Annotated in this window: 67 protein-coding genes (1 of these 67 only partly in view); 20 read left to right on the forward strand and 47 right to left on the reverse strand. The window is 45.1% G+C overall.

The window, feature by feature from the left end:
* Both AB6D80_RS02095 and AB6D80_RS02100 read left to right on the forward strand, forming a co-directional pair.
* On the forward strand, positions 1-259 hold a 259-nt coding region (locus AB6D80_RS02095), incomplete at its 5' end, for a hypothetical protein (protein WP_372187691.1).
* A 416-nt stretch (positions 260-675) separates the two neighbouring features.
* On the forward strand, positions 676-1956 hold the full coding sequence (locus AB6D80_RS02100) for a GGDEF domain-containing protein (protein WP_372187647.1): 1281 nt from the start codon (positions 676-678) through the stop codon (positions 1954-1956).
* Between the two features lie 764 nt (positions 1957-2720).
* On the opposite strand, the gene AB6D80_RS02105 is transcribed toward AB6D80_RS02100, so the two are convergent.
* The 9 genes from AB6D80_RS02105 to AB6D80_RS02145 form a co-directional block, all read right to left on the reverse strand.
* Positions 2721-2873 carry a YoaH family protein gene (locus AB6D80_RS02105; RefSeq protein ID WP_004731009.1) on the reverse strand — a complete coding sequence of 51 codons (153 nt, stop codon included), beginning with the start codon at positions 2871-2873 and terminating at the stop codon, positions 2721-2723.
* A gap of 41 nt (positions 2874-2914) precedes the next feature.
* Positions 2915-4072: a conjugal transfer protein TraF gene (locus AB6D80_RS02110; RefSeq protein ID WP_017101860.1), complete on the reverse strand. Its 1158-nt coding sequence runs from the start codon at positions 4070-4072 to the stop codon at positions 2915-2917.
* Between the two features lie 59 nt (positions 4073-4131).
* On the reverse strand, positions 4132-5010 hold the full coding sequence (locus tag AB6D80_RS02115) for a DUF2861 family protein (RefSeq protein WP_017098137.1): 879 nt from the start codon (positions 5008-5010) through the stop codon (positions 4132-4134).
* Complete coding sequence (gene vxrB / locus AB6D80_RS02120) at positions 5010-5669, reverse strand: response regulator transcription factor VxrB (RefSeq protein WP_009845363.1); 660 nt, start codon at positions 5667-5669, stop codon at positions 5010-5012. The genes AB6D80_RS02115 and vxrB overlap by 1 nt, the downstream gene beginning before the upstream one ends.
* Entirely contained in the window at positions 5644-7116 is a 1473-nt protein-coding gene (gene vxrA / locus AB6D80_RS02125) for a sensor histidine kinase VxrA (RefSeq protein ID WP_009845362.1), read from the reverse strand. Before vxrA ends, vxrB begins: the two co-directional genes overlap by 26 nt.
* A gap of 347 nt (positions 7117-7463) precedes the next feature.
* Positions 7464-8861 carry a Re/Si-specific NAD(P)(+) transhydrogenase subunit beta gene (pntB, locus tag AB6D80_RS02130; protein ID WP_009845361.1) on the reverse strand — a complete coding sequence of 466 codons (1398 nt, stop codon included), beginning with the start codon at positions 8859-8861 and terminating at the stop codon, positions 7464-7466.
* A 10-nt stretch (positions 8862-8871) separates the two neighbouring features.
* Positions 8872-10419: a Re/Si-specific NAD(P)(+) transhydrogenase subunit alpha gene (gene pntA, locus AB6D80_RS02135; RefSeq protein ID WP_372066675.1), complete on the reverse strand. Its 1548-nt coding sequence runs from the start codon at positions 10417-10419 to the stop codon at positions 8872-8874.
* Between the two features lie 299 nt (positions 10420-10718).
* The gene (locus AB6D80_RS02140) at positions 10719-11000 is read right to left on the reverse strand and encodes an HlyU family transcriptional regulator (RefSeq protein WP_009845359.1); all 282 of its coding nucleotides are present in this window, start codon (positions 10998-11000) and stop codon (positions 10719-10721) included.
* A gap of 38 nt (positions 11001-11038) precedes the next feature.
* Positions 11039-11407, reverse strand: a complete 369-nt coding sequence (locus AB6D80_RS02145) for a late competence development ComFB family protein (RefSeq protein WP_009845358.1) — start codon at positions 11405-11407, stop codon at positions 11039-11041.
* A 392-nt stretch (positions 11408-11799) separates the two neighbouring features.
* Between AB6D80_RS02145 and AB6D80_RS02150 the strand changes: the two genes are divergently transcribed.
* The gene (locus tag AB6D80_RS02150; RefSeq protein ID WP_012600626.1) at positions 11800-13041 is read left to right on the forward strand and encodes a GGDEF domain-containing protein; all 1242 of its coding nucleotides are present in this window, start codon (positions 11800-11802) and stop codon (positions 13039-13041) included.
* A gap of 79 nt (positions 13042-13120) precedes the next feature.
* Here the strand turns inward: AB6D80_RS02150 and AB6D80_RS02155 are convergent, their stop codons facing one another.
* Positions 13121-14107: a Solitary outer membrane autotransporter beta-barrel domain gene (locus AB6D80_RS02155; RefSeq protein WP_371702111.1), complete on the reverse strand. Its 987-nt coding sequence runs from the start codon at positions 14105-14107 to the stop codon at positions 13121-13123.
* 101 nt (positions 14108-14208) lie between these two features.
* Positions 14209-15180 (reverse strand): diguanylate cyclase, encoded by a 972-nt coding sequence (locus AB6D80_RS02160; RefSeq protein WP_198299351.1) that lies wholly within the window; start codon positions 15178-15180, stop codon positions 14209-14211.
* 131 nt (positions 15181-15311) lie between these two features.
* Here AB6D80_RS02160 and AB6D80_RS02165 point away from each other — a divergent pair, with 131 nt between their 5' ends.
* Complete coding sequence (locus AB6D80_RS02165) at positions 15312-15749, forward strand: DUF3069 domain-containing protein (RefSeq protein ID WP_004731036.1); 438 nt, start codon at positions 15312-15314, stop codon at positions 15747-15749.
* Between the two features lie 663 nt (positions 15750-16412).
* Here AB6D80_RS02165 and AB6D80_RS02170 read toward each other — a convergent pair.
* From AB6D80_RS02170 to AB6D80_RS02180, 3 genes are read right to left on the reverse strand one after another with little or no spacing between them, the layout of a single operon-like run.
* Positions 16413-16832 (reverse strand): hypothetical protein, encoded by a 420-nt coding sequence (locus AB6D80_RS02170; RefSeq protein ID WP_372113872.1) that lies wholly within the window; start codon positions 16830-16832, stop codon positions 16413-16415.
* Positions 16829-17923, reverse strand: coding sequence for a phage tail protein (locus AB6D80_RS02175; protein ID WP_136984541.1), 1095 nt, complete (start codon positions 17921-17923; stop codon positions 16829-16831). Before AB6D80_RS02175 ends, AB6D80_RS02170 begins: the two co-directional genes overlap by 4 nt.
* On the reverse strand, positions 17920-18600 hold the full coding sequence (locus AB6D80_RS02180; RefSeq protein ID WP_372187648.1) for a phage tail protein I: 681 nt from the start codon (positions 18598-18600) through the stop codon (positions 17920-17922). Before AB6D80_RS02180 ends, AB6D80_RS02175 begins: the two co-directional genes overlap by 4 nt.
* 75 nt (positions 18601-18675) lie before the next feature.
* Here AB6D80_RS02180 and AB6D80_RS02185 point away from each other — a divergent pair, with 75 nt between their 5' ends.
* From AB6D80_RS02185 to AB6D80_RS02195, 3 genes are all read left to right on the forward strand, one after another.
* On the forward strand, positions 18676-19104 hold the full coding sequence (locus AB6D80_RS02185; RefSeq protein ID WP_048666309.1) for a hypothetical protein: 429 nt from the start codon (positions 18676-18678) through the stop codon (positions 19102-19104).
* A 138-nt stretch (positions 19105-19242) separates the two neighbouring features.
* Positions 19243-21951, forward strand: coding sequence for a phage tail tape measure protein (locus tag AB6D80_RS02190; RefSeq protein ID WP_372187650.1), 2709 nt, complete (start codon positions 19243-19245; stop codon positions 21949-21951).
* 50 nt (positions 21952-22001) lie between these two features.
* Positions 22002-22235: a DinI-like family protein gene (locus AB6D80_RS02195; protein WP_172379794.1), complete on the forward strand. Its 234-nt coding sequence runs from the start codon at positions 22002-22004 to the stop codon at positions 22233-22235.
* A gap of 46 nt (positions 22236-22281) precedes the next feature.
* On the opposite strand, the gene AB6D80_RS02200 is transcribed toward AB6D80_RS02195, so the two are convergent.
* The 16 genes from AB6D80_RS02200 to AB6D80_RS02275 all read right to left on the reverse strand — a co-directional run bounded on the left by AB6D80_RS02200 (position 22282) and on the right by AB6D80_RS02275 (position 36124).
* Positions 22282-23337 (reverse strand): site-specific DNA-methyltransferase, encoded by a 1056-nt coding sequence (locus AB6D80_RS02200; RefSeq protein WP_372187652.1) that lies wholly within the window; start codon positions 23335-23337, stop codon positions 22282-22284.
* Between the two features lie 189 nt (positions 23338-23526).
* A complete protein-coding gene (locus tag AB6D80_RS02205) occupies positions 23527-23718 on the reverse strand; it encodes a hypothetical protein (protein WP_048666307.1) in 192 nt (63 codons plus the stop codon).
* Positions 23719-23807: 89 nt separating this feature from the next.
* A complete protein-coding gene (locus tag AB6D80_RS02210) occupies positions 23808-24392 on the reverse strand; it encodes a DUF2913 family protein (protein ID WP_372113865.1) in 585 nt (194 codons plus the stop codon).
* 91 nt (positions 24393-24483) lie between these two features.
* On the reverse strand, positions 24484-25821 hold the full coding sequence (locus AB6D80_RS02215; protein ID WP_229647017.1) for a phage minor head protein: 1338 nt from the start codon (positions 25819-25821) through the stop codon (positions 24484-24486).
* Positions 25809-26909 (reverse strand): DUF935 family protein, encoded by a 1101-nt coding sequence (locus AB6D80_RS02220; RefSeq protein WP_080968101.1) that lies wholly within the window; start codon positions 26907-26909, stop codon positions 25809-25811. Before AB6D80_RS02220 ends, AB6D80_RS02215 begins: the two co-directional genes overlap by 13 nt.
* Positions 26848-27279, reverse strand: a complete 432-nt coding sequence (locus tag AB6D80_RS02225) for a hypothetical protein (protein ID WP_048666304.1) — start codon at positions 27277-27279, stop codon at positions 26848-26850. The genes AB6D80_RS02220 and AB6D80_RS02225 overlap by 62 nt, the downstream gene beginning before the upstream one ends.
* A gap of 9 nt (positions 27280-27288) precedes the next feature.
* Positions 27289-28290: a major capsid protein gene (locus AB6D80_RS02230; RefSeq protein ID WP_229647019.1), complete on the reverse strand. Its 1002-nt coding sequence runs from the start codon at positions 28288-28290 to the stop codon at positions 27289-27291.
* Positions 28291-28345: 55 nt separating this feature from the next.
* Complete coding sequence (locus AB6D80_RS02235; RefSeq protein WP_048666302.1) at positions 28346-28969, reverse strand: Ig-like domain-containing protein; 624 nt, start codon at positions 28967-28969, stop codon at positions 28346-28348.
* Positions 28966-29349, reverse strand: coding sequence for a hypothetical protein (locus AB6D80_RS02240; protein WP_372187654.1), 384 nt, complete (start codon positions 29347-29349; stop codon positions 28966-28968). Before AB6D80_RS02240 ends, AB6D80_RS02235 begins: the two co-directional genes overlap by 4 nt.
* Positions 29350-29360: 11 nt before the next feature.
* Positions 29361-30329, reverse strand: coding sequence for a hypothetical protein (locus tag AB6D80_RS02245; RefSeq protein WP_372187656.1), 969 nt, complete (start codon positions 30327-30329; stop codon positions 29361-29363).
* A 9-nt stretch (positions 30330-30338) separates the two neighbouring features.
* The gene (locus AB6D80_RS02250; protein ID WP_048666300.1) at positions 30339-30851 is read right to left on the reverse strand and encodes a phage major tail tube protein; all 513 of its coding nucleotides are present in this window, start codon (positions 30849-30851) and stop codon (positions 30339-30341) included.
* An 8-nt stretch (positions 30852-30859) separates the two neighbouring features.
* Positions 30860-32653 (reverse strand): Ig-like domain-containing protein, encoded by a 1794-nt coding sequence (locus AB6D80_RS02255; RefSeq protein WP_136984533.1) that lies wholly within the window; start codon positions 32651-32653, stop codon positions 30860-30862.
* Between the two features lie 71 nt (positions 32654-32724).
* Positions 32725-33066, reverse strand: coding sequence for a GPW/gp25 family protein (locus AB6D80_RS02260; protein ID WP_048615433.1), 342 nt, complete (start codon positions 33064-33066; stop codon positions 32725-32727).
* A gap of 120 nt (positions 33067-33186) precedes the next feature.
* Positions 33187-33897, reverse strand: a complete 711-nt coding sequence (locus tag AB6D80_RS02265; RefSeq protein ID WP_372107193.1) for a phage baseplate assembly protein V — start codon at positions 33895-33897, stop codon at positions 33187-33189.
* A gap of 8 nt (positions 33898-33905) precedes the next feature.
* Entirely contained in the window at positions 33906-35576 is a 1671-nt protein-coding gene (gene terL, locus AB6D80_RS02270) for a phage terminase large subunit (protein WP_048666297.1), read from the reverse strand.
* Positions 35573-36124, reverse strand: coding sequence for a phage protein Gp27 family protein (locus AB6D80_RS02275; protein WP_048666296.1), 552 nt, complete (start codon positions 36122-36124; stop codon positions 35573-35575). The genes terL and AB6D80_RS02275 overlap by 4 nt, the downstream gene beginning before the upstream one ends.
* Positions 36125-36263: 139 nt before the next feature.
* Here AB6D80_RS02275 and AB6D80_RS02280 point away from each other — a divergent pair, with 139 nt between their 5' ends.
* Genes AB6D80_RS02280 through AB6D80_RS02325 form a run of 10 tightly spaced genes read left to right on the forward strand, consistent with a single transcriptional unit; the run spans position 36264 to position 41748 of the window.
* On the forward strand, positions 36264-36902 hold the full coding sequence (locus tag AB6D80_RS02280; RefSeq protein ID WP_372187658.1) for a hypothetical protein: 639 nt from the start codon (positions 36264-36266) through the stop codon (positions 36900-36902).
* A complete protein-coding gene (locus AB6D80_RS02285; RefSeq protein WP_372107190.1) occupies positions 36899-37486 on the forward strand; it encodes a hypothetical protein in 588 nt (195 codons plus the stop codon). The genes AB6D80_RS02280 and AB6D80_RS02285 overlap by 4 nt, the downstream gene beginning before the upstream one ends.
* Positions 37487-37885, forward strand: a complete 399-nt coding sequence (locus AB6D80_RS02290; protein WP_132982795.1) for a phage tail protein — start codon at positions 37487-37489, stop codon at positions 37883-37885.
* Complete coding sequence (locus AB6D80_RS02295; protein WP_048666292.1) at positions 37882-38100, forward strand: tail protein X; 219 nt, start codon at positions 37882-37884, stop codon at positions 38098-38100. Before AB6D80_RS02290 ends, AB6D80_RS02295 begins: the two co-directional genes overlap by 4 nt.
* The gene (locus AB6D80_RS02300) at positions 38091-39122 is read left to right on the forward strand and encodes a phage late control D family protein (protein WP_048666291.1); all 1032 of its coding nucleotides are present in this window, start codon (positions 38091-38093) and stop codon (positions 39120-39122) included. The genes AB6D80_RS02295 and AB6D80_RS02300 overlap by 10 nt, the downstream gene beginning before the upstream one ends.
* 1 nt (position 39123) lies before the next feature.
* Positions 39124-40290 carry a baseplate J/gp47 family protein gene (locus AB6D80_RS02305; RefSeq protein WP_136984528.1) on the forward strand — a complete coding sequence of 389 codons (1167 nt, stop codon included), beginning with the start codon at positions 39124-39126 and terminating at the stop codon, positions 40288-40290.
* A 53-nt stretch (positions 40291-40343) separates the two neighbouring features.
* Positions 40344-40574 (forward strand): hypothetical protein, encoded by a 231-nt coding sequence (locus AB6D80_RS02310; protein ID WP_311764700.1) that lies wholly within the window; start codon positions 40344-40346, stop codon positions 40572-40574.
* A complete protein-coding gene (locus AB6D80_RS02315) occupies positions 40571-41110 on the forward strand; it encodes a lysozyme (protein ID WP_372187659.1) in 540 nt (179 codons plus the stop codon). The genes AB6D80_RS02310 and AB6D80_RS02315 overlap by 4 nt, the downstream gene beginning before the upstream one ends.
* A 1-nt stretch (position 41111) precedes the next feature.
* Positions 41112-41474 (forward strand): hypothetical protein, encoded by a 363-nt coding sequence (locus AB6D80_RS02320; protein ID WP_372187661.1) that lies wholly within the window; start codon positions 41112-41114, stop codon positions 41472-41474.
* Positions 41416-41748, forward strand: a complete 333-nt coding sequence (locus AB6D80_RS02325; protein ID WP_372113850.1) for a hypothetical protein — start codon at positions 41416-41418, stop codon at positions 41746-41748. Before AB6D80_RS02320 ends, AB6D80_RS02325 begins: the two co-directional genes overlap by 59 nt.
* On the opposite strand, the gene AB6D80_RS02330 is transcribed toward AB6D80_RS02325, so the two are convergent.
* The 4 genes from AB6D80_RS02330 to AB6D80_RS02345 are packed head-to-tail and all read right to left on the reverse strand — an operon-like array spanning position 41732 to position 42870.
* Entirely contained in the window at positions 41732-41920 is a 189-nt protein-coding gene (locus AB6D80_RS02330; protein WP_155491167.1) for a hypothetical protein, read from the reverse strand. The genes AB6D80_RS02325 and AB6D80_RS02330 overlap by 17 nt on opposite strands.
* Positions 41883-42158 carry a hypothetical protein gene (locus tag AB6D80_RS02335; RefSeq protein ID WP_372187663.1) on the reverse strand — a complete coding sequence of 92 codons (276 nt, stop codon included), beginning with the start codon at positions 42156-42158 and terminating at the stop codon, positions 41883-41885. Before AB6D80_RS02335 ends, AB6D80_RS02330 begins: the two co-directional genes overlap by 38 nt.
* A complete protein-coding gene (locus AB6D80_RS02340) occupies positions 42143-42592 on the reverse strand; it encodes a regulatory protein GemA (RefSeq protein WP_372113849.1) in 450 nt (149 codons plus the stop codon). The genes AB6D80_RS02335 and AB6D80_RS02340 overlap by 16 nt, the downstream gene beginning before the upstream one ends.
* A complete protein-coding gene (locus tag AB6D80_RS02345) occupies positions 42589-42870 on the reverse strand; it encodes a hypothetical protein (RefSeq protein ID WP_372113847.1) in 282 nt (93 codons plus the stop codon). Before AB6D80_RS02345 ends, AB6D80_RS02340 begins: the two co-directional genes overlap by 4 nt.
* A gap of 537 nt (positions 42871-43407) precedes the next feature.
* Between AB6D80_RS02345 and AB6D80_RS02350 the strand changes: the two genes are divergently transcribed.
* Together AB6D80_RS02350 and AB6D80_RS02355 are read left to right on the forward strand one after the other, a co-directional pair.
* Positions 43408-44037 carry a DUF4145 domain-containing protein gene (locus AB6D80_RS02350; protein ID WP_372187664.1) on the forward strand — a complete coding sequence of 210 codons (630 nt, stop codon included), beginning with the start codon at positions 43408-43410 and terminating at the stop codon, positions 44035-44037.
* Positions 44038-44119: 82 nt separating this feature from the next.
* On the forward strand, positions 44120-44755 hold the full coding sequence (locus tag AB6D80_RS02355) for a hypothetical protein (protein WP_372187666.1): 636 nt from the start codon (positions 44120-44122) through the stop codon (positions 44753-44755).
* 206 nt (positions 44756-44961) lie between these two features.
* Here AB6D80_RS02355 and AB6D80_RS02360 read toward each other — a convergent pair whose 3' ends face one another.
* The 9 genes from AB6D80_RS02360 to AB6D80_RS02400 all read right to left on the reverse strand — a co-directional run bounded on the left by AB6D80_RS02360 (position 44962) and on the right by AB6D80_RS02400 (position 50621).
* Positions 44962-45330: a phage protein gene (locus AB6D80_RS02360; RefSeq protein WP_065107011.1), complete on the reverse strand. Its 369-nt coding sequence runs from the start codon at positions 45328-45330 to the stop codon at positions 44962-44964.
* A 337-nt stretch (positions 45331-45667) separates the two neighbouring features.
* Positions 45668-45835 carry a hypothetical protein gene (locus AB6D80_RS02365; RefSeq protein ID WP_372113837.1) on the reverse strand — a complete coding sequence of 56 codons (168 nt, stop codon included), beginning with the start codon at positions 45833-45835 and terminating at the stop codon, positions 45668-45670.
* A gap of 71 nt (positions 45836-45906) precedes the next feature.
* Positions 45907-46548 (reverse strand): DUF3164 family protein, encoded by a 642-nt coding sequence (locus AB6D80_RS02370; protein ID WP_372113835.1) that lies wholly within the window; start codon positions 46546-46548, stop codon positions 45907-45909.
* Positions 46545-46796: a hypothetical protein gene (locus AB6D80_RS02375; RefSeq protein ID WP_372107171.1), complete on the reverse strand. Its 252-nt coding sequence runs from the start codon at positions 46794-46796 to the stop codon at positions 46545-46547. Before AB6D80_RS02375 ends, AB6D80_RS02370 begins: the two co-directional genes overlap by 4 nt.
* Positions 46796-47014, reverse strand: a complete 219-nt coding sequence (locus AB6D80_RS02380) for a hypothetical protein (RefSeq protein ID WP_048666278.1) — start codon at positions 47012-47014, stop codon at positions 46796-46798. The genes AB6D80_RS02375 and AB6D80_RS02380 overlap by 1 nt, the downstream gene beginning before the upstream one ends.
* On the reverse strand, positions 47011-47415 hold the full coding sequence (locus tag AB6D80_RS02385) for a BlaI/MecI/CopY family transcriptional regulator (protein ID WP_136984520.1): 405 nt from the start codon (positions 47413-47415) through the stop codon (positions 47011-47013). Before AB6D80_RS02385 ends, AB6D80_RS02380 begins: the two co-directional genes overlap by 4 nt.
* A 2-nt stretch (positions 47416-47417) precedes the next feature.
* A complete protein-coding gene (locus AB6D80_RS02390) occupies positions 47418-48350 on the reverse strand; it encodes an AAA family ATPase (protein WP_048666276.1) in 933 nt (310 codons plus the stop codon).
* Positions 48347-50392: a transposase domain-containing protein gene (locus AB6D80_RS02395; protein WP_136985804.1), complete on the reverse strand. Its 2046-nt coding sequence runs from the start codon at positions 50390-50392 to the stop codon at positions 48347-48349. Before AB6D80_RS02395 ends, AB6D80_RS02390 begins: the two co-directional genes overlap by 4 nt.
* A gap of 1 nt (position 50393) precedes the next feature.
* Positions 50394-50621 (reverse strand): helix-turn-helix transcriptional regulator, encoded by a 228-nt coding sequence (locus AB6D80_RS02400; protein WP_048615410.1) that lies wholly within the window; start codon positions 50619-50621, stop codon positions 50394-50396.
* A gap of 212 nt (positions 50622-50833) precedes the next feature.
* On the opposite strand from AB6D80_RS02400, the gene AB6D80_RS02405 reads away from it, so the two are divergent.
* Positions 50834-51538 carry a S24 family peptidase gene (locus AB6D80_RS02405; RefSeq protein ID WP_136985805.1) on the forward strand — a complete coding sequence of 235 codons (705 nt, stop codon included), beginning with the start codon at positions 50834-50836 and terminating at the stop codon, positions 51536-51538.
* Between the two features lie 193 nt (positions 51539-51731).
* Here AB6D80_RS02405 and modC read toward each other — a convergent pair whose 3' ends face one another.
* The 4 genes in view from modC to AB6D80_RS02425 are tightly spaced (at most 57 nt apart) and all read right to left on the reverse strand, a layout consistent with a single transcriptional unit that may run on beyond the window.
* Positions 51732-52838, reverse strand: a complete 1107-nt coding sequence (gene modC / locus AB6D80_RS02410) for a molybdenum ABC transporter ATP-binding protein ModC (RefSeq protein ID WP_372187688.1) — start codon at positions 52836-52838, stop codon at positions 51732-51734.
* Between the two features lie 5 nt (positions 52839-52843).
* Complete coding sequence (modB, locus tag AB6D80_RS02415; RefSeq protein WP_017102126.1) at positions 52844-53542, reverse strand: molybdate ABC transporter permease subunit; 699 nt, start codon at positions 53540-53542, stop codon at positions 52844-52846.
* Positions 53543-54301: a molybdate ABC transporter substrate-binding protein gene (modA, locus tag AB6D80_RS02420; protein WP_371997010.1), complete on the reverse strand. Its 759-nt coding sequence runs from the start codon at positions 54299-54301 to the stop codon at positions 53543-53545.
* Between the two features lie 57 nt (positions 54302-54358).
* Positions 54359-54849, reverse strand: partial view of a cobyric acid synthase gene (locus AB6D80_RS02425; protein ID WP_372187667.1) — the 3' end only. Its footprint extends 976 nt past the window's final position; the window shows 491 of its 1467 coding nt (coding positions 977-1467); its start codon lies off the right edge, out of view; its stop codon occupies positions 54359-54361.

Genomic DNA, 54849 nt, shown 5'->3' on the forward strand with positions numbered 1-54849 from the left:
AGAGAAGCTGCTTAATAAGCAAGCAAATGATGACAACTACCTTGAAAAACACCGCTCTTGGTCTTGTTGCACTCGCTTTATCCAGTTGATGTCTGTTTTCAAAGCCGCAATCGTGCCGAGGCTTGAGACTCAGCCTGTAATAAATGCAATGACCAACGCATCAAGAAACGCCATCACTTCGTTTTCCATCGAGATCCGTAATATTCAAGTAGGTATCGCACCATGGCGCGTAATTGGGAATAAAAGACAAAATGAATGAAACGAACGCTCTAATAAACAACAAAGTGTTTTGATAAAATTGAGCTTAAAAAGTGACACTGCAACATAACTACCCTCCACTTTAATTGACGAACAGTAACAGTGGCCTCGTGACTCGTTGTCACAGCAAGCCATAAAACTCGCACACATAACTCTGATTACGACAAACCGAACCACAGTAAATTTAACTGTATAAATATACAGTTAAATTGATACCCCCGCAAAAACCACACTTATCGAGTGAATAGCATTCAAAACCAACGCCATGCGTACAGAATTTGTTCTAAAAATCAGTTTAATCATTAACTTTTCTGTATAATCTTCAATTCAATTTTAACTATTGGGTTCGAATGTGAATACTCGATAGAATCTCTGTTTGCGGTGACATCACGCATAACCACAAAGTTACATGTATGGATGATTAACATTTTGAGCGACAACGTATTCAGGCAAATCAATATATTCCTTTCGGTTTTTTGCCTCGCTGCCACTCTACTGTCGTTTATCTCTTACCATATGATCATGGATCAAAACTACGTTATCACTCCAGATAGATTCCCTACACTCGTTAACACTGACCAAGAACATAATGGTGGCACCAAAGGGGGGCTGTATAAGTCAGAAGACACCATTGAGTTACAGTGTGACTTTAAGCGTACCTATAGCTCGCCATTCTGTGAGATTGAGTTCGTTATCTCTACGGAAGGTAAAGGTCTGGATCTCTCAGTGTATGACTCAGTGACCATCAATATGGATTACGAAGGCCAAGAACAGCCAAGGTTTCGCTTTTACATTCGAAATTACGACGAGAATTACAGCGTTCAAGGTGACGCTATGTCTAATAAGTTCAATCGTTTAGATTTCTCGTTACCCGATAGAAAACACATCGACTTAGATTATTTCAATGTCCCTTTATGGTGGATCGACTATTACAACCACCCTATTACTAATAGCGCCGTAGACGTTACCAACGCAGTGTCGGTTGAGTTAGGGCTTGGTGCTAGCACACTTGATGGGCACCATAAACTGACAGTACAAAGCATCGTTTTTCACGGCAAGACGATCGACAAGTTTGTACTAGGAAAACTCTTAATTAGTTTATGGGTGCTGTATGCGATTTACTATATATCTTGTGCGTTATATCTAGCCAGAAGAACAAGAACAGATGCCGCACAGCAACAACGTTTGTTGACTCAAGAAATTGAAGAGCTAAAGATAAAGGCTACAACCGATCCGTTAACCGGCTGTAGGAACAGAACTGAAGCTTTAGATGCTTTCTATGATTTTGAATGGTTAGCCCAGCAAGGAAAAACAATTCACATCGCTTTGTTTGATTTAGACCATTTTAAGCAAATCAATGATCAACATGGCCATGAAGTGGGTGACAAAGTACTTATTCAGTTTGTCGCAACGGCGAACGAGAGTCTTGGTGAGCAATATTTACTTTATCGCTGGGGTGGTGAGGAGTTCCTTTTAGTTTGCCTGGAGCAAACTGCGCTACAGTGTAACGAATCTATCAATAATCTATACCTAGCAATCGACCAAAGCGTTTGGCCTAAAGCGCTTAAAGTAACGACTTCGACTGGAGTAACACAGCTTAAGCAACATGAATCGATACGTTCTGCAATTAAACGTGCAGACAAGGCACTCTACCAAGCGAAAGACAACGGACGAAACCAAGTCGCAAAGTTGTACTAAAGCTCGCTTGACTAGACTGCAGTTACACATTCAACTCTCTGCCAATACCCAATCAAGACGCCATTAATACCCTGTCGATATCTACTGTCCATTTAAGCCGCCGTTAGATTTTCAACGCAGACTAAAGAAGCCAAAAGCTTTACTGTCTCATTAGGGTTCTAATCGATATGTACGCCTCTAAGCGCGCTCTCACCATCGGTAATAACACATTCTGTAGTAACGCCATTAATCGCATTCTCAGGTTGAGATGTATCGTTTCTAAGCTTCCTAACTACTTGTTCTAAACCGCACATATCTGGCTAGTAAAAGCTTTCTCTAAGCAGTCGTAAGTCACTCGCGGTATCGGTTTTGAACATTACCGTCGTTACTTATCTCGCGCTGCTCTTCGAGGAAATCCTTATTATTCTGCTCCCGTCACGCTTCTAATCACGCACTCTGACCCACTAAAAATGGAAGTCACAACGTCACTATCCTTAAAAAACGCCATAGATTTAACTACTTAGACATGGTGACATAAATACTGACACCCAAAATGATAGTTGTATTGTTTTCAGAGCTTGCTGTAATTTAATTACAAATAGGAGCCAAGAAAAGCCTGATAAGTGGATTACTCCAACGTAACTTACTGAATAAACGGCATTTAATGGTTTTGAATAGTTCGGGGTTTAGGGTAACTAAAGAGTTGGTATGTACGAGGTAATATACTAGAGGGTAATATATTTAGTTATAGTGCGCTAAGGTGTTAAAAAAGAAGGGCTAATGCCCTACTCTTCTTTATTACTCATTTCTTCACGAATTTGCTCAGCAACGATTTTGATAGCTTGTGCTGTGCTGATGCCCTGGGTCATCATTTCTTGAATTCGTTCAACAGCTTTCTGTTGTTCTTCGTGAGAAAGGGTTGGTAAGTCGTTTAGCATAGTCTGCTCCTTTATTTAGGAGCAGAACTATATAAGGACTGTTAGTAACTAGCAAGGAAATTGATTGATGCACCCATTGCATTTTCATTTGTGTAGTTAGCACTTAAATCTAACTGGAACAAATTGAGTGGCGACAAACCAATACCTGCAGTGACTGTACCTTCTGAACCAGAGTATGCCAAATTCTTGTAGTACCCTGCCCTTAGCTGAAGCTGACGTAAAACATCAACTTCTGTACCAACGCGAATCATCTGTTCATTATCTTTGAACGAAGTAAACTTTTCGGTTTCATTTAAGTCATAGTCGACACTAAGCGTGAAGTAGTCCGCTACGATACCAGCACCTACGGTATATACTGGCTCTAGTTTGTATGCGTATTGGCCACCGACTTTGTGTGTCACATCGCTGGTCGTCGTACTCGTTAAAGTTTGAGATGTATCTTTGGTATTGATATCTCTAGATATTAAGTTGGTAGCCGAAAAGCCAACTCGAAATGGACCTGTGAACCAAAGCGCGCCAGCATCCATATTAAAAGAAGTTTCACCTTCACCATTGTCTCTTACATCAGACAAATCGTAGCTCTTAACAGAAGCAACGTAGTTGTATGTGTAAATACGTTGAAGTTTAGGCGTGATACCAAATGAAATATGCTGCCCCATAAAGGTTTGATATTTAGCGAGAGTTAATCCAACTTCGGTAACACCAATAGCAACGGCTTCTACCGTCGACAACTCAAGTTTATCGGCATCTGTCGCTGACGCTTCATTGTAAACATTTGGTGTAGCAAACGATTCTGTATAGGCTTTGCCGAATAGGTTAGCCGCTATAAATTGATTTGGGATAGCGAATGCGACAACACCACCAAGTTCAACATTAGCTTGGTTACCATCGAGTTTTTTAAGAGCTGCATCTAAATCTGCAGTGTTTGTCGCAGCCAGAGCGGAATCAATATTTGATTTCATGTCTTGGGGGTCATTATAACTACCACCAAAACTTGGCGTGATCATACCCATATCATCGTTACGACGATAAATAGCAACAAGTGCTGGGTTATAGAATGGAGCTGTTAGGAAGTTTGCTGAAACAACACCAACACCACCCATCGCATCACCACGCGCTTCAATGGCGTAGTTTGCTGCTGAAAGAGGAAGACTGGCGAATGCAATTGATGCTGCGAGTAGTTTAGTTGTATTTTTCATGCCGTTTATCTTTGTTAGATCCCTTACATTATTAACGGCTCAATTCTAAATTACTTTAGCTACTCTTCGCTAGAAATATCATAAGTTTTACTGATAGTTTGTGCTTGCTCTATCGCTATGTCACCTTGCCAGCGCGAATGTACCATTGATACAGCTAAAACATAACGATCATTGGGCAGTTCTTCACCCGTTAAATTGGTCGGATAATCGGATTCATAACTTTTACCCCACACCTGCTTATATCGTTCATCGACATAATCGTACAAACCTACGTCTAGCTTTGGTAATGGGCAGTATGGGTTCAGCAGTGCTTTTTTATCGATCAACCAAGAGTCTTTAGATGCCCAACGAACTTGTTGACGCATAACCACTTCACCAAGAATGACCCAAGTGCTCCAGGAGTTACCGCTATTTCCTTTTACAGTCAGGCGATAAAGTCCGGAATCAAGTTGAGACGCTAAGCTATAACGTTTGCTGTATACACTCACTGAAGTGTTATTGATTACAGGGTTACCTTTGGTGAACTCACTATCAGACGAAACGACCTTGTCGACCCACTTCTCAAAGGTGATGTCTTGGATGTTGCTTTCCGATTCAACGTCAATCGCCACACGGAATGTTTCCCTGCCTGGGCTTTGGATAATGTGTCTTTTCACGACGACCGAGCTTATCCAGTCCGGTAAAGTGTTTTTGGTGAGCGTTTTCCCACAATCTTTGTTCAATGCTTGCTCGAACAGCTGATTGAGATGATCTTCGCGAGATTGCGAAGCGTTGATTTGCCAAACTTCCACTAGTGAATCAAACATCAATGCTAAATCATTATCTAGCAGGTGCTTGTGCACTTGTGTCAGCGCATCACTGTCCTTAAACCAATCGGCTGCGTGTGCAGTATTGATGACGCTTGATAAAATGAGTAGTGGAAGTAAGGCTTTTTTCATTACGCTTTCATCTTGTAGCCAACGCCACGTAAGGTTTCAATTTCTAAACCTGGCAACTTCTGTCTTAGTTGCAGAACGTGCGTGTCTACAGTACGAGTTGTTGGGAAGTGGTTGTAACCCCAAACGTGGTCTAGTAGCTCATCACGAGTAAACACTCGACCAAGATTACTTGCCAAGAATAATAATAGATCAAATTCCGTACGCGTTAACGTGACTTCCAGTTCGTTAAAAAACACTTCACGTGTTGCTTTGTCAATTACAAGGTTTTGAGCCATTACTTTTGATGCATCTTGATCTTCAGCATCAGGTAGGCGTAGTTGTGCACGGATTCGAGCAAACAGTTCAGCTTCTGCAAATGGTTTCGTTAGGTAATCATTCGCACCTGAGTCTAGGCCGGCTACTTTGTCTTTTACTGTTACGAGAGCCGTTAGCAAAATAACTGGGATGTCTTTCTTTTTCTTCCAACCTGGAAGTGAATCTACTGAGTCACCATCAGGAAGTTGACGGTCTAGGATCACAAGATCCGCTTGTTCCCAATAGCCTTCAACTTCAGAGATCAGCTCGGCATGTAAACATTCATATCCAGCTTGCTCAAGGCTAACTAATAAACCGTCAGCTAAATTTTTATCGTCTTCAACGAGAAGCAATGTCTGTTTCACAAGGTATCTCCAAAATAAATGTTGTTGGGGGGCCGATAAGCGTCATGTGACCGCCCATTTTTCCGACCATAGATTCTACTATCGTCAGACCTAAACCGAGTCCACTCTTACTTACGAATGGCTTTCTTAGTTGCCCCCAATCTTTACGAGACAAGTCTCCATTATCTATAACTTTGAATGTCAGCTTCTTGTCAGAAGTATTCAGTTCTAGTATCACTGGGGCAACACCGTATTTCACGGCATTTCTGATCAGGTTATCGATACACGTTCCTAACCAATATACGTTTACTTTTGCAGCAATATCTTTGTTTACGCGGAGTTCAATGCCCGGAGCAAAGTCTTCTTCAACTTTGTATTGAAGCCACTCTTCAACACTTGGCACCCACTCTGTTGCAAGCGGTTGGTTGTCTGATTGCAAATAGTCTTTACTTGCTTCTGCCAACTGCCTTAAACGGCGTGTATCTTCACACAACCTACGAAATTCATCATATACCGATTCTGGCAAGTGTTCGAACTCTCGCCTAAACCCTTCAACCGTCAATGACAAACTCGCAATCGGTGTTCTTAATTCATGCGTTAGAATTTGAAGAACCAGCATGCGGCTCTTCATCTCTTGTTTTTTACTGTTCCAACGGTAAACCGCCCACCCCAACACGAGTAGGATATTGGCAATCACCAAAATAAACATGGCGATCTGCAGAAGCTCTGAATGATCTTCTATTTCCCAACATACATTGCCGCGCTGGACGAAACAGCTGTTGCCTTCTGAGGACAAACTAAAGGATAAGCCCGCGAGCGTAGCATTTTCGTTCCAAACTGATTCTTTATACAGGTAATATCTATCGCCGCGCTTGACCCACATTTCATCAAGCTCAACAAACATACTCGCACCCGCTAGCAAAGCTGTTATGGCTTCGTTGTCCATCTTCTGTAGACGAGACAGTAGTTCATCGTGTTCTGTGTTCGGTCGCTCTTGAATGTGCATGTAGCGCTTCAACGAGTCAAATTTCTCTGGGTATAACTCAACGTAGCGTGCGGCATATGAACCGCCACCGGGATGAATCAAACCACTTCGAGTAAACCAACGATCAGAAAGTTTAGTCCCTTTACACATTGCACGAGTAAAGACCAAAGGCTCTGTGATTAGAGGACTTAAGGGCAACTTTCCGCTGCATGTTTTTGATAACCGGTATAAGCGTTGGATGTCTTTTAGTGGGTATTCAGCAGTTTGCGGCAGCATAGAAGACGGCATGATCAAGCGAGTCGGGTAATCAGCCTGAAGCAGTCGAATATCATAAGATTCAATTGCCATTTCATGATCAAAAAGTTTAGTGAAGTTATCGATACGCTCAGGTAAAGAGTCAGCAAACGCGTTCACTGAAACGGATAATGTAGCGATAAGCAGAGTAAATGTTCTTTTGATGATCACAAACCAACGCAAATTCATATAGATCAATCAAATATATACCATTCGTTATCAAAGATAAATTTATAACCGCATGAAAAACCGTGCTAATGACGAGTTATAGCGACAAATTCGATCATATTAGGGCTATGTTGCACAGCTGTACTCGCTTAATCGTTTGAGTCGTTATAACTTCATTCAAATGAGTTTACGGCCGTCTATCGGACTGTGCTTATTGCTTATGGGCCATAGATTGCTGCTTATGGGTCATAGATTGTTGCTTTAGGATACAGCGACTTTCAGATGAACAAAAAAAAAGGAGCTCTAATGAGCTCCTTATTTAGTTACGACTTAATGCTTTTGCTTAGAAAATACTTAAAAAGTGTTTCCTATAGATGCTCTAGAATACCGAGACAGCTCTGTTTCGCATCACCAAACAACATCTGTGTATTCTCTTTGAAGAACAGCGGGTTTTGTACACCTGCATAACCTGTGTTCATCGAACGTTTGAATACGATAACGTTCTGAGCATTCCAAACTTCAAGTACTGGCATGCCAGCGATTGGACTATTTGGATCTTCAAGTGCTGCAGGGTTCACTGTGTCGTTTGCACCGATAACCAAAACAGTATCGGTCTCATTGAAGTCATCGTTGAGTTCGTCCATTTCAAGAACGATATCGTAAGGTACTTTTGCTTCAGCAAGTAACACATTCATGTGACCCGGTAACCGACCAGCAACTGGGTGGATACCAAATCGAACATTGATGCCCTGCGCTCGCAGCTTCTCAGTGATTTCATGCACTGGGTATTGAGCTTGAGCTACTGCCATGCCATATCCAGGAGTGATGATGACTGACTTTGAGTTTTTAAGCATGTCAGCCACATCTTCAGCTGATGTTTCGCGGTGTTCACCTTGCTCTTCATCACCATCAGACACAACCACGTCTTGGCCGAATCCACCAGCAATAACGCTGATGAAAGAGCGATTCATCGCCTTACACATGATGTAAGAAAGAATTGCACCTGACGAACCAACCAATGCACCGGTTACGATAAGCAGATCGTTCGCAAGCATGAAACCTGCCGCTGCTGCTGCCCAACCAGAATACGAGTTCAGCATAGAGACAACCACTGGCATATCTGCGCCACCAATCGATGCCACTAGGTGGTAACCGAATGCGAATGCGATAAGAGTCATCACCATTAGCGCGAACATACTGCCGTCCGCTTTAACGAACATGATCATCAGTAGTGTAGAAACTACGATCGCCGCAAGGTTCCACTTATGCTTATGAGGAATGTTCAATGCAGACGAAGAGATAACGCCACGAAGCTTACCAAACGCAACAATAGAACCCGTGAACGTCACCGCACCGATAAACACGCCAAGGAACACTTCCACTAGGTGGATCACGTGCTCTGCATGAATATCAGCAGGGTTGATAGAAACAGTAGCAGGTGGATCAATGTAACTGTTGTAACCTACAAGTACTGCTGCCATACCTACGAAGCTGTGCAGAATTGCCACCAGCTCAGGCATTTCAGTCATTTCTACTTTTCTTGCGTAGTGGATACCAATACCACCACCGATCACCATAGCAATGATGATCCATACAATACCTGCAGAATGTGGGCCAAAGATCGTCGCGATCAACGCGATTGCCATACCCGTGATACCGTAATAGTTACCTGCACGCGCAGATTCCTGTTTCGACAACCCAGCCAAGCTCATAATAAAGAATACAGCAGCAACAATATAAGCTGCTTGTACTAATCCTTCAGACATCTGTCACTCCTTAGTCTTTACGGAACATTTCAAGCATACGTTTGGTTACGGTAAAGCCACCAAAGATATTGATACTTGCAATTAATACGGCAATAAATGATAAGAACGTGACAACGCCACTTCCTTGTCCTATTTGTAACAGTGCACCGACTACAATGATTCCTGAAATCGCGTTAGTTACGGACATCAAAGGCGTATGCAGAGAATGGCTTACATTCCAAACGACGTAATAACCCACCACACAAGCGAGTACAAAAACGGTAAAGTGAGATAAGAACGCAGCAGGAGCAACCGAAGCTACCCAAGCAAATGCACCTACAGCAACCGCCATGCCTGCCACTTTCTTAATTGGAGAAACCGGCTCTTCAACTTTAGGCTCCGGTTTAACCGCTTTGGGCTTAGCTTGTTGTGGTTGAGCTGAAACTTGAATTGGTGGTGCAGGCCAAGTGACTTCACCCTCTTTAACCACGGTAACACCGCGTAGCACGACATCTTCAAAGTCAATATTGATGTTGCCATCTTTCTCTTTGCAAAGCAGTTTCAGCAAGTTAACTAGGTTCGTTGCATACAGTTGAGATGATTGAGTCGGTAGTCGACCAACCATATCTGTGTAACCTACCACTTTCACGCCGTTAGCCGTTGTAATGACTTGATCCGCAACGGTATATTCACAGTTGCCGCCATTGGCTGCCGCAAGGTCAACAATCACACTACCAGCACTCATGCTGTCTACCATCTCTTTGGTAATCAGCTTAGGTGCCGGACGACCTGGGATCAGTGCCGTTGTAATGATGATATCGACATCTTTAGCTTGAGCTGCATACAGTTCTTCAGCTTTCTTATTGAATGCTTCAGACATCTCTTTTGCGTAGCCGTCGCCCGCGCTGGTATCTTCCTTGAAATCCACTTCCAAGAATTCAGCGCCCATAGACTCGACTTGCTCTTTTACTTCAGGACGAACATCGAACGAACGAACGATCGCACCCAAACTACCCGCAGCGCCAATTGCTGCTAGGCCAGCAACACCCGCACCAGCAACCAGTACCTTCGCTGGTGGAACTTTGCCTGCCGCCGTAATTTGACCTGTGAAGAATCGACCAAACTCATGCGCCGCCTCAACAACAGCACGGTAACCCGCGATGTTAGCCATAGAACTCAATGCATCTAACGCTTGAGCTCTTGAAATACGAGGTACAGAATCCATCGCCATCACGTTAATATTACGAGTGGACAATTGTTCCATTAATTCTGGGTTCTGAGCTGGCCAAATAAAGCTGACCAATGTTGCGCCATCTTGAAGAAGATCAATTTCATTTGTAGTTTCGTCAACGATCGGAGCGTTAACTTTAAAAATAATATCGGATTTCCAAGCTTCATCTACGGTGACAATTTTTGCTCCAGCTTGTTCATAAACTGCATCTTCAAAACTTGCTAACGCACCTGCTTGTGATTCAACACAAACTTCAAATCCTAATTTTAGAAGCTGTTCTACCGATTTCGGCGAAGCAGCGACTCGCGTTTCACCTGCGAGTGTTTCTCTTGGTACACCAATTTGCATAGCTATTCCTTGACTATTGGCACAATGACTTATTCGTTTGTATCTAACGACAACTAATACTTCAAGCGTTTTATTCAAAGAACAGGAAAAGTTATTACTTATAACGATTTGGATGGAATTGGAGCACTTCATTTGAAGAAATGACGCCTCTTTTGAGCCAAGAGGTCAAACCACTTGCAAATATTCCTTTAAATAACAACCTACTAGCTGTTCTTTGTTCCTAAAACTAAAAAGAGCTTTCAGCATATACACTGAAAGCTCTCTAAATTATGACCAACATCAATTCTAACCCTATTTGGTTAGCTAAAAATGTTATCGCCCATTTGGTCGATGAACATCTGCGATTTTTTAAGCATCAGTTCATCGGCATCTTGTTTGTTTGAAACAACATCTGAACGAATAAAACGATGGGTTTTGATTTCACCATCAAATTCTTTCTCGATTCGCCCAGCTACACGGTATTGACCAGATTCAGCAATGGCATCTTGATAGATATTGAAGCCTTTGTATTCGACTGGCTCAATTTCTACTTTTTGTTCGGTTTTTTCTTTGCCACTAAATAATCTAGAAAAGAATCCCACGTTTTTACTCCTTAAATGACCGCATTAACCGTAAACTATCATGACTGTTTACCGCTCAACAATGGCTTTTCATACCATTGTAATTCAACGTCATCATCAAAATTATGTTGACTAAAGATTACGGGTACATTGTCGTCACGCTCTCGTCTTCTGTCGTCAATGATCATGCTTTCTGCATTTTTGACCGCGATCTCACTATTTCGTTTATACAGCACCAATTTATCCTCTGGCAATGCCGATAGAAAATCGACATCGAAGCGAATATAGATGGGTTTAAGCTGACCCAAAGCCAAACACGCAAGATCGGCTAACTGCTCGTTGGTATAGCCAGAAACATACTCTTCTGTCGCTAATACATTTCCCACCAAAGTTTCCATATAGTTATGGACATCGACACTGATTTGCATATTACACCTCCATGTTGAGCGGTTGTTTCTAGTTTAATCGTTGTTACAGCTAATCATTGTTGTAACTAATTACCGTTGTTGCTAGCCGCTTCTGCAGTTAGGCGTATAACATCTGTTCATTGCTACTTAGGTAACCACCTAGCTCTTAAGCACAAACTATCTTAATTTAGTTAAGTATCAATAACGGCTGTTTCATTTATCATATATACTGTTTAGCTCGTTCTTAGGTTAATAGCAACTGAAACACATATAAATTTAATTGTACAATTAGCGAGCTATGATCATGTTTTTGCTATAATTTAATGAAAAAGCTTGGCAATTGCTTGTTTACCCGTATCCTACGTATAAAATTAAAATATAAGATCATCATTATAGTTAGGCTCACCACATAAATGACATCTTCTTTCGTCACGTCGAGCATATTTCGATTTTGCTTTCCCTTACTTCTATTAGCAATATTACTTGCAGGTATGAACAACGTCATCCTAGTGACGGATTCAAACTTAGGGTTTGCTAGCAACCTCCCATACATTCTATTGAGCGTTGCGGTTTTACTGTGCCACACATTTAAGCAAGGTCGTATGGCCATGGTGTCCTTAACCATGCTCGTCGCATACCTCATCATTCAAGTTCGTTTACAAACGCCACTCAACACAGGCACCACTCTATTAGAACTGTCTCTGTTAACCGCTTTAGTTCCTGTAACATGCTTACTGGTGTATGCCTTCCCAGATAACGGCGTTAACTCGAAATCCATGTTCCTATATGCTTTGGTTCTCGTTCTGTTTACGGTATGGGCGCAATTAATTGTTTCTCATTTCCAGTCAGGTGGATTTGAGTCATGGAGCGAAGGTATCCTGTTTATCGTTAACGGATTCTCGAGGCTACCTTTCGTTTTAGTGCTGTATAGCCTTTGTTTACTTGGCCTTACGTCGATTTTAGTTCTGGTATACAACCGCGCGATTGATGTTGTCGTATACAGCGCAATTTTACTTTCTACTAGTACATTCATATTTTTTGATGTGCAATACATCTCTAGTACGATGTTCTCGCTGTCTGGTACGCTATTCATTATCTATGTCGTCTCTGCTAGCCACGATATGGCCTTTAATGACCGTTTAACTAACATTCCAGGTAGACACGCACTAGAAGTGGATATGAAGCACTTAGGGCGAAAATACTCAATGGCGATGGTTGATATCGACCACTTCAAGAAATTTAACGATACCTACGGGCATGACATTGGCGACGATGTGTTGAAGTTGGTAGCACGTATATTGAGTGAAACAACCGGTGGTGCAAAAGCTTATCGCTATGGTGGTGAAGAGTTTACGATTATTTTTAAAGGCAAATACTCGGAACAGGTTAAAGAGCACCTTCAAGTTCTCATTTCGGAAGTACAAAACTACGATATGACGATTCGAAATAGCAACGATCGCCCTGACGACCATGAAGTCGGCATTAAAAAACGTGGTCAGAGCAACAAATCAACTGAAGTCGTAAACGTAACGGTGAGCATTGGGCTGTCTGATAGTAGAACCACTAAACAACCCGTAGAAGTCTTGAAACTTGCCGATAACGCACTGTACAAAGCAAAAGAAACTGGCCGAAACAAGCTGTGTGTCGATAGTTAAAGACGTTGAAAGTCTTGGAATGTAAAGCTCTGAACATCGTAATTTAACGGTGTGAACATCGAAAGCGTTGGTGCTTAGACTAGTCTTGGTTAAAGAAGATGACTAAGCTCCCTCCTTTCAAACTACTTCCGTAATTGATAGTAAACCCTATTCCTACATTGTCGACCCAGTCATTAAACAGATTTGGGTTAAGCAACCAACCTACACTACCTTCGTAGTAAGCTGTAGTGCCCATAGACGCGACAGTATCACCACCAATATCTATTCTTCTTATACTCGAATACATGGATGTGATGTTTTTGTCCCAACGAACTAAGTCATAGAAGATCTTAGCTTCATTTGCTATGTACCAACCTTCTGGGTGACCAATATTACCGTTATTGGCTTCTCCCCAACCTATACCATTAAAGTAATGCCAACTGGTACTGAGTTTATATTTACCCCAGTCATTCTTATCTTCAAACATCAACTTTATCTTAGGCTCTATTATGTATGCCCAAGCATCCGTGTTCAGATAAAGACCATCCAGCTGACCTTGAATTGGTGCAAGCAACGAAGAACGATATTCAAAATCGTTTCGATAATAGGAAATATGGTTACCAATTGCAGAACTAAAACTCCAGTATTCGTTCAACTGGGATACGTTTGCATACTCAACGTAACCAGAAACAACAGACTCTTTTTGAAAGTCGCTTATCGTTGAACTGGCATATTGAACATCCTTCTCTATCCGCAACGCAGATAAACGAAGTGTTACTTCTTGATGGTTGTCTTCAATATAACTTGGCACTTCAAAGGTATAAGGAAGGCTGAGGGAAGCGATATTTTGTCGGCGACTTACTGAGTCATTAGAGCCAATATCTTCATTGTCCAAACTAAAGACTTTGTTGGGATCAAAATTATTTATGCCAAAGGTAAACACATCCGTATCATTGAGCAAAACACTCGTTGCGAAGGTTTGTTCAATGTCTTTTCTGACCAATTCAGAGAGCGAAGCTGCGTTAACAGCTGTTGGACACACGGAAACAAACAGAGTTAATACAAGACCTTTGTTTGAGTTAGTCATGACGAATGACTTGGAATGCTGCATTTCTTTTATCACTTAAGTCACTTCCTGGCTTATAAGCTACTAGAAGTATAATTCAGGTTACTACCGAAGCTCGTCAACTATTGCTCAAGCTCCATAATATCGCGTTGTATGTAGGTATTTCTTCCGCTTTGCTTGGCCTGATACAGTGCTTGGTCAACCTTTTCGTAAATAGAAGCGATAGCCTCACCACCTTCAGGCACGAATGACAACACACCTTGTGACGCTGTCACCCTGTCAGACACTGCTGAGTAGTCGTGGACGTAGTTCATTTGATGCAGTGCTTCTTTTACACGATTGGCCTGTAAATTAGCCGCGGAGCTGTCGGTATCACTCAGAATGATGACGAACTCTTCACCGCCGTAACGTCCAACAAATTCTCCAGCTCGAACAAAGAGCTCTTTCAAAGTATTGGCAAGCCCTTGCAGGCACTTATCCCCTTGAATGTGACCATAGTTATCGTTGTAAGGCTTAAAGAAGTCAACATCGAGTAGTATGACGGTCATGGATATATTACGTCGTCCGTGCCACGCAATGCTCTCTTCAAGCTTAGTATCCATATATCGTCGGTTGTACAATTTGGTTAGGCCGTCTTCGTTGGCTTGTTGTTGCAGTAAAATATTCAGTTCTTCGAGTTTGGCGGTACTCTGTTTTAACTCTCGTCTCATGTGCGCAATACGCTGCATCGCAATCAACTTAGAGTTCAAAACAACTTTGTTTACCGGTTTGATCAAATAGTCATCGCCGCCGGCATCTATCGCTTTTGCGATCATTTCAGGCTCTTCATGACCGCTCAAAAAGATGATCGGAACCCATTCTGGGAATTGCCGACGAACTTCGTTAGCGACCTCAAAACCATCCATGTCTGGCATGCTGATATCCAGTAACACGAGTTCAGGATCAAAATCAGAATAAACATTCAGGGCTTCTTTTCCGCTACCAACAGCTTCTACAACGTGACCCAGTTGCTTGAGTCGAATAGCGAGTTGCATCCTATCCAGTTGAACGTCATCAACCAGCAATATGCGCATCGAAGATCCCTTTTCTATCATCACATCACCTTTATCTAGTGTTGAATATTCAAAGTAGCTCAAATTTGGGCTTAAATCATGCCCTAATCTCTATATTATATTGACTTTTTTACAGATCTTTTTAGCATTGTTTCTTTTTAAAGAGAAATACTATGTCAGACGCTACAAACAACGAAGTACAAGAAATCGATTTAACCACTATCTCACCAGAGCTTCGCCAAGTTATCGAATTTGATGAAGTGCCTAAAGAGATGCACAACATGGTTACTTCTATTCACGAAGTGTCTGAAGAAGCAGTGCGTGAAACTTGGAGCAGCCTTCCAGCAAGCGCACAAAATGTTTTGGACAACTTCGAGCAATTCCACGCTCTAATCTCTGTTAGCCAAGCTTTCGCTGGCGTAAACATGATGGAGGAGTTCCCTACTCTTAAACTTCCAGAAGGCATGTCTGATGAAGAAAAAGAAGAGTACCGAGCTCAACTGCTTGACCAAATTTTACATAACTGTGTAAAAGACATGGCTAAGCAAATCAAGAAAGCGCGCCGTGATGCTATCTTGAAGCGTGATTTCAAAGAAGTTTTCATCCGCTAAGCTATTCAGAGCACCTAAATTTAGGTTGAATGCTTAACGAAAACTTAATGATTAAGCCGTATGTTATTTAAAACATGCGGCTTTTTTGTACCTGCAGCTTTTTCTATACGTTCTTTTTCTGCTCGCTTCTTCTATTATTCGAACGCAATGTCTGGGTTCTTGTTAGTGCAGGGACTCTCATTGTGGCTCTTATAATTCTAACTTTTCTCACTGCACTAAAATATGCACAAAGCTCATAATTATGACGCAAAACTGGCAGTTATACCGTATAAAAATGACGCATGTAGTCATTTATGGAATCAAGATCGAGTCACAGAATCAAGATCGAGTTTCACCCGTTCTAAAATGAAACCAAAAACCAGGTACGCCGTGGGACCTTAATGTATTACCGCTAGATCTGAATATCTTATCGCATGAGCTTGCTGCATAAACTTAATTCATATGACAGCGCCGAGCGGAACTTAAAACACCATGTATTTTTAACTTAAAACGTTAATTGACCCGAAACCACCCGAAATAAAGCGGGATATAGCGAAACGAGCGAGGTGATTTTTGTCGTGAATTATTTAATGTTAGTGCATAACAAAATCTATAAAGGCGCAGAGTTACGCCCTGATTTGAGGTGATGTTTCGATTCATTTTTGTGTATATGTCGTTATTCAATCAACGCACTGAAGCAGATAACTTAGGACGTCCACATTCGGGAAAATCAGCCTGTTGAACATATTCAATTAGCAACTTTCTATCACCAAGCAATTTAAAGTAGTCTTCTTCTGTATAAGTCCCAGCTCTAAGTTCTGAATACCGCTCGTCTATCGTTATATCAGCTTGATACTCGGCTATTGCTGCATTGACACGAGCAAGTTCAGTTTGCTGCCAGTATCGCTCTTCTGCCTCATTGATGATGGTGACTTTTTCAAACACGCCGTTAATATAATGATAGACCCCTAAATGCTCTCTAATATCGTCAGGCAATTCACTGGCATTAACTGAGTGCTTATGGGCGATGTTGCAATGGGTTACATGACCAATAGCAATAACAACGCCTTTCTCATCGGTATTTACAGTTACTGTGCTCATCATTCGCTCTCCCATACCGCATCAATAGTTACCTCGAACTTCGATACGACATTCGAATTAGGCCCATAATTACCTGTGGCAAAGCTTAATCGCTTCGGCGTTCCCCCGTCAGCTAGAGTGATTGGGACGATGAAATTGTTATATACACCGTATACGGTTGTAAAGCTTGGCACCGAAAAATAAACATGGGTATGTGCGCTTGGATATCTCGACCCTCCACTTTCACTATCATGGCAATAGATGTTGAGATATAAGTTGATTGGCTCACTCGTTGTCACTTTGGTTTGAATATTAATGAACTTCACTTTTGATGCGGAAGCTGGCATAACCCATTCTGGCCTTGGCATTTGTCCAATCGGCAAAAGTGACATCGTCAGGTCATCAGGGTACAAGCGAGTCATTTTCAGGATTAATGGTGGCAAGTTATCTGGACTATAAACTGACCCTAAGCCTTCTTTGAGCGCTTTTTCTGTCACCGCTTTTGATTCACTCTGACCTTGGTAGGAGTTAGATAATTGCACGACGCCTGAGCGCAAGGTTGTTGCGGTTCTGCGTAGCAGCTTCTTGACGGTCACGAATGCTGAGTCATCGGTTCCATCGTCAACTTGAGCATTGGTGGCAATACGCGCAATACCCGACTCTAACTCGGTAGCATGAGGGATAATTGGTGTTATGTTGATGGTCACCGCCGAGGCTTGGTACAAATCCATTGAGCACTCAATTTCGATTTGAACGTATTGATTATCAACAGAAGGAATGAGTGTTGAGGGGTACGAGCTATAAACGATGAGATTACCATCAGAATCATGCAGCCCAAACTCATTGATAAAGTGCCCAGCAAAGCGTGACGCGTCAACATAGACAATGGCATTGAACCAGTGCTCTTGCGTGTTGCCCTCATTAATATCTTGTCGACCGAACTCATTCACTAAGTGTGTGACGTCCGGTGTTGGCGTGACACTTGAGCCATTCGCATCGCCTAGAGACATTTGGTCAATTAATAACTTTTGCCCACTTTGGTAGGCCGCTTCCAGCAGCTCTTTACCCTTATCGGTAAGCACCGCCGTATGCTCTTGTGCAGATCCTAAACTCATATTTCATTACTCTTATTTCGGATAGTCATGCGATGTCGACTCTTTAGGGTGACCGCTGAATATAGTCCGCCAATTAACGTTGGGTTGGTTGGGAAATTTTTAGAGGTAATTCGTTTGCGTCCTTTTGAAATCGAAACGCTGAATATCCCTCCTGTCGATGGCTTGTTCTTTATCGTCATTTGCCAATGTTGAGAGCCTTGTTTGTTGCTCTCAACAAGCGTGACGACGTTCTCATAGTCTTTTTGAGTCAACCCACCTTTGTCTTGAATAACTTCAACCAAAAAGGTGCCTTTAGCACCTGGTGGATTCATTTGATGCCAAACGGTCAGCGTTGGGTTGAAACCTGTTAGGTCCAACGCTCGTTTTACAGCCCAGACAGTGCCTTTGTATCGATAAAGCACTAAGCCTTCTTTGACGACTTCACGCTTTTTCGCGACCGTCCAAGCGTCATCCCAGGTATCGACACGAAACCACCAAGAAAGCCAAGGTAAGTAAGATTCGTGGACGTTATCAATATCGAGAACCTGAAGGCCATGAATGGCTAAGCGAAGCTCGTCCATCTCTTCCGTTGTCAGGAAACTCAGCGTGCGAAGCCGAACGTCTTGCTTTAAGATTTTGGGAAGCATTATTTCGTCTCGTTTATCCAGTGGTTCTAGGATATTCAAACTTGACCACATAATTTCCGTTCGGCAGATGGATGCTATATATAAAGACACAATGCAGGCTCTAAATTACTCACAACGAGACAAGCTATGAGCACTGAAAATCAAACTAAAAACACCGTTGAAACCGAATTAGCATCAGAAGTTCGAAGCTTCACTTTGGAAGATATTGCCCGTGCAATGATGGAGTTTGATATCTGCATGTTGAACACTCCAGTTCAATTTGGTGGGATGGAACTCAACTGTGCTAAGCGAGTGCGCAAAGCGCTGGTTAAGGACCGAATTGAAGCGGTGCGTTTCACCAAAGAGCAATACGGTTTTGAATCTAACGATGCCATCACCGCGCATATCGCCTCGAGCATTTTAGTGTTTGGTGAACGCATTGAAGAGAAGCGAGATGAGCATGGCAAGCTCACGAACTTGGGTATGAAAGGTGAAGTGGTGATTCCTGTCGATATGCTAATTAACCTGCCCTATGAAGAGCACATCAACTTGGCTCACCTAATGGGAAAGAGCTAAACCTCGCACGAATCAAACAGAATATTTTTGATCACTCTTTTCGATTGCTCACCCACAAAAAAATCGGTCTTGTCTCCGTTGGTGAATTACTCAATGCCGACTGGGCGCAATATACGTATCTCATAGAGGTCTTTAATCATGGCAATAAATAAGGACAGTGGTTACGCGTTAGAGCTCATTGTTGGGGTTAAAGATGCGTTTACTCAGCAGTCGAAAAAGATTGAAAAAGAATCGAATAAGCTGGAGCGAGAGTTTAAGCAGCTGCAAAAAACCACCGCGGATGTTGATGCCTTTAAAAAGGCTGAATCAGCCATTGAACAATTGACCGAAGCTGAAAAACAATACTCAAAAATTCTAGGAAAAAAGAAAAATGAACTCCCCAAACTGAAGGCCGAGCTTGCCAAAGTGACACAGCAATCTCGAATCATGGCCAATGAAGAATCCAAACTGCAAGCGACCATCAATAAGCTTCGTACAGATATGGCGGGGTTAAGTGACGCTGGCAGCACCAATACCAAAACGTTCAAGAAAAAAACGGGAGCCGTTGCACAAGCTGAGCGCACATTGCAGGCGTATCAATCGAAACTAAAAAGCACAACTCAAGATGAAAACCGTATTCGCTCTTCTATCTCTGCGACAGAGCGTGAGCTTGGTGATTTAACTAAGGCTCACCAGAAGAGCACCAATGAGATTAAAGCGCATGAGCGATTAGTGTCACGCTTAGGCCACTCATTAAAAGAGGCGGGTCTCGATGTCAATGACATCATCCAAGAAGAGAAACGGCTGCAAGGCCAACTCAATCGAACCAATAAAGAGATTTCAGAGCAAGGTCGAGAGCTGGGTAAATTACAACACTTTGAAAAGCTGGGGGTGATTGCAGGAGGGGCCATGGCATCAGCAGGCTTCGCCTGGGCGGGGAATGATAAGTCTCGAAATGAACGCCTCCTTGCTGCTCGCAGTAGCTATTCATTAGAAGAGGTGCAATCGACTTCTCAACGACAATTTCGTACTGATTTAATTCGGATGTATGGTGCAGACCAAGAGAGCATTTTCGCCGCCCAGGCACTCGCTAAACAGCAAAACTTAGGTGAAGAAGATACTCAGGCATTAACAAAAGCCACTATCCAGTTACAAAAGATTTTCCCTGATTATTCCTCACCCGAAACCGTTCGGGCACTTGCGAACATATCTAAAGGTTTTGGTATCAGCATTGAGGAGGCAGCAAACAAAGTTTATGCCACCAGCTCAATGGTCGGTGACGCCAATGGGGATTTGCTCGATACTTTCGCTGAATATTCCCCTCTACTTGGAGACAAGATTTCATTTGACCAATTTGCAGCCTCTATTGTTCGCGCCCGTCAAGCCGGTGTTTGGAAGACAGATAAGGTAGGCGATTCATTTAAAGAGTCCTTCATGGCTCGTTTCAGCGATGAAGACGAGTTTGCCAAGCTTGTGGGTAAAGAAGACAAAGCCGGTACGATTGACGCCATTGATAACGTAGACCTACGTAATCGCATTAAAGAAGCCGCTTACCGAGTACGCAGTGACGTTGCAACAGGCAATGCGCCGGGTAACAACTATGCTGCATTATTAGCTCTAGTGAATAGGGCAAACCAAACTGATGCTGCCATCGTCAAACCCATCCTTGAAGCCATAGGCGGCACAATCCTGTCTGAAGATATTGGTACCAAAGGCTTAGGCGCAATGCAGCAAGGTCTGCAAGAAGGAGCCAAGGTCTTTGACGGTGTTGATTCTCTTGATGATGCAGCTCAAGGAGTATCAACTTCTATCGACAAAGCGATGAACTCGTTTGGCTCTATGACAGATACCGTCTCTAATAGTGCCGCTAATCTGATTGATAAATTCAATGGTCTTGGCGATGTGGTATCCAGTACGACTGAAGCTACGACGAGTGGAATGAATGACAAGGCAGGACTGGGTTATGCCGGTCTTGCAGGCGCAGTCGGTTTAGCTGGCTTTGGTGGTTTAATAGCGGCTCGTCTTGGTAAGAAAGCCTTTGGTAAAATCCTTGGCACTGCAATGGGCACTCAAGGCGGCTTCAAACCTGCCAGTATGTTTAGTGGCTTATTTACTAAATCTGCGGCTGAGCCTGTGACGAATGCTGCTAAAGGGCCGAGCTTTTGGTCGAGAGCGGGGAAAAAGGTAATGGATGGCGGTAAAGGTGTTCTCAAAAAGCTGCCTGTGGTGGGTAGAGCTCTAAGTGCGACCTCAACGGGATTATTTACAAAGTCAGCCACGAAACCAGTAGACAAGGTCGCTAAAGGGGCAAGCTCGTGGTCGTCTGCTGGGGAAAAAGTAATAAGTGGAGGAAAAGGCGTTCTCAAGAAGCTCCCCGCCATTGGTACGGCTTTGAATGCGGCCTCTATTGGCATGAGTGCCATTGAGGGAGATGCGGAAGGAGTTTGGCGTGGTATTGGAGCCACGACTGGAACCACACTAGGCGGTCTCGCGGGGAGTTTGTTTGGTGGCTTTGGTGCCGTCCCAGGTGCAATTGCAGGCTCTGTGGCGGGTGATGAGATTGCAGGTTGGTTATACGATGTTTTCAATGGTAAGGATGATCCTGTTAACCAACAAGCTGTCGCTCAAGTGGAGCAAACGGTTCAATCTTCGACAACGCAACCCAGAAACGCCATCGGTCAGCCACCAGCCACAATTGAAGTGAGTTTTTCACCTGTCATTCAACTGGAAGCGGTGAGCTCTGAGGCCGATGTGATGGCACAAACCTTAGTGGCAGCCCTGCGTGATATGACGCCTCAGCTCAAACAGACATTGCATGATGTGATGGATGAACTTTGGAAAGATATGGATCATGTTGACCTCAACTAAAAATAAATATACTGTGTTTTTATACAGTATATTTAAAAGGAGAGTTTATTATGCGCGTTGATATGATCGTCAAAGCTTCTGGTTTACCCAAAGGGACATTCTCTTTGATTGAGCCTGAAATTCAAAAGCGTTTGTCGGTACTCGATCCCGATGTTTGTGTCCGTATTCGCAAAGGTGAAAACAATCATCTGGATATCATGGAAAGGGATAAAACCAAAAAAGAGAAAGCCCATGCGCTTTTGGAAGAGATGTTCAATGAAGCGGACGAGTGGTTGTACAACTAAATATAGCAAAGGCGCAATTAAGCGCCTTTTCTTTTTAAATTACAGACTAATATTGAATATTTCTCATCGACTCCAGCGTTTGTTCAAACGTTTCCTCTTCCATTTCAATGCCGATAAAACGTCGATTTAAACTCAAACACGCCTTACCTGTAGAGCCACTACCCATAAACGCATCGAGCACCACATCATATTCACGGCTGCTGGCGGTGATGATATGTTGCAGTAAGTCTTGTGGTTTTTCGCAAGGATGCTTACCAGGATAATATTGCACCGGTGCAAACTGCCAGACATCGGTATAAGGCACCTCACTGGTGACGGAGAACGGTCGACGTAAATGTTCGTATTGCGCTTTTAGATCATCGTATTCCAATACCAAACTTTGGTAGTTATTTTTTAAAGCGTCATACTCCTTCACGAGGTCGCCATGCGTCTTCGTTAATTCTCCTTTTTTGCTTGAAAAAAGCTGTTGAAGTTTTTGGTATTGCGCTTTGTTGGGGAGTTTCCATTGGCTTTCACTAAACCAATGGGAGCACATTTGTGTCCCCGTTGCCGCATTGATTTCTTTTGCTGTCACACCAAGCTGTTTACGAGCATTGATGAAGTAATCCATCAAAGGTTTGAATACGTGTTTCTTGAGCTCATTGCATTGAGAAGCGTAACCAGAGCAACCTTTGGCATAGCCTTCAGCATTATAGTGGCCAGCAAATAAAATACGCTCGGTGGACGGAAAGAACATGCGCAAGTCCGGCTTGTGCATTCTTCGCCATGGGCCTGACGGTTTGGCCCAAATGATATGGTTAAGTACTTCAAAGTGGCTTCTGATGAGAATTTCAGTGTCACTGGCCAGCTTTGAACCACAGAACAGATAAAGGCTTCCAGAGGGTTTGAGGATTCGCCAGAACTCAAGAAGCACTTCATCGAGCCAGGCTAGAAATGAAGCGACATCTGGCCACTGATTGTCCCAGGCATTACGTTTGACTTGGAAGTATGGTGGGTCGGTTAAAATCAGATCAACGGAGTTGTCTTCAAGCGTTTTAAGATAGGTTAAACAATCGGCATGAATGAGGGTGGCACGGCCATCGTGCAGTGTGTGTTGGTGCATTCTTATCTCCTGTTAGCAAGAGCCTTGAACACAAATAGCGATTGAAAGCCGCCAGCAATAAAGAATTAAAGCTGGCGGCGTTTTGCTGCTTCCTCTCCAATTCCTTTATCAAAAAGGTCTTGGGTCTCAGGTACTCAAGGCATCAAAACACCTATCAACCTTATCACGCGGAACTGTGTATTTATACAGTTAATTGTTTCGAATTAATTGCGTTAAATCTGGATAGGGAAGCTGCGAGAGCTGCTCGATAACAAAGGCCACGTGATGGACAGAGTGCTCAGGTAGCATTTGGGATACAGAGATAGGGTCGACATGACCTTCTTTAGAGTGTTTAATAATCAAACTGACTAACGGCTTACATTGGGGTTTAATCGTTAACATGCTGAAATTCCATGTAAATTCAACGTGGTCACGACACTAGTATGGTGTGCAGGAAATAGCCAGTGCTTTATAGTGATAACTTGATTTAATTAGAGCTCTGCAGGATGTAGCAGCAGGTGAGCTTGATGCGTTTTTGCATTCCACTCTTTCATTTCTGCGATAAACAAACCATGTCGATGAATACTGTCAATGAGGTCATACGCTCTCTCATGTTGAATTAACATAGACAGAGGGCTAATCTGTATCATATTGTCGAAACCATGTTCAATGTGTTCTTCTAACATATACAAAACACTCGGTTCTGCCTCAGTTCCTTCCTCAAAAAGCCTCGACTCAATGCCTTCTTCGTCATATAGGTGCACGAGCAGTGAGTACAGCTTCTCCGCACCAGCGAGCTTGGTCTTTTTAGCCTGGTCATTAAGTTGATAGAGCTTCATCTCTAAGTTCCCTTCTTTTGTTCGAGCCGCTTGAAGCATCAAGCGAATGTCTTTTTTAATCGCAGCGTAAGCCTTATCACTCATTTTCGGCTTTAGATATTTCAATAAAATCTCATTACGCTTTGCAATGGGTACGAAACGCGAGCTAGCCGATACTTGGAACAATAGATGAAGCAAAGCATGCGTTATGGTTTGGTGTAATGTTTGATAGTAATCAAATTCTTTTTTGATTTGCATAAGGACTAAATATTTGACGAATACAATGTATTGTTATGCGGTCATACTGCCTATAAATCAAGCAATTGAAATAATTAAAATGAAAAGGTTGTTATCGCACTTCAATAAACATCTGTTTGGAAAGCACTTGCTGAGCGATAGCGCTTACTCGGTAGACCCGTGTATTGCCATACGCACTCGCAAACGCTACGCCTCTGAGTGAATCATCTAACTCAAGCACAAACTGCACGCTAGGTAAAAATTCACCACTTCCCAGCTCATCAAAAGCGAACAACACCTCATCAGGAGAGGTCATCAACTTCTCTTGTATCATTTCCCGAAACGGCTCTAGCTCTGGCGATTGCTTTATCGCGTTATTGAGTGTGGTCACAGATAAACCTTGTTTAGCGACAGCTTCTGCTTGCTCTTTTAAGACGTGTTTACTTTGTGCGTGAGAGTAGTTGAGAATGCTTTGGGTCAGTCCATATTTTTGCGCCCGCTCCATCATCGATGCTGGCAGCGTTTTCATTGATACTAATGGCGAGCTAGTAAACTGATGCTCTTTGCCAGTCGTCGCATCCTTATCCAAGTCTGTGCCACTGACTTCGGCTGAGGCCTGTCGCATCGATGCGGGTAGTGCTTCATATTGCTTGCGTGACAACACTGACACTGTCGCACGGCACTTATGGTGGTTGGGCGGGTAAAAGCTTTCCCAAAATGGATCGTCTTTGGGCTTAATCACGCCATCGAGCTTTCTGCACAGCTCTGTGGTGCCTGAATCGAGCACCGACGAATAAACCAGAAACTCCACCAAGTCGTTATAGGCAATCTGAGTCCAACGGCCTGAGTTATATGCGGTCATCATATTGTTGCGATAATGCAACTCTAACCAATAAGGATTGACCTGAGAGAGTCCTTCTTGCTCAAGAAGTTGACGGAGGTTCCCTAACGTTTCAGAGCGTGATGCTCCGCTTTCTAATGCGTCTTCATAACGTTTTTTGACGCGATTGACCGCATCAATACTGGAGACGTTCGCGACCGTAAAGGCGCGCAGCTTCATCGCCGCTTCCATTTGACGATACGCTTTGGTATCGGTCGGTATCATAGCTTTGAGTGAATCAATCGCTTCCTGAAAAGGCACCTCATCCACGGCAAGATAAATCGGCGCGTAAGTGAGTTCGATAGGTTTATCGCTGGCATCATTGATCGCATTATGGATATGCGCTTGGCCCAGCAGCCAGCTCACCATCATCGAAGCGGCATAGATGTTGGTGTATTGCGTTGTCACTTGGGTGATATCGATATCGCCTGGGTTTGAATACGCTTTGAACGCGGCTTCCAGTTCGCTTGAAAGGCTTTTGACGGTTAATGAAAGCGCCTCATTTTCGAGGCGCTGTAATTTAGTGAGGTTATCGATCTCTTTTTTATCAAGACTCTTTAAAGCAGACATAAATGCTTTCCTGGTGCATCTGAAAGATACGTGGATTCACGACTGGAAGAGGGGCTGTCGACAATGTTGTTCACCAACTCTTTATAAGCGTCCTCATCCACTCGAATTTTGAGGCTGCCTTCACGACCATTGACTAAGAAAATCCATTTAAGCAGCGTATCATTAAGTGTCTTATGCACCATGCGAGCATCGCGTTTGGAGACGCGCATGCCCGCTCTTTCATGGACTTCACCTAATGACCGAGAGCCGTATTTTTGATTACCGTTCGTCAAGGTTTGACCGGTGATGCGCTTGGCGATTTTGTTATCAATGTATTCAATGGTTCGAAGTAGTTCATCCACCTTACCGTTGGCATCAAGGGTGACGATTTCTTTTACACCAGAGAGTGCCACCGCATCTCCGTTCATCACAGGGGCTAACGAGTTGGCAATCGCTTGTACGTCATCCCCGCCATTGGCATTTTCAGCCAGAGCAATCGCCGTTGGGATCGCGTACTTCTCACCAAGGCGCTCGATGTTGGCCCAGCTGATCCACTTACTTTGCCAAATAGGCCACACTGACTCTAAGATAGTTTCGCCGTATGGACGCTCAGTGGTCGCATTGCGCAGCACGGGAATGACTTTCCCTGCTACAGGCGTTTTCGCTGTGTAGTCCACAGCGCCGTACACTAAGGTACCATCCTTTAATAGACGGAAGTCTTCAGGGCGTTTGGGCTCTGAGTGGGTGAGGCAAAGCTGTGAGCCGAATTTCTCCCAGATAAGCTCCACTGGCATAAAACCAAATTCCGTCGCACTTAACATCTGTTCCATCAACATTTCTAAATCAAAGTCTGCCATCACCTCGTTGTAAAACTCGATGTCACTGGTTGAGCCTTCCATGACGTAGGGCACCGTCATGGCCGTGGCATGACGCATTTCAATGCTTGATGCCACCTCTTCATCGAGCAGCATGGCGCGAATGGCCCCAAAATAGTAGTTGCTGCTTTGGTAGCGAGCGTTGCCGAGCTCTGCTGGTAATGGGTAGTGATTAACGATAACGTCGGTGGGAAGCCGAGCGATAAGGGACGATAATGTGAGATTCTTTATCATGGGCAATCGCAACTCCTGTGTATTGAGCACCGCTTTCAGTGCCATGATTAAGACCAAGCAAGGCGTTGATTAATGCGAGCGCTTCGTCTTTGCGATCATCAAAATCAAACTCGCTAATTTCACCTAACTCGTAAATCGCCCTTTGAGTCATGCCTTCAGCCAACACTTCTTTGTCATCCTCGCTATAAAGGCGAGACAAGGCATTCTTTTGACCAAGATAGGCATAGCACCAACGCGCGGCTGATTGACAAGCAGTTTGAGTGTTGTTCTCATCGTTGTAAGTTAAGGAGTGGTAGATTTGCTCATCCAGGGAGCTCGATACTCCCTGGATGCTGACCATCGCTCTTAACTCGGTAAGGGTAATAGCCATTATCACTCCTTACTTCAGTGCGTCATCGGCCCAGCAGATGGCATCCACGACAACCGCAGGCAAAGGCTTTGACATGGTGTACACATCCGCGCCACTTGGATCGTCGACTTTCTTTACTTTCGAGAAGAAAGGTAAGGCCTGAAGGCCTGCGTCCAAATCATCGAGCGCGGCATAGTACGGTGTGTGGCCTGCCTCAAGGTCAATCATCACCATCTTGTCATCATCAACGGTTTTTACGCGGGTTTTCGTACCGCCTACCATGGTTTCGTATGAACCATTTTCAAGATTAATGAGGTAGCCGCCTACATTGACTTGCCCCTTGCTGACTTTCACATCGAGCACGTTGGATTTATTTTTCCCTGCTAAGGTGACAATGCGAGCAAACAACGTTTTACCACTCAATACTTCCAAGTTTGCGCCATAACCTTTCGCTTGAATGGTTTCATCCATTTCTTGCAAGGCGGTGTACACTTGTTCGATGGTGGCGTCTGTGGCTTTCAGTGAGCTGTCAAAGTTGTAGCGAAGGGTTTCCCCAAAATCCACTTCGAACAATTCCATTGCGCCGTCTGCGGTTTTCATTGGGTAGGCAATCTTACCTGTCAGCGATTGAGCACACAGCGCTTCAGTTGAGACTTCAATCTTGCGCATCACACCAAACTGAAGCATTTCAAAAAACTTTTGAATGTTCTTTAAGCCTAATGCCTTGAGGTTGTTGAGCTCCGCCGCTGACACATGCGATACCGTCGAAAAACCTTGTGGCTCGATAGATTGAGTTTCTAAGTCATTGCCACCAAGCTGATACGCTTTCGTACCACGGCGTACCACCGGAATGTTAGACAGGGTCTCTTTGAGCACATTCCAGGGGATGCGCACGCTTGGGTAAAACACCGCCTCCCCAAACACCTTCTTGCGAATACGCATTGGCACTGACTTGCGCTTTTTGTAGTTGTTTAGCAGCTCTGCCCACTCTTGAGGGGCTAACAGACCGCGTAAAATATCAATAATATCCATGCTTTGTTCTCTTTATAACCGCTTATTAAACAGCGGCATGCATTAATGGGTGGGGTTATTTTTCAGAGCCTGACTCAGAAGCGTTGTTGTCTGATTGCGCGTCACCATCGGGAGATGGCTCTGAGTCTTCTTTTGGCTCATCCGCAATCACCAAACCAACGCTATCTTCGACGCGTGGGTATTCCCCTTTTTTCGTTAGGTCAACATGAATCGTTACTTCACCGTCACTAACAGGAGTGATTAGTCCTGATTTTTCATCGACGGTGGCCACGGCTTCATCACTAGAGGTGTACTTTACGATTTGCTCGTAAGGGTTATTGAGAACAAGATTCAAACCACTGCTTTGCACATCAACGCCAAGCTCTGAGTACACAACCGGTGAGTCATCTACTTTACGAAAACCGACAGGCTCAAGCTTTAAGTGATCGTCTGAATTATTTTCTACATCCGCTTTTAACTTTGCTTCCACAATCGGTTGACCTAATTGATGGTAAGCCTCCCCTTCACGCTTTAAGAGCTGAAGCTTCGCGATGGCTTGCTCAATCAAATCGTTACGGCGTGAATGGTGCAGAAGTGTGCGTGGGTGAGCGCCCATTTGAACAAAGGCATTCGACGCGTCACGGAGCGCTTTGGAAAACACACCATCTTGTTTGGCTTTTTGTTGCTCTAGAGGACTCATAACCAGGCACCTTCTGCAAAGAGTTGAACGCAAGACAGCGTAAATTCATTAGACGCAGTGAGCGCTGAATCATCCGCAAGCACCACACGGTCGCGAAGGTACGCGCCAAGGCGAAGTACTGAAACAGACCCATCACCTTTCATTTGTTTGGTGGTGACTACCCCTAGCGTCACTTGAGTGACGGTAAGATTGCCAGCGCCATCATCTTGAACGGTGATCAACGGGGAGCCGTCCCAACGTCCAGTGAGCATGCCATCAGTGATCACCACGGCATGACCCGGCTCTAAATCGGTGATGCCATTAACCCTCATTTGTTGGATGACGTTGCCACCGGTATAACTGCCGACAATGGCGGGTGCGCCCTTAATGGTGGTTTTCATTCCAAATTCCATTACCAACCCTCCGGATCAAAGTTATCTTTTTGAGCCGAGCCTGTATCCGCTAGCTCTAAGTTCTCAGTTAATTTATCCCAGGCCGATGGTGTTGCCGGAGCCGTTTTCTTCTCAGGCATAGCACTTAGCATGCCTTTCAATTGGCTGTAACGATTGCCATCACCAGAGGCGCAAAGCTCGATAGCGGACGCACCTTCAATCATGACTTTCACACTCTTGCGAAGCTCGTCGCTCATTTCACGCGAGTCCGCTAGCTCGGTCAGTGTTTCCTTACGATCGCCTGCCAACGTTTCTTGCATCGCAGTAACCGCACCGTTTGATTTATCGTCATCGGTCTTAGTCGGGTCTCCACCTTTGCTTTGATCACCTTCTTTTTTAATGGGCGGCGTATTGGGTTTAATCCCCATACCGTCAAGCTGCTCTTTGACGACGTCGCCAAGCAGCGTTTTGAGTTCGTCTTTCTTCATGGTTATTCCTGTTTCATTGTCATCAGAGCCAGGTTGAGTACCGACATCTGCACTGAGATAGATAGCGTCATCACAAAAATCGCTATCGCTGAGATCCACCACATCACGGGTTTTCGTGTCCGCCGCCGGAGGAAGCTGCCCCAAGAAGGCAAGATGGTGCATGTACCACTCACCTTCTTTATCCGGTACTGGATGGATGCCAGCACTGAAGCCTTCAAACTTGCCCGAATCTTCCAGTGTTTCCATCTCGGGGGTGTAAATCACCTCACCCACAAGGACGGTTTTTCCGCTTTTATCGCCACTGCCGGCTTCTGTTCTGAGGTTGGACGCTCGCCCCAACGCGGCAATCTGATCGCTGCCTTTGGTTGGGTGACCTGGGGTCACGGGAGGGCGGGCATCCGATTTATAATGACGAACCACCGATTCGAGCTGCGCTTTCGTAACGGGCTGACCATTTTTTTGAATGCCATCCGCCACAATTTCCAACTTACGAATTCGCATATCGACTCCTTATAAGGTCACGGTGATACCAAATTGCCCTGGTGCATCCGGCGGGTATTTCGCACCGGTTTGCATGTCGAGCATGAATACGCGTCCAGAGGTATTGCTGATCTCAATAAAATGCACAGCAATGTTGGCGGTGTACGGCGAACCTTCATCGTTATAACCAGGAACCGGTGGATTTTTCACAAACCCATGAATACGAGTAATACCCGCATCAATAATCTTGGTCCCTGTTTCGGAATCCAGCATGCGTACTTGTCCCGTTAGGCGCAGCTTGATCCACCCATCGTTATTGGTCAGCTGAGCCACATCGCCAAGCGCCACCGATTGAAACTCCACCGTTGCCGTTGGGGCTTCGTACTTGCCGGTTGGCACTTCGACATCACCCAGCCCACCTAAGCCGCCCACCGTGGCCATCTTGCGCTGTAGGTCGCTGCTGGCATTTTTTACGCGTCCGACGTATTGGGTTTCATTAATGAACGCCATCTGGTCACGCCAGACCACACTTTTCTCTGCCATGACTTACCTCATGCAATCAGTTTGTTAAAGGCGCTTTCTAACCCTTCAACGTAAATTTCAGCTTCAAATTCCACACTCTGCATAGGCACAGGCGGTGTCATTCGATAGCGGTACTTAATTTTGCCTTGCATCAGATTGGTGAGCGGGTTGTCACCGGCATCAATTGACACATTGCTGTACACCAATGCGGTGCCTTCTTTCGAGCGAAGATAATCGTTCACCGTATCTTTCACGCGGCCACAGGTCGTATTAGCAATGTCCGTTGGGCTGGTGAACATCGGAAAGTCTAAGAACTGACGAGTGGCGTCCTCAATGCTTTCTTCTAGGATGTCGGCTGTGCGGCGAACTGAAATAAATGACAGGTAATCGCTCTTGGTTGGGAACGCGGTGGAGTAGTTACCAAAGTTCTTCCAACCGCCATGGTTCATCAGCGTGGCAATGCCGTTCACGTTTAAGTAGTTCACATCACACGATGGATCGCTTGGGATGTAATCGAGCTCAATGGAAGGGCCAATCACATCGGCCATGACGTAGTTTGATGGCGAGCACCAGTAACCGGTTTCCGGCACAATGTTCTGCTCGGTTTGGTTGCGGTCTACCTGAGCAAGGAGGCCACACAGACTTGGCGCGTACCAATCAACCACCGTTGCGCCGTCGGTATCTAATACTTTTGGACGTGGCCAGCCGACATACGCTCGTTGTGAGGTGTACTTTTTCTTCCAAGCGTACGCCTCAGTGGCTGTTGAAATATGCTCTGGCATATCTCCCACCCAAATGCCGCGGATAGTACTGACCGCTGCCACAGCGAGTCCCATTGCGCCATCCTTGTGTAAAATGCCTGGAGCCATGTTGATTTTGGATGAAAAGCCGTAGCTCTGTTTCGCTTTACGCAGTAGCGGCAGTGCTTCCATGAATTTAGCCAACAGCGCATCGGTGACACGGGAAACGGTCAGTACATAAGTGAGCTCAATGCCAGCAACATCCCCCACATTAATGGTCATATCGTTGTCATTGGTGTAGCTGACGTTGCTCTTGGGTGCGAGCTTCACGGCGACCACCGTTTGACCTTCTGAAAGTGGTGTGATCGTGCCATCACTACTATCAACCAAGGCAATGGCTTCATCATCAATCGACCAAACAGCAGTTTGCTCATACGTATTGGTTAACGCGTTCGGCTGAGAGTCTGCGCCTAAGAACGCTGTCGCAACAGAATCACCCAGCGTCGCTGGACTCATGGTCTTGCCTGCGTTTGGATTGGTTTGTGCGACCGTCACGCCATAGACATGGGCCTCATCTACGTCATTCTCACCATCATTAAAGGTGACCAAGGCGGTGATGTTAGCAATACCGGCTTTCACAGGCGTTACCACGCCCGTATTAGCATCCACGGTCGCAATGAGATCATTGTCCGAGCTGTACGCAATGCGACAAGTGTGAGGGTTTAAAATCGTGACAGGTAAGCTTGCGCCATCATCAATATAAATAGAGACACTGGATGTGCTCATCGTGACGCCAGAGACCGCTGGCGTTTCAACGTCAGGGAAGTCGCTGTCCTTACCTAAAGGGATTGATAGAATGGAGTTGCTTGGTACATAGTGGTGAACGCGACGAATGGCATTGGCGAGCGAGCCTTCACCGAAGGCCTTCTTCGCGTCATCGTAATTGGTGGTGTGGTAGAGCTTTAATGGCTCTGCCAACTCAGAGGTGCCAAACACACCAATCACACTGGACGACACTTCGATGACCGAAATGGGACCTGTGAGCGATTCGATGGTTCGGATGCCGTGAAGTAATTCGGCCATGGATACTGTCTCCTGTTCATCAGTGGAGTCAGTATCTGAGATTATTGGAGGATAATTTCCGTTCGGCAGGCTTAAGCGTTAGTAAAATCGAACACGTCACTTTGCCCCGTGGCGAGGATTTGGCAAGAAAGCTTAATGCCAATAATGCCCTGTGGCAAATCGGTTTGAGTGACCACAATACTGTCGAGTTTGACTCGAGGCTCATACTTAGCCACCGATTCAGCAATGGACACTTTCAACCCTTGCACTTCCCATTGAGGCTTATCAATGTACTCCAATGCATCCGCTGCGTAATCCGGCATATAAATCCGTTCGCCTTTGCCGGTGTACACAATCATAAAAAGTGACTGCTTGATATCGGCCACCAAATCGGTGTTTCGTCCGCTTCCTGCAAATTTGAGTGAGTAGGTCATGCGTACCCCGTTTGAATTCGTTTGAAATCCGGTTTGAATGAGTTTGAATAAAATTATTTGAACATTCACACCCGATAGAAATTAAGCGCCCTCAGAATCGCTCTGAGGGCGTTTTGTCATTTATTGGTTTGCGGTGGACGTTGGTCTGCCTTCTGCGTCATTGTGTTTATGGCTAATCACGGCGACTGTGACACCATTGATGGTCACCGAGCCTTTCATGGTGGCACCGCTGTTCATCACGGCTGCCCCCCCCGTTGTACTACCATATCCTGCGGCCCCGACGAGTCCGGTAAATGTTGCTGTCATATCCCCCGTCAGCGCTTTGGTAATATGGGTTTGACCATTGAGTAAAATGGTCGGTGCATTGACGGTGTATTTAGGGCTATCAATGGTTACACCGGACTCGTTTACGATGAGAGCAGGTTCGTTACCTTTAATTTTTAATACGCCCGTTGCGCTACTTTGGTCATATTCCAAAAGTGTGCCGTCTTTAAACCGGACACCAAACTTATCAACATTCGCGATATAGGGCTTTGCTGATTTGTTCGCCATCGAGCCAAGCACAAAACCAGACATCATTGAACCGCTAGGAATGAACAGACACAGCACTTGCTCACCAGGCTCAAGGTTGCACGAAATGCTCACGTTCTTACTACGAAAGCCCAGCACAGGCAACCAATCTGACTCAGGGTAACGTAGACCAGGGAAAGTCACCTTTACGCGCCTTAGCTCGGCATCCACTTTGCTCACTTTGCCAATACACACCAGCTTGCGCAGCATGGAGAGCACATCGCTGAGTTTCGTTTTCATTTCTGCGAGTTTGTTGAACATAGAGACTCCTAACGCATCATTCGTCGCAAAGCACCACCACCAAAGCGTGAGAGCGCTTTCGCGGCGCTACTGATTGACTTGGGCGTTTGTGGTGTTGCGCCGCCCACAAAACCAGACTCGAATCCACTGATGGCCATCTCCACCGCATCGGGCCCATCATCATGGCCACGAGGGAACTCTAAAAACATTTGACGAAGCAGCGTCTGAGTCTCTAAGAATTGGATAAGTCCGTTCTCTACCTGTGACGAGAGCGACTTGATACGCACTTGCTTATTGCCCCCTTTGAACTCACGAACTGGAAGGCGCACGCCTTTCTTCTTGGCGTAACGCATCACTTCTTTTTTGTAAATCTTCTGGAACGCAACGGTTTCGAACATCACAAAGGACGGCCTGTGTTGTAGAAACACATCCACAATGCGTTGGGCAAACTTAAGGTCAGACTCTTTCCAGCCTTTGGCAAACAACACATGATCCACCATGGTAATTTTGTGTCGAGCCACCACGGCAATAAAGGACCAGTCACCTTTTTTAAGGCCCGTAGCAGGGTCAATCGCCATACCAATGGTGCAATCTCGAAGATCTAATTCATAAGGTTTGAAGTAGACAAACCACTCTTCCTTAAAGTCGGCCTCTTCATCGGCGATAGGACGGTTCATCCATTCCGTCCACCAAGCACTGCCTGACGCGATACGTTTATTGTCTAACTCTTGCAAACTCCAACGTGCTGGAAATAAGGAATGCCCCGACGGGGTAATGGCACTGAAGCGCAGCCCCAACCAGTTAGGCAAACGGCCATCTTCAATTTGTTTAAGGAGACGTGACGGTAAATCGTCTGGGTGCATGATGGTGTTGGCGATGATGGTCAGCGCCCCTTTGCCCAGATTCATAATAACGCGTTTGAACCAGCGCTCCGCCTGACGACGCAGTGTCGGCGATTCCACCTCTTTGTCATCGAGCAAGTCATCACAGATAATGTGAGTCGGACGTTGGTACTTGTTTTTAATACCACGCAGCCGCTGCCCACGACCGACCGCCACGATGGAAGAGCCATTGGCCAGTTTGATTTTGCGTTTAGTCCAGGTGTTACCTCGCTGCTCCCCATAATCATCCAGAATCAGTTCGTTATCTTCTAAGTCATCTTTGATGGCGTCCATCATCTCTTTGGCGCTATCGGCAGACGCACCACAAATCACAATGAATGAACCAGGATGATTAAGCGCCAGCCATAAAGGCATGGCCTGAGTATTACGGGTGGTTTTACCGTGATCGCGTGGTTCGATATCGAGAATGCCCTCATACTGACCACGCTTGCCGTTTTCAAGCGCAAGGGGCTGTTTGATAAAACCGTGGTCGCGCGGGTCAATGAGCGCTTTGAACAGCGCTTCGTCTTGATGATTCAAATTTCGATTGGCGGCCAAGCGAGTCAGTGCGAGCTGGTATTCACTGAACTCAAGTGTGAACGCATCCGGCATATAGGTCTGACAGAAATATGCAAAGTCACGTTTAGATTTGGCACGGCGCTTTCGACGCGCCTTTTCTTCTTTTTCTTTTCGGGCTAAATCACGCCGCGCTTGGGCTTGGGTCTTCTTCGTGGCGCATTTGTCCTCAGCGGCGATATGCGCACTGTCTCGAATATTCTCTAAATCCGCATCGGACAATCCACCAAAGAGGCCGCTCATCGACGGCCTCGTTTCGTTTTTTGGTCGACACGAATTTTCTGAATGATGCTGACCAACTCAAGCAAGAGCTCGGGGCGCGTCTCTTTGAGTATATCGGTAAGCTGACTTTCAAACTCGGCCTTTGCCGCATCGACCCCTTTACGAAACTCAACTTTCAATCGGTCAAGGTTCACCTGTGCATCCGATAGTCGCGCTAACAAGTTGGCCAGCTTGTTCGGATCTTTAAATGACTCAGGACCAAACTCCAATTCACGCAATACTTTGAACATGTAGCGCTGCATGATTTGTAAGTTCAGCTCTGAGATATCGGTGTTGGGGCTGTCTTTGAATTCCTTTAGAAAGACCTCTGCCTGCTCTTGAACCAGACGCTGCTCTTCAATCAACTCCTGATTACTACGAAGCACACGATGCACTGACGAACGTGAAATATCAAAGCCGTCTTCTTTGAGCGCCTCCGCGATATCGTCCAGCTTCATTTTGTCCACGGTGTACATCTCAATGACGCGCTCAAGCAGCCCGTGCAATTCCACCTTTGAGCGTGGGGCCATGGGGTTTCCTTCTTATTGTTCTCGTGAGCGTGCAGCTTATCCCCCGAAGGGTTGATTAACTTCCGTTCGGCAGATGGCCGCTAAATAAAAGGCAGAATTTAAGCCTGGTTCAAACACCGTTCAATGGAGCGTATCAGCGATGAAAGGTTTTCTTGATGCATTGCATAACACCACCAAAGCGATTGAGGGTCTGCCAGAGACGTTGGCTCCCTTTGGTTTGCAGTGTGTGCGCAACAACATGAAAAACGGCACGTTAAAACCCAATGCTCCGCTGACCAAAAACACCAAGAACGCAGGGGCTAACCCCCTGTTTGATACAGGTGAAACCTACGCCTCATTGACGTACAAGGCTGGCAAAGAGGAATACCGCATAGGCACCAACAAAGCCCATGCGCCACTGATTAACAATGGCGGCGTGATCAAAGCGAAGAAAGCCAAACAGCTCGCCATACCGGTCAACAAGCAGGTAAAGAAACGCTCCGAGGTGTATGGGGTGCGTAAAACCTTGGAAGGATTAGAGCTTCAAGGCTGGAAGATTTTCTACCGGCCTCATTCCATCATGGGACGAGCACCCTTGGGGGGTAAGGCTTTTGGTCAAAAGGTGAAGACTAAAGCCAACCGAAACAACAAAGGCGCAGAGAAAGGCGTGTTCTATGTGCTGTACATCCGAACGCCGCAAATCAAAGTCTCCAGTCGTGAGTTCATGTATTTAAGTCCCGAGCAGCAACAAGCGCAGCAAGAAATGGCATTAGAGCAGTTAAAGGCAGCAATCCAATGAAAGTGATTCGAACATTAGAGAAAACACTGGAAACCTCACTTGGCATGCAAGCGGTGATTGAGCCCTCCAATGCGGTGGCCAGAAAAGAAGTGCGTGTGATGTTCAATGGTATCCGCGCGTTGAATCGGCTGGCACTGACGACACAAGCCTCGTTCGCTGCTTATGAAATGCTCCTTGATGTGGTGATTTCAGCCAGGGTCAGCGGCGGGAACACGCAGTGTTTTTTATCTAGTCAGCAGATACAACTCAACCTGCGCATGACCGATTATCTCACCCATGACCTGATTATTTTAAAAGACATTGGTGAAGACTTGCCTGCTGGCTTTGGTGAATTCTGTGAGCGGCTGACGGTCGTGGGCGATGCAGAGATTTCCGATGCTCGAAAAACATCATCCGGCTGGAGTGAGCCAAAACAAGACGATGACTTTGACCCCAAAGACGATCTCTTTACTTGGCGCGAAGATTGGCAAGCCACATTGGTGCTCACCGTACACAAACATTTTACCAACCCTGATGTGACTGAGATCACCGCCAAGAGCCTTCTCACGGGTAAGAGTCACACCATCAGTGATGAGGAATCATAGATGACAGAACAAACAACGAATTATTCCCAGTGGGGCGGCTTTGGTGATTTAGTCTTTAAGGGGCGCTTCACGCCAAACAAAATCAGCGACTCGCGCACTTTTAAGATCAACAAACAAGACCTCATTAACGGTTATCCCGCGCACCAGAATATGGGTGAAGATGAGCACACCGCCTTATTGGATCTGACCTTTAATAATCACTTTGTCGACATCACAAAGATGACCAAGCGGCTCGAATTAATGGGCGAAAATGGCGTGCCTCGCGCTTTGGTCGTGGGCTCAGTGGTGCATGGGCAGTTTTGTATTCGTAAAATCACCCGCACCAATATTCAAACGCTGCCTAGTGGCGTGGTGACCAGTGTGGACTATCAACTGGACATCGTGGAAGTGCGTTCATGAATACCTTAATTGCACGCCAGAGCGAGCGCTGGGAGCAGATTTGTTATCGCGCCTATAGCGTCACCAATCAAACCTTAGTCGATGCGCTATTTGATGCCAACCGTGAGCTGACCCGAGCCATGACCAGCTTTACCTTTAGCGGAGGGGAAACCGTCAACATCCCTGCGGTGAAAGTGGTGAACACAGTCACTGTGGAGACGCCACCATGGGCATAACCGCAACAGGGCTTATCCGTCCATTCGCCATTTTGCACTGGGCGGGAAAGGATGTGACCGCTGAGCTCAGTCGCTATGTCAAGTCCATGACCTATACCGATGTGATGGAAAGCAAACAAACCGGTACAGATACCTTGTCTCTCACTTTGTTTAACAAAGACCGCCGTTTTTGTCAGGCCTGGTATCCCACCAAAGGGGACACCTTAACGCCAGGCATTGGCTGGTTAGATGAAAGCGGTCAGCGTCACGAGTGGTTGTGGGGAGAGTTCAGTATTGATGAAGTGTCCTTCAAGATTGGGCCTGATGATGTGATGGTCGGTGCAAACGCCAAACCGCCCACCATCAAGCGAGGTTTTATCGACAATCAGCAGTGCTTGGTACAAGAGAATGTCACGTTTGAGCGCGTTGCACAGTCTTGGGCAAAAGAGAGCGGCCTATCGTTTATCAAAGCGCCTGATACGCCTGACTTTCAATTTGCTCGCATTGAGCAGCGAGATGAAACCACCCCCGCATTCTTAACTCGATTGTCAGAGCAAACCAGTGTGCCGATGGCCATCAAAGGCAAGAACCTTGTGATGGGCAACTTTAAAGACGACGTGATTCAAATTGACACCTTAAACCGAGACATTCTCACCGCTCTCAATTTACCCGATAGCGCTCGTTCAAAGTACGTAGCGGTCGAAGTCAATGGTTATGACCAGCAAGCCCAGCAGCTTTTTAGCTATCGTGCAGGGGATGCCACCGCGACGGGCGATCGAGTGAAGATGCTGCACAACATCGACAACGTGAAATCCATGGCAGACGCCAGAGCTTACGCCGAGTCCTATTTACAAAACGGCGCAGACGGGAAACAAGGCGCGAAAGGACGCATGTCAGTGACCAATATCATGTTAACCACCGCACATTTGATTGAATTTTTAAACTTTGGCAACGTGCCAAACCGCTGGAAACCCACCACCGTGACGACCTCCATTAGTGGACGTTCGTGGACCGCCAGCGCGCAACTAGCAAGAGCGAACTGATATGACCAATCGATTCCCTAATATCCCAGAGCCGCAACTGGTCGAGGTGAATTATAACGCCGACCTTGTCAGCCTCAAGCAGCGTTACCAACTAGGCACAGGGCACTATCCTGGCATCAACGACCCAGAAACGTTTCATCTTGAGCAAATCGCGTATGAGAAGAACGAGCTCAAAGCGCTCATTAACTATGAAAGCAAACAGAACTTGCTGCCGTTTGCAGAAAAAGAGCGTTTAGACAACCTTGGACTGCTCACTGAAACCGAACGGTTGCCCGCCTCAAAGGCCCGTACGGTAATGGCTTTTACCTTTACCCCTCATACTGGCTTTGTCATTGCTAAGGGCTATCAAGTGATTGCCGTGGATAACCAAACTCTGTTTGAAACATTGGAAGAGGTGGTGGTCAGTGCGGGCACACAGAGCATTCAGACGAGCGTAGAGTGCATCGAAACTGGCCTTCAGGGAAATGGCTTTTTAGCCGGACAAATCCATCAAGCTGTTACGCCATTGGATGCCCTTGAACGTGTGGCCAATACTGAGACCACACAAGGTGGCTCTGAGATTGAGGGTGATGATGATTTTGCCTATCGAATCTATATTTCGCCGTCAAAGTTCAGTGTGGCTGGGCCGTACGAGGCGTATGAGTACTTTGCTCGCTCAAGCAGTTCATCAATTAAGAACGTGTCGGTTTGGACTCCGGCCCCGAATGAAATTGAAATCAGTGCCATTTTGCAAGATGGCTCGCTTCCTAACCAAGCCATCAAAGACTTGATTAAGTCAGAGTGCTCAGGGGATAAGCGAGTGCCTATGGGGGATTTGGTGCGCGTGGTGGATGCAACGGATGTCAGGGCAACGGCCAGCTTTCACCTGCAGATCTTCAGTGACTACGCCTCATTGGCTGAGTCCATTCAAATGACGGCAAAAACCAACATTGAAGCCGTCATTAATACGTGGAAGACGCAGCACGGACGCGACATAGTGCCTGCAGCCTTAACGTCGCTGGCCCAACGTATTGAAGGGGTGTACCTAGCTAAAGGGGCGGTGACTGGCAGCGATGGTCAAGTCATTACAGAGACGAAACCGGTGACCCAAAAACAAAGGCCGCTTATCACCCTAACGGCCGTCACCTTTGAGGTCATCACTGAAAGCAGTCAACAAACATTTGAATAACCACAATAAGAGAGAAAAAGCCAATGAGTGAAACGGGAATGAAAGCCATCTTGATGTCCCTAACAGACTTAGCGGGTCTAAAGAAAGTCGGCACGTCTGTCATGGCCACGATCGTCAGTTTTGGCGTCAATGATATCGCACAACTTGTTGCGGTTACGGTGGGCATTATCTCGGGTTGTATGGCCATTCGACATTATGCGGTGGCCACTCAGCTCAATAAAGCCAAGTTGGCGCGCCTGAAATCCGATCATGGCACCCAAATGGAGTCGGAGGAAAGCTCATGAGTTTGAAAACTAAAGCAACGAAAGCCTTGGTGTGCTCTATCATGGCCGTATTGGCCATCGTGTTTAATATCGACGACGCATTGAGTGTCAGTGAACGTGGTCTGCGTCATATTGCGAATGAAGAAGGTTGCCGCGCTCAAGCCTACCAATGCAGTGCCAATACTTGGACTCTCGGTCTTGGGCATACCCAAGGGGTGAAGCAAGGTGACACGGCAAAGAATGAGCAAATCGCCCATGACTTTGTTAAGGATGTGGCCAGTGCTGAGAGCGTGGTGAAGCAGCATATCACACGAACGCCGAGCCAAGCGGAATACGACATGATGGTGAGTTTTGTGTTCAACCTCGGCGCGGGCAACTTTGCTCGTTCGACCTTACTCAAGACATTTAATCAAGGAGACCATCGCGCGGCCTGCTTGCAATATCCGCGTTGGGTCTATGTTAATAAGAAAGACTGCCGTATTAAAGGCAGTGGTTGCGAAGGTATCCCCAAACGGCGAGATAAAGAGATGGCGATTTGTTTGAACGGATGGCAATAACATGGGTGTTCTAAGCCAGCTCAAACGCACGGCTTTCTGGTTAGGCTGCGCGATACTCATCGTAAGTTTATTGGTGAACTACAAGCTCTTCCAGTACACCAGTGAGCTAAAGGCCAGTAACCAAGTGCTAGGCGAGACCATTACCAGCCAGGAAACCACCAACCACTTACTGGCTGATCGCATCACCACATTAACCACCCAAAGGCGTGAAGCGCAGAAAATCGCGGACGAGGCGTCGAGTCGAGAGCGCAAGGCTCGACATCAGCTAAAAACACGAGTCGAAGAATTGGAAAAGGAGCTTGAACATGAAATATGCGCCGCTGAGCCTATCGCTTATCCTGCTAGCTGGGTGTCAGGATACTAAGATTGTCACTCAGTATGAATACCAAGATATTATCCAATCACCACCTGTGGGTGACTTGGTGGAGTGTGAGCGGCCGTTTGACCAAAAGCCGCTAACTTATGGCGAAGCGGCCAGCCGTGATGCTGTCTGGCTTACGTACTTTCGATTGTGCGCCTGTAAGATAGAGCGCAATCGAACGTTCTACGGTTACACCAATAAAAACAACGCTTGCTCCAAACTGGATGCAAGCGCCATTCAAACTCTTTCATCACCGTCCACTACCCAAACAGACTGAGCTGCTCCTTAGGTTTGCCATTAGCGGTTTCGCCTTTATCTTTGACAAACACAAACCAAGTTTGCAGTTTGGAGGCAAAGAAATAGCCATCTCGCACGTGGTTGCGCTGGGTGCGAGTGCAGCTATTAAACACCTCATAGGCTGGAAGCATACGGATCGGTTTCGATGGCATGATAATTACTCCTTCTCCATAGGTACTCAGCCAGCTCTTTAGGGGTGTACCAATTACGAATACCCAAATCACTTTTGATGATCGCTTTATCAATCTGATTGAGGGTAGCCTGAAACTCGATAGCTGCGATGCGGTTATCTGGATACATCTCCAGTAAGAGCGCCTTGAGCTCTTCTTGAGTCCGAGGGTTAAGCACCTCATAGCGAGGCTCGGCCCGAAACTTTACTCGCCTCGACATGATGCCTCCCAGCGTTCCAGTCCCACAATCACGGCACGTATCGTGTCACGAGTGAGCCAGCGAGCACGTTCGACTTTCACTGTGCGCTTTACAAAGCTATCCAATGCAGGGTCATCCAACCCTTGCCAGCCCATTGACTTTGCCAAAGCCGCAAGTTTAGCCCACTGTTTACTGGATGGTTGGTAGGCTGAGCTGCCACCCAAGCGTTTTTTAAACTTGAGCGAGTCCTCTAAATAGCCTTGCTGCTTTAATTCTTCTACCAGCTGGCGTAATGCACCATCACTCAAGTTCTTACAGCTTGTTTGACCCGTTTGAATACCTAAATAGTTGCGATACTCATCGTCATCATAAAATCCCAGACGATCATTCAGCAGCGCTTTCACGCCCTTGTGCACCAAACCATAGTAAGCATGACGATTTATCTTCATTTTCATAGCGCCTCCTCAATGGGTAAGGTGAAAGATTTGCCGAGCCAATTCTTGTTGGCGACACGAAGCAGCAAAGCCGCAAAAAACTCGGATTTTTCTTTGGCGGAGAAGCCAGCGTCTCGACGCAGCGTATCAAACAAATCCACACTGTAGGCATCGAGGATGAATTTACGCTCGACTCGACCTAGCGCCTTGTTGCGCATGCGACTATCGCGGGTTCTATCGGCCTGAGATTTGGGGTTATCGACTTTAGGTCGCCCGATACGAGCGGAAGCAATGACCATAAACGTTACTCACTCACAATAAGTTATTGTTCATAGTTTATGCATCTGGAAGCGTTTGTAAGAAAAAGTTGGCGTTAGTTAACGAAATATAGCTGAAGGAGAATAAGGAATGGTACAAACATGGCTGGATTTAGTTCATGCAGTTCATGCAGTTCATGCAGTTCATGCAGTGTGATTTTTAACTCAAAAATGCCCCATTGTTAGATAGACCTTTTACTCATTCACATCCTGTTAATGGGGTTTTGCCCTACTAGAAGTTATCCATTCTTCGAATGCTGTTCGTCGTTAATCCCCGTGTTGTATCACGGGGGTAAATTCGACCTAACTATCAGCATTCACACAACCCTGCTCTAGTTGCAAGCTTGCGCGCTAGTTCTTTACTTTTAGCTATTGGAATAGTTATTTTAAAATGATAAGTGATTGTTGCTTAATAGAAAAATCTAGTAGAATCGTTCAACCATAAGAAATAGGTGGGATATTCTAGATTTTTATAGAATCTTCCCGCCTTACGAAGCAATCTATTTAGTAGGGACAAAAATGAATAAATATTACCCTCCCGTTTTTAAGCAAGAGCAGTTTCATTGTATTCAATGTGGTGTTTTCGCTAAACAGTATTGGAATAAGCTCTTACGTGCTGAAGGGCGTTACCATTATGAAACTGAGTTTCAATATAATAGTTGCACTCACTGTAATGAGTTCTGTTATTGGTATCAAGGTCGCATGATTATACCCTCGGAAGCACCCGTTCCTCCACATCACCACGATCTGCCTGAAGTATGTATTTCTGATTATAACGAGGCCAGAGATATAGTTGCTCGCTCGCCAAGGGCTGCTGCTGCATTACTTCGCCTAACGATTCAAAAACTGTTAGGTGAACTAGGTGAAAAAGGTAAAAACATAAACGATGACATAGGCTCTTTAGTTGCAAAAGGCCTACCTATTGAAGTTCAGCAAGCGTTAGATTATTGCCGAGTTGTCGGTAACAACGCCGTTCATCCTGGTGAGATTGACCTGAATGATGATCCAAAGTTAGCAAATAGCCTTTTTGAAATGATTAATTATATTGTTGAGGTTAGAATTTCTCATCCAAAGAAAGTCGCAGAACTTTACAGTATTTTACCTGAAGGTGCTTTGAATGCTGTAGAAAAAAGGGACGCAGTAAAGTAACTGCTTAAGCGTTTATTTGTTACTGAGTTGGTCGCTATTTTCCTTAGCGCCAACCCTTAAACGAAAATTGAGATCAGATAATATGCTAGAACCTCTTTTGTCCATCTATTGGACATTTTTCAAGCGTCGTCCTTTAATCATTGCAGTTGCTCTTATAGCATATGTGGCAGTCATTGTTATTTTCGTAACTATTACGCAACAAGGAAAAGAAAATAGAAAAGAAACAGAGGCGGTTGTTACTGCGCTTATAAAAAGCATAGACATTTCGGTCAGTGACGAAATCATGTCTTCAAGGTTTCAAATCATATTCAATAGTCACGACCGAAAGCTAAACGGCGAACTACAAAAGTATGGATATGTACAATTACTAGAAGATGCTTTTACTAACGAAGCAACGAGCAATCCTTCTTCAAGTAAATTGACACTATTGTTAAACGTTATCGATAAAGAGAAAGTAAGAGATCCTTTTTATGGTTTAAAGTTCGAGCAAGAATTAGTAATTAAAAACTTAGAGTCACAATTGACTGATGAAGAAGATAAACTTCTTGTCGTTGACCAGATAAAAGAAATCGTTCGTAGGCAAAATCTAGATATTGATGATCTTAAAAAAAGTAATGCTTTGGGGATACCACTAGGTATTGCAGGGTTACTTTTTACCATAGTTTTTGGCTTACTAGGTTTGTCTTATCCTCTATTAATCCGCAAAAAATCAATCTAATACATTTTACAATTGATACAAAAAAGCCGAACTCAATGAGTCCGGCTTTTTTCTCCTTGATATGACCAAAAAGGAGGACTAACTAATTCACTAAACAGGATGGTTCTTTGCGCTAGTCCAAGTCACCTTATCAACAAAAGGCCATCGTGTTAGCTAATGAAACCTAGACTTTGAATTCACATTGATAAAACCATACTTTTCTAATCCTATTTTTTGATATTGGCTATAGCTCTAGCAAGACCAAGTAAATGTGTTGAAGTTTTTATCTCTAACTCAGACTGGATTCCCAATAGAGCAATCCCTGCTAATATTTGTTGTGGCATAACCACTTGCCCTGTTGGTAATTCCATTCTGTCGTATAACATTTTGAATTGTACCCAATCTTCACTGATGCTTAGTTCCCGACCCTTCGCCATTCTCATAAGCCTTTTACACTCGGGTGGAATTGGATTTCCCTCATCCCAACCTGTGACTGTTCTCACAGTTTTAAAACACAGTTCCGCGACCTCTTCCTTCGTCATTTGGCATTCCAATTCTCGAAAAATGTAATTCTTACTCATTTCGCGATACTTCAATGATAAAACCTCTAAATACAAGAGGTTGCACTGATTTAAGGAGGTATGCACCATTGAACATAAGCAGACAAAGTGCGCACTGTACGAAGGCGTACAAATTGGCAAGTTTGCCTTATAAAAAGTTATTCATGAATTGCTAATGTTCGATTTTTCGAAAATGATTTTTGTCCAGAAACTTCTCAGCGGCGATCATTGCTAGCAAGGTTTTGTCCAGAACATTCGTAGTTAGAATTTTTACCCGTTGCAAGCTAGCTAATGGCGGATTCACCAAATTCAGGCAAAGCGATGCCAAAGCGGGGTCGCATAGAGCGCCGCTTGCCTGTATTTAATTAGTTGGTTATTGGGTTGATTTACTCGTTGCGAGTAACTGTTTATCGGCTTTACTAACGATGGTTCCTAGCATAGAGGTACGAGTCATGTTTCCGCATCCAACACTAGGGCGACCAAGGCCATCTAATACTTTCTGCACTAACTCTTTTGCTTCTTGAGGATTACGTGCAAGCATGCATTCTAGTGAGTTTAGTATCAGCGACACTAGTCCCAATTTAAGTGGTCATTTTATCCATGATGGCTCCCTCACAATTTGCTGAAGTTTAAGTGAACCTGTTGGTATTCGCCTTCATCATCGCGTTCGTAGAAGTTGAAGTACGACTTACTGCCAATAACTAACAGTGAATCTTTTGCAGCTTCTTGAGCCTTGCGTAAGCTTGGGTCTTGAAAGTCTTTACCAATAAAGCTAATAGTGTTCGCAATAGAGGCATCATTCACAAAAAAGTCTTGAACCGCGATTAATACATCATGTGGCAGTTTGTCTTTTTGGCTGTTGTAATAGTCACGAGCGAGCTGACGAGCCGCATCATGCTCTGGGCCAAGGGTTTTGAGTTTGGCAGTTTTGTAAGTGATTTTGTACTTACCATCAAAACTGAACATTGCCACGTTCTCGCCATTCCCACGGGTATGCAGTTTCGTACCGTAGCTCTCCAACATTTCAATTCGAAATTCTTCAAAAGCTTTCACTAGGTTTTCTTTGAAGGCTTGAAGATGTTTTTGATGCGTTTTTACTTGCTTAACCAAACTGGTGACGAACGCATCTTTACGCAGCTCATGAGCGGGAATGTTGCACTGTGCGATAAGGTTGCCTTCCGCGTTATAGACAAAACCTTCCGGTGCGGCTGGACGAGTTGGCTTTACTTCTGGTTGTTGAGTCGTTTTATTCATTGTGGTGCTCCGGTTTTTACAAAATGGTCAGCTTGAATAAGCTCGTTCTGTTGTTTTAAAAATTGGCTGACGGCTTGGTAAGCCGTGTCTTTTGCGCCGTAAGCAGCGATGGCTGTGTTTGATTCCAATTGGGTCAATGCTTCTGCTCGATAGTCTACGATAGAGAACTCTCCGATACCGTTTTGGTTATTTGGGTCAAAGCGAACAATCACTTCGAGCTTAATGTCTTGATTGGATTGCTGTCCCATTACGCCTCCCAATAAATAATGCTGTGGTTAAGCTTAACGGCTTGCATGTGTCGTTCGATGCCTTGACAGTTCATGTTGATATCGAATTTTGCCATGTCGGCATCAGCAATTAATAAAGGTCTATCACTCATCACCAATTCACCTTTGCCTTTTGGTTTACGGCTGGCGACTCGACCGCCACGCAACCAAACAAATTCATCCGTTTCTCTGCGACTCATATTGCCTCCCAAGGACTTAGAACTTGGTTTAATAACTGGTAAGCAGGAGAGAGTAAAAATTGAAACTCAGCATCCAGCTGGGGGTTGTTGCCTTTGCCTCTTTTGGGCCTGCAATGCTTACAATGACCATTGTGTAAGTGCCATTTCAGAGTTTTCCCTCGGCAAGTAAGACATGGGGAGTAAGGTGAGGTCCCTGTCAGTTGATAGAGGTATGCATTCCCTTCTTGCCCACCAACCGTAACTACGCCATGTGCTTTTAAACGCATCAACAGGTTCTTAATGGTGGTGATCGCAAGGCGGTCACGTCCAACTTGTTGTTGCCAAAGAACCTTACACGTGCAGGGCTGGTGCTTAGTCAACAAGGCCATTACGGTCTCGGTGGTGTTGGGGAGCAGTGTCATGGTTACACTCCTATGCTTTCTTTTAAGTAGTGGTGAGCAGCGGCCAAGTGCTTCGGTGTCAGCGGCTCATGGTTTCGGGATGCTGACGAACTGGCTAACATAATCATGTCTGCGAGTGTTCTGAGTTGCCCTGTGGTTTTCGGCACAATGGCATAAGCCGCTTTAAACAACTCTTGGTCTTGAATACCCCAAGCCTGCATGTAGCTTTTGATGTCACCATTTGACGTTACCTTTATGCAGGTTGGACGTATCATTCGGCTCCAAATCGGGTTCATGTTGACTTGAGAGCGAGCCGCGCTCATACGAGTACGCACGACATCATTACCAAGAAGGAACACGCCGCACTTGCGCTCAGCTAAGATGCGTAAGCCATTCAATACATCATCTGAAAGGTATTGCGCTTCATCGATAATAATGAGTCCGTTTGAGCCATCTAGTTCTTGCGCTATTGCTTTTTGCATGAGGTAGACTGTCATGTTGGATGCCTTAATATTCATGCGCTCACAAAGCTCAGAGAGGATGGCCCGCGCCGATTTACACAAGTTTGAAGCAGTGACAATCCAGACGTTGTTGTGTTTGCGTTGATATTCTTCGGCGGTGACGGTTTTACCAATGCCTGAGCCTTCGTAAACCATCGACCAGCGGCGCATCGTGCGAGCCAAGTCCATCAGTTTCCAAATCGTTTCCGAGGTTGGCAGCATCAAAAAGTCAGGCTCTTGAAGTGACGTATCTGCTAACTCTTCAACTTGGGTACACCGTGTATTCAACCAGGTTTCAAGTTTATGAAGCTGAGTTTCGGTGTCGCCCGTATAAGGTTTGTTATTAAGCAACTTACTTAGAATGCCTTCACCAATATCAGACTCTTTGGCAATCTTACGATTACTGAGATTTTCACTGACTTTCACGGCAAGGACTTGTTGAATAATGTGGTTCATTTTGCTTTCCCGTACTGCTGCATTAATGCGTCTAAATCCATAGTGGGTTCAAAATCCGCACCCACCGCTTTCTTCTCAAGTAAGCCTTCAAACTCACTCGGGTTCATTTGATGCTGCTCTGGCGCTCTTGCTAACTCGGGTGTCATTTCAGTAAGGCTCGGCACCATACCGCCCAATGGCTCGGGCTTCTCATTGCTGCGCGTTAACTGGGCAAGGTCGTCGTTAGTTAATCCGACCATTTGCTCCTTTAACCACGCGGCTCGATTAATATCTTCACTTTGGTGTAGGCTCTGACGGCGTGCCGCGCCTAAATCGTCATAAGCCGCATCAGCAAACAATGGAACCTCGCCGATGAACTCTCCACGCTCACTGTAGGCATACACACAGCCTGTTAAGTCATAAGGGTTGAAGCGAAGATGAACACTTTGACCGATGTATTCGAACAACAGTGGGCTGCGGTAACGATTCGACAAATGCTTGCTGTAACGCCCTGCGTTTAATTCAACGAGGCCGCCACCATGAACCTTCACACTTTTGCGTGTCCGGTGCAGACACAGGCGCAACTGTGTTGCGGTGGGTTTACGTACTTGTATTTGGGTGTAACTTTGCTCAAACACTTGCTTATAGCTGTGAATGCCGCGTGCCATTTCACTGCGACGGCCTTCCAGGCTATTCCAATCGGTCACCCACTCGGCAAATAGCTCAACCACTAACTCAACAGGTACTGTGGCTTCACCGTAGTTCGCGGGTTTGCTGGTGGCTGATTCACCTGCGTAGGCTCCGGCAAAAGCTGGATGGCGCTCAAACTGACCGATACCACCTTTAGAATGGAACAAACGCTCAACAGGTTTGGCTCGCGCGTTACCTTTACGGCCTACGTTGTCATCTTCAACGCGAGTCCAGTTCACTTTTGAGCCTAGAGCCGTAATCGCGCCTTCAATCTCAGCGTTATCAAACTTTTTATGCTCTAACTTGCCTTTGCCCGTTGCTTTAGGGCGTGAGGTTCGCCCTGTCATTGCTTCACTTAACGCCACGGAGCCTCGGTCAAGGTCGAACATTTCAGGGATACCAAAGTTTAAAACCATGTTGAAAAGAGCAATGCCTAACATCTCAGTGTTCTCTGTAATATCAATGGCGTAGCCCACAATCATGGAGCTATAGACATCTTGGAACACCCAAACGGTAGGACGAAGCACCGTGCCATCTTCCAGGTGACAGCGAAGACGAAACTCATGACCATCACCCGATACGCGCTGCATAGCATGCATACCGACTCGTGTGCGACGCTGCGCAGGGACTAAGGTTTGCTTGGCTGCAAATAAACCACCTCGGCAATACACTTGAAGCTCATAAGGAATATCGGTATTCACGCGCTCTCGGATTGTGGAGAGGCAGGGCACACTCCAACCTTCACGCTTAGCGGCTTTACCCATGCGGTTATAACATTCGGTTATGGTGGGCTGTTCAGGTCGCAAATAATCGGCCTGAAACATGGACCAAGCTTCCTGTGATAAGGGGGCGGTACGTTTACCGTGAGAGCCAATTCTATCGAGAAGTGCCGGCAACCAATCTTCCACTGGGATCTTGTTGGTTTGCAATCCTGGGATGTTGTAAAACCAGCTCACAATTTTGGAATAGGTTCTTCCAGACTCTTCCGCCACGCGCTTCATTGATTTACGCATGCTAATACCTGATTCAACATACGCCTTAACTCGCATACACAATTCATAGCGCTGCTTGGTTGAAGCTTTCTTGCTTTCGGTAGCTTCTTCGTACTCAAGCCATAGTTCATCGGAATCAGGAGTTACAACTTGACGAACATGGCGGCTGTCTTCAGCTTGTAGAGTTTGCTGCTTAGCTACGTCACGCAAGAGGTGCAAACGAGTTTCTTCTGGTAAGCAATCGAGATGGTACTCAAAGGCTTTAGAGCCTTGGCGTTTACGCTTTCGAACAACACCTAGTTGGTTTAGCTTGTATCTCACACCTTGAGGTGTGCCTGCCATGCCTGGTCTATTCAATAATTGCGATACATCAACCCACATCTCACACCGCCTTGTTTTGTCTGTATCGACTAGGCCAAATCTCTTTAGGGTGTTTGTTTAAGGCGTCAGCAATAATTCGTTCACCTTTAGGCCATGGACGAGATAAGGTGTTAGACAACGTTGTAGCAGCAAGACCTGCCTTTATAGACAAGCCTTTTAGCGTTAGTCCTTTCTTATGTAATGCTGCAACTATATCGATTCTGTGCATGTCTTTTCTTTCAATAGACATAATGATCCCCTAACTAAAAACTGATATGCTAATTAGTCGCTAAACTAACTATCGCTAATTAGTTTGCAAACTTAATCAAGTTAGTTAAGTTTTGATCACATTATTGAACAAATCAAGCGCAAAGTTGAACTTTCTTTTCGTATTTTGTTCGCATTTTGGTTTTCCTAGTTATTATTCCATATAAATCAATAAGTTGAGTTAAAAGAAAGACTATGCGTAATAATGAAAAATTACTTTCTTTAGATGAAAGTACATTAGAAAGTGTACATAACCGTATTGAAAGCCTGATGAATGGTAGGGTTGGTCGAGAATGCGCACAGGATTGGGATGTGCCGCATAGCACTTTAGTGACGCTATTACATCGAAGAAGCGATCCGAAACTATCTATGCTATTAAAAATAGCTAACGCAGAAGACGTGACCATTGATTGGCTTGCTACTGGTAAAGACTCATCAGCACAATTTGTAGAAGTTCCCGTTAGAAAAGACAACGTTGTTGAGGTAGTTCAATATAACTTTCAAGCTAGTGCTGGGGCTGGCTGTCTAGTTGTTTCAGAAAACCCTGTAGCCAGATTTGAGTTTTCAAAGGAATGGCTTATCCGCCAAGGACTGAACGGGAAGGAATTAACTATTGTTCCTGTACGTGGGGACTCTATGGAGCCAACATTGATGGATGAAGATCTAATGCTGGTGGAAGTGGTAAAAGATCCTAAACAGGCCCGTGATGGCGTGTGTGTGTTTAGAATCGATGATGAAGTGTTGGTAAAGCGTGTTCAGTATGATTTTGCTAGCGGTGGCTACCATGTAACAAGTGACAATACTGCATATAAGCCATTTTTTATTGGAGAAGAGTTTGAAGGCCGGTTCCAATTACTTGGTCGCATGGTAAGAGTGTTACAGAGAGCAAAGAAAGCATAACTAAAAGATCATTTTACGCACAATATCATCTGTTTTAACTCTTAACCATGAGCTCTTCATTAAAGTCCTAAAATCTTCAATAATTCACTTTAGAGCTAAAACTCATCTTTTATTTCTTATTTTCAATGCGTTACCAGCGTATAACTCACTTTCTCTTTTGTATTAACTTTTAATTCTCTCTATCATCATAAGCTTAGTGCGTTATCGCGATATCCTTTTGCGCGACACTCACGCCTTTAATTTGTGCGTAGACACGTTGTCCAATTTCTAAATTCAGCTCATCCAGCGCCCACAATGTAATGGTTGCCCATAGGTAGCATCCGGCCTCAAGTTCTAACTCGACAGCGACACTCTGCTTATTCGAGCCTTGTTGGTGCGTCTCTACCCTTTTTATAGTGACAGGAAGGATATTACGTATCGAAGTACCTTGCGGCTGCTGTAGCGTGATAGAGACATCATTTGCCCTCACTTGCAGCCTTACCGTAGTGCCAAGCTCGCTCGACACCTTTTGAACCCAAAGTGACGTTGATTTACCTAACGTTAGACGTGACAACGCATAATCATCATTATGTTCCGCTAATGTCGCTTCAAACAACGAACTTTGCTCTGAAAAAGATTGCCACGGTTGCATGGCTCTCGATGCCCATACCTCTTCCGTCATCCCCGATGAAATAACTGTGCCTTGCTCAATGATCACAAGGTGATTTGCCAAGCGTAATATTTCATTGAGGCTATGAGTAACATAGATAATCGGTATTTGAACGGTTTCAGATAAGTTTTCCAGAAACGGCATTACTTCACGCTTACGAGGTAAGTCCAGAGACGCCAATGGCTCATCCATCAATAGAATGCTGGGCTTAGACAACAGTGCGCGGCCAATCGCAACACGTTGCTTCTCACCGCCAGACAGACGGGCTGGATAGCGATCAAGCAGCGAGTCCAACGATAGCAGCGAGACTATTTGTTCAAAGTGCGCGTTATCGACGCATTTCATGCCGTACTTTAAATTCGCAGCTACCTTCATGTGTGGGAACAATCGTGATTCTTGGAATACATAGCCGACGTTGCGTTTGTGCGTTGGTAAGTTGATGCCATTTTCACTATCAAACAGAATGGTTCCAGATACGCTGATCAAGCCACTATCTGGTTGTTTGAGACCACTAATGGCATTGATAAGTGAAGTTTTACCTGCACCAGAACGACCGAAAATTGCCGTAATACCAGTACTTGGCAATTCTAAGTCAATATCAAAAAACGTTTCACCAAGCTGTTGCTGATATTGGAGGACTAAAGCGCTCATGCGACTCATGCGTTGCCCCCCAAACGTTTTGCTGACTTTTTGTTGAGCCATTCAGAAAGCATCAGTGAACTCAGCGCGATCACAATAGAAATGACACACAAACGTGCGGCTTCCATTTCTGCTCCAGGGGTTTCAATAAAGGTATACATGGCTAAAGGAATAGTTTGAGTTTCTCCAGGGATATTGGAAACGAAGCTGATGGTCGCACCAAATTCACCCAGACTTCTTGCGAATGAAAGCATGGTGCCAGTAATGATCCCTGGGATCATCAGCGGTAATGTAATAGTGAAGAACACACGAAGCGGTGAAGCGCCCAATGTAGCTGCGGCCTCTTCAAGTTTACTGTCTACGGTTTCTAAGCTCAGTCGTATAGAACGTACCATCAGAGGCAACGCTACGACCACACACGCTAGAGCAGCGCCCTTCCAACTAAAGCTGAATACAATACCAAACACGTCATTAAGCCAAGAGCCAATAACGCCTTGTCTACCCATCATCACTAGCAGCAAATAACCGATGACCACAGGTGGAAGCACCAAAGGCAAATGGACAATACTTTCTACAATGCTTTTGCCCACAAATTGTTTCTTAGCAAGCAGCCATGCCAAGCCGATGCCGATTGGAATAAGCCACAAGATGGCAAAACCAGCGACTTTCAAGCTCAGCATTAAGGCTTGGTATTCGTATTCCGATAGATACATCATTTAACGCACTTCAAATCCAAAACTGTTCAAGGTGTCCTTCGCTTTTTCGCTCTTTAGGAAAGTATAGAACTGTTCTGCGACGACTTTATCGCTCAATTTAGCTACAGGGTAACGTATTGACGTATGTAAATCTGATGGGAACGTCGACACTAGGTTCACTTCTTTAGATAGCAATGCATCTGTTTTGTAAACAATGCCAAGCTTAGCTTCACTACGCTCTACCAAAGCCAATGCCATACGTACATTGTTACTTGGTGCCAATCGAGCCTTCACATCGTCCCATACACCTAACGTTTCTAGCGCTTCTTTCGCATAGATACCCGCAGGAACCGACATGGTGTTGCCAACTGCAAGTCTTTCATTCATTAGAAGTTTAGCCCATTGGTCACCGCTTGAGAGGTCCAAAGATATTGGCGTCTCTGTCGGGGAAATTAACACGAGTTCGTTTTCGCACAAGTTTGTGACATTGTCACTAGCAACCAATTGGCGATCGACTAAATGCGTCATCCATTTTTCGTTTGCCGAGATAAAAATGTCTGCTGGCGCACCTCGTTCAATTTGGCGCACCAAAGACGACGTGCTCGCATACACTGGAATAACATCGACAGAATGATCTTTCTCAAACTCTTCAACCAACAAGTTAACCGCGTTCGTCATCGACGATGCAGCATAAACTCGTAGTTTTTCAGCAGCCAAAAGATGAGTAGAACTCAGTGCTGAAACTAAGATGATAGTTAAAAGGATGACTCGTTTTTTCATTATTGTCATTTAATCTATTGTTCGTTTAAATTCTTGAGCTAACTTCTAAGTTGCGGCCTAAGCTGTTAATTCAGGCCAAAGCAGGTCAAGGTTCAAGTGATCTTCGATGGCATCAGCGATTCGATTGATACCCAACTCTTTAAGCTGTTCATGGTCAATCGCTGTCACATCATTGGCGCCTGCCCATTCGCAAATAAGCGACAATGCATCACTGTTATCGAATACGCCATGCAGGTAAGTACCAAAAATTGAGTTATCTTGATTCACAGCACCATCAACACTGCCAGATTCTAACTGAACCGGTAATACCGTTTCATTGACATCAGTCCTACCTACGTGGATTTCATACCCTTTTACTTGTGCAGTTTTGCCATCAAGTGTCATGGTTCCACACACATTGGTTAAAGTTTTCTGCTGTGTTAGTGTCGTTTCAGTATCAAGATACCCCAACCCTTCACTGCTTCCAGATTTCCCTTCAACGCCATCTGGGTCGTGGATGATATTCCCTAGCATCTGATAACCGCCACAAATACCCATCACTTTCCCGC

Origin of the sequence: Vibrio sp. 10N.247.310.17 (assembly GCF_041466605.1) — a bacterium.
Classification (GTDB): domain Bacteria; phylum Pseudomonadota; class Gammaproteobacteria; order Enterobacterales; family Vibrionaceae; genus Vibrio; species Vibrio tasmaniensis_A.

Bases quoted from the DNA above. Each gene is read 5' to 3' on its own strand.
- AB6D80_RS02195 (WP_172379794.1), top strand. From the start codon at position 22,002: ATGCGCGTTGATATGATCGTCAAAGCTTCTGGTTTACCCAAAGGGACA.
- AB6D80_RS02330 (WP_155491167.1), bottom strand. From the start codon at position 41,920: ATGCCATCGAAACCGATCCGTATGCTTCCAGCCTATGAGGTGTTTAAT.
- AB6D80_RS02370 (WP_372113835.1), bottom strand. From the start codon at position 46,548: ATGAATAAAACGACTCAACAACCAGAAGTAAAGCCAACTCGTCCAGCC.
- AB6D80_RS02145 (WP_009845358.1), bottom strand. From the start codon at position 11,407: ATGCAAATCAGTGTCGATGTCCATAACTATATGGAAACTTTGGTGGGA.
- AB6D80_RS02225 (WP_048666304.1), bottom strand. From the start codon at position 27,279: ATGGCTATTACCCTTACCGAGTTAAGAGCGATGGTCAGCATCCAGGGA.
- AB6D80_RS02185 (WP_048666309.1), top strand. From the start codon at position 18,676: ATGAGCACTGAAAATCAAACTAAAAACACCGTTGAAACCGAATTAGCA.
- AB6D80_RS02260 (WP_048615433.1), bottom strand. From the start codon at position 33,066: ATGACCTACTCACTCAAATTTGCAGGAAGCGGACGAAACACCGATTTG.
- AB6D80_RS02105 (WP_004731009.1), bottom strand. From the start codon at position 2,873: ATGCTAAACGACTTACCAACCCTTTCTCACGAAGAACAACAGAAAGCT.
- AB6D80_RS02250 (WP_048666300.1), bottom strand. From the start codon at position 30,851: ATGGCAGAGAAAAGTGTGGTCTGGCGTGACCAGATGGCGTTCATTAAT.
- AB6D80_RS02100 (WP_372187647.1), top strand. From the start codon at position 676: ATGATTAACATTTTGAGCGACAACGTATTCAGGCAAATCAATATATTC.
- AB6D80_RS02365 (WP_372113837.1), bottom strand. From the start codon at position 45,835: ATGCTTGCACGTAATCCTCAAGAAGCAAAAGAGTTAGTGCAGAAAGTA.
- AB6D80_RS02230 (WP_229647019.1), bottom strand. From the start codon at position 28,290: ATGGATATTATTGATATTTTACGCGGTCTGTTAGCCCCTCAAGAGTGG.
- AB6D80_RS02245 (WP_372187656.1), bottom strand. From the start codon at position 30,329: ATGCGAATTCGTAAGTTGGAAATTGTGGCGGATGGCATTCAAAAAAAT.
- AB6D80_RS02390 (WP_048666276.1), bottom strand. From the start codon at position 48,350: ATGAACCACATTATTCAACAAGTCCTTGCCGTGAAAGTCAGTGAAAAT.
- AB6D80_RS02165 (WP_004731036.1), top strand. From the start codon at position 15,312: ATGTCAGACGCTACAAACAACGAAGTACAAGAAATCGATTTAACCACT.
- AB6D80_RS02180 (WP_372187648.1), bottom strand. From the start codon at position 18,600: ATGTGGTCAAGTTTGAATATCCTAGAACCACTGGATAAACGAGACGAA.
- pntB (WP_009845361.1), bottom strand. From the start codon at position 8,861: ATGTCTGAAGGATTAGTACAAGCAGCTTATATTGTTGCTGCTGTATTC.
- AB6D80_RS02300 (WP_048666291.1), top strand. From the start codon at position 38,091: ATGGGCATAACCGCAACAGGGCTTATCCGTCCATTCGCCATTTTGCAC.
- AB6D80_RS02375 (WP_372107171.1), bottom strand. From the start codon at position 46,796: ATGGGACAGCAATCCAATCAAGACATTAAGCTCGAAGTGATTGTTCGC.
- terL (WP_048666297.1), bottom strand. From the start codon at position 35,576: ATGAGCGGCCTCTTTGGTGGATTGTCCGATGCGGATTTAGAGAATATT.
- pntA (WP_372066675.1), bottom strand. From the start codon at position 10,419: ATGCAAATTGGTGTACCAAGAGAAACACTCGCAGGTGAAACGCGAGTC.
- AB6D80_RS02255 (WP_136984533.1), bottom strand. From the start codon at position 32,653: ATGGCCGAATTACTTCACGGCATCCGAACCATCGAATCGCTCACAGGT.
- AB6D80_RS02305 (WP_136984528.1), top strand. From the start codon at position 39,124: ATGACCAATCGATTCCCTAATATCCCAGAGCCGCAACTGGTCGAGGTG.
- AB6D80_RS02150 (WP_012600626.1), top strand. From the start codon at position 11,800: ATGACATCTTCTTTCGTCACGTCGAGCATATTTCGATTTTGCTTTCCC.
- AB6D80_RS02110 (WP_017101860.1), bottom strand. From the start codon at position 4,072: ATGAAAAATACAACTAAACTACTCGCAGCATCAATTGCATTCGCCAGT.
- AB6D80_RS02205 (WP_048666307.1), bottom strand. From the start codon at position 23,718: ATGTTAACGATTAAACCCCAATGTAAGCCGTTAGTCAGTTTGATTATT.
- AB6D80_RS02325 (WP_372113850.1), top strand. From the start codon at position 41,416: ATGAAATATGCGCCGCTGAGCCTATCGCTTATCCTGCTAGCTGGGTGT.
- AB6D80_RS02160 (WP_198299351.1), bottom strand. From the start codon at position 15,180: ATGATAGAAAAGGGATCTTCGATGCGCATATTGCTGGTTGATGACGTT.
- AB6D80_RS02285 (WP_372107190.1), top strand. From the start codon at position 36,899: ATGAAAGTGATTCGAACATTAGAGAAAACACTGGAAACCTCACTTGGC.
- modA (WP_371997010.1), bottom strand. From the start codon at position 54,301: ATGAAAAAACGAGTCATCCTTTTAACTATCATCTTAGTTTCAGCACTG.
- AB6D80_RS02340 (WP_372113849.1), bottom strand. From the start codon at position 42,592: ATGAAAATGAAGATAAATCGTCATGCTTACTATGGTTTGGTGCACAAG.
- AB6D80_RS02290 (WP_132982795.1), top strand. From the start codon at position 37,487: ATGACAGAACAAACAACGAATTATTCCCAGTGGGGCGGCTTTGGTGAT.
- AB6D80_RS02240 (WP_372187654.1), bottom strand. From the start codon at position 29,349: ATGAAAACCACCATTAAGGGCGCACCCGCCATTGTCGGCAGTTATACC.
- AB6D80_RS02200 (WP_372187652.1), bottom strand. From the start codon at position 23,337: ATGCACCAACACACACTGCACGATGGCCGTGCCACCCTCATTCATGCC.
- AB6D80_RS02395 (WP_136985804.1), bottom strand. From the start codon at position 50,392: ATGTGGGTTGATGTATCGCAATTATTGAATAGACCAGGCATGGCAGGC.
- AB6D80_RS02235 (WP_048666302.1), bottom strand. From the start codon at position 28,969: ATGAGTCCTCTAGAGCAACAAAAAGCCAAACAAGATGGTGTGTTTTCC.
- AB6D80_RS02210 (WP_372113865.1), bottom strand. From the start codon at position 24,392: ATGCAAATCAAAAAAGAATTTGATTACTATCAAACATTACACCAAACC.
- AB6D80_RS02115 (WP_017098137.1), bottom strand. From the start codon at position 5,010: ATGAAAAAAGCCTTACTTCCACTACTCATTTTATCAAGCGTCATCAAT.
- AB6D80_RS02310 (WP_311764700.1), top strand. From the start codon at position 40,344: ATGTCCCTAACAGACTTAGCGGGTCTAAAGAAAGTCGGCACGTCTGTC.
- AB6D80_RS02220 (WP_080968101.1), bottom strand. From the start codon at position 26,909: ATGATAAAGAATCTCACATTATCGTCCCTTATCGCTCGGCTTCCCACC.
- AB6D80_RS02380 (WP_048666278.1), bottom strand. From the start codon at position 47,014: ATGAGTCGCAGAGAAACGGATGAATTTGTTTGGTTGCGTGGCGGTCGA.
- AB6D80_RS02320 (WP_372187661.1), top strand. From the start codon at position 41,112: ATGGGTGTTCTAAGCCAGCTCAAACGCACGGCTTTCTGGTTAGGCTGC.
- AB6D80_RS02405 (WP_136985805.1), top strand. From the start codon at position 50,834: ATGCGTAATAATGAAAAATTACTTTCTTTAGATGAAAGTACATTAGAA.
- AB6D80_RS02280 (WP_372187658.1), top strand. From the start codon at position 36,264: ATGAAAGGTTTTCTTGATGCATTGCATAACACCACCAAAGCGATTGAG.
- AB6D80_RS02215 (WP_229647017.1), bottom strand. From the start codon at position 25,821: ATGTCTGCTTTAAAGAGTCTTGATAAAAAAGAGATCGATAACCTCACT.
- AB6D80_RS02335 (WP_372187663.1), bottom strand. From the start codon at position 42,158: ATGTCGAGGCGAGTAAAGTTTCGGGCCGAGCCTCGCTATGAGGTGCTT.
- AB6D80_RS02170 (WP_372113872.1), bottom strand. From the start codon at position 16,832: ATGATGAGCACAGTAACTGTAAATACCGATGAGAAAGGCGTTGTTATT.
- modC (WP_372187688.1), bottom strand. From the start codon at position 52,838: ATGAGCGCTTTAGTCCTCCAATATCAGCAACAGCTTGGTGAAACGTTT.
- AB6D80_RS02355 (WP_372187666.1), top strand. From the start codon at position 44,120: ATGCTAGAACCTCTTTTGTCCATCTATTGGACATTTTTCAAGCGTCGT.
- AB6D80_RS02175 (WP_136984541.1), bottom strand. From the start codon at position 17,923: ATGAGTTTAGGATCTGCACAAGAGCATACGGCGGTGCTTACCGATAAG.
- AB6D80_RS02385 (WP_136984520.1), bottom strand. From the start codon at position 47,415: ATGACACTGCTCCCCAACACCACCGAGACCGTAATGGCCTTGTTGACT.
- AB6D80_RS02315 (WP_372187659.1), top strand. From the start codon at position 40,571: ATGAGTTTGAAAACTAAAGCAACGAAAGCCTTGGTGTGCTCTATCATG.
- AB6D80_RS02400 (WP_048615410.1), bottom strand. From the start codon at position 50,621: ATGTCTATTGAAAGAAAAGACATGCACAGAATCGATATAGTTGCAGCA.
- modB (WP_017102126.1), bottom strand. From the start codon at position 53,542: ATGATGTATCTATCGGAATACGAATACCAAGCCTTAATGCTGAGCTTG.
- AB6D80_RS02190 (WP_372187650.1), top strand. From the start codon at position 19,243: ATGGCAATAAATAAGGACAGTGGTTACGCGTTAGAGCTCATTGTTGGG.
- AB6D80_RS02155 (WP_371702111.1), bottom strand. From the start codon at position 14,107: ATGACTAACTCAAACAAAGGTCTTGTATTAACTCTGTTTGTTTCCGTG.
- vxrA (WP_009845362.1), bottom strand. From the start codon at position 7,116: ATGAATTTGCGTTGGTTTGTGATCATCAAAAGAACATTTACTCTGCTT.
- AB6D80_RS02350 (WP_372187664.1), top strand. From the start codon at position 43,408: ATGAATAAATATTACCCTCCCGTTTTTAAGCAAGAGCAGTTTCATTGT.
- AB6D80_RS02295 (WP_048666292.1), top strand. From the start codon at position 37,882: ATGAATACCTTAATTGCACGCCAGAGCGAGCGCTGGGAGCAGATTTGT.
- AB6D80_RS02345 (WP_372113847.1), bottom strand. From the start codon at position 42,870: ATGGTCATTGCTTCCGCTCGTATCGGGCGACCTAAAGTCGATAACCCC.
- AB6D80_RS02275 (WP_048666296.1), bottom strand. From the start codon at position 36,124: ATGGCCCCACGCTCAAAGGTGGAATTGCACGGGCTGCTTGAGCGCGTC.
- AB6D80_RS02265 (WP_372107193.1), bottom strand. From the start codon at position 33,897: ATGTTCAACAAACTCGCAGAAATGAAAACGAAACTCAGCGATGTGCTC.